Origin of the sequence: Sphingopyxis sp. 2PD (assembly GCF_005503695.1) — a bacterium.
Taxonomy (GTDB): domain Bacteria; phylum Pseudomonadota; class Alphaproteobacteria; order Sphingomonadales; family Sphingomonadaceae; genus Sphingopyxis.
This window is the reverse complement of the sequence record NZ_SCMU01000003.1, coordinates 279782-335991: the sequence shown is the minus strand read 5'-3', so window position 1 is coordinate 335991 and position 56210 is coordinate 279782. Positions and strand designations below refer to the sequence as shown.

General features: G+C 64.7%; 59 protein-coding genes and 2 tRNA genes (2 of these 61 running past the window's edge). 37 read left to right on the top strand and 24 right to left on the bottom strand.

The genetic code is table 11. The features are described from left to right. The 12 genes from FFS18_RS05280 to istB all read left to right on the top strand — a co-directional run. A protein-coding gene (locus FFS18_RS05280) for a serine hydrolase domain-containing protein (RefSeq protein WP_137870034.1) crosses the window boundary here: on the top strand, positions 1-552 show its 3' portion. The gene continues 621 nt to the left of window position 1, outside the view; the window shows 552 of its 1173 coding nt (coding positions 622-1173); the start codon falls outside the window, past its left edge; it ends in the stop codon at positions 550-552. 44 nt (positions 553-596) lie between these two features. Further along, complete coding sequence (locus FFS18_RS05275; RefSeq protein WP_003039428.1) at positions 597-833, top strand: acyl carrier protein; 237 nt, start codon at positions 597-599, stop codon at positions 831-833. Positions 834-1017: 184 nt separating this feature from the next. Continuing rightward, entirely contained in the window at positions 1018-2277 is a 1260-nt protein-coding gene (gene fabF, locus FFS18_RS05270; RefSeq protein ID WP_120218123.1) for a beta-ketoacyl-ACP synthase II, read from the top strand. A 290-nt stretch (positions 2278-2567) separates the two neighbouring features. Further along, complete coding sequence (gene mltG / locus FFS18_RS05265) at positions 2568-3509, top strand: endolytic transglycosylase MltG (RefSeq protein WP_120215921.1); 942 nt, start codon at positions 2568-2570, stop codon at positions 3507-3509. A 103-nt stretch (positions 3510-3612) separates the two neighbouring features. Then, the gene (locus FFS18_RS05260; RefSeq protein ID WP_137870033.1) at positions 3613-4749 is read left to right on the top strand and encodes a Kelch repeat-containing protein; all 1137 of its coding nucleotides are present in this window, start codon (positions 3613-3615) and stop codon (positions 4747-4749) included. A gap of 4 nt (positions 4750-4753) precedes the next feature. Next, entirely contained in the window at positions 4754-5506 is a 753-nt protein-coding gene (locus FFS18_RS05255; RefSeq protein ID WP_137870032.1) for an alpha/beta fold hydrolase, read from the top strand. 104 nt (positions 5507-5610) lie between these two features. Beyond that, positions 5611-6171: a peroxiredoxin gene (locus tag FFS18_RS05250; RefSeq protein WP_137870031.1), complete on the top strand. Its 561-nt coding sequence runs from the start codon at positions 5611-5613 to the stop codon at positions 6169-6171. An 86-nt stretch (positions 6172-6257) separates the two neighbouring features. Beyond that, a complete protein-coding gene (locus FFS18_RS05245) occupies positions 6258-6743 on the top strand; it encodes a 2'-5' RNA ligase family protein (RefSeq protein WP_137870030.1) in 486 nt (161 codons plus the stop codon). 61 nt (positions 6744-6804) lie between these two features. Beyond that, positions 6805-6881, top strand: a tRNA-Met gene (locus tag FFS18_RS05240). A 129-nt stretch (positions 6882-7010) separates the two neighbouring features. Beyond that, a complete protein-coding gene (locus FFS18_RS05235) occupies positions 7011-8396 on the top strand; it encodes a tyrosine-type recombinase/integrase (protein WP_249340308.1) in 1386 nt (461 codons plus the stop codon). A gap of 117 nt (positions 8397-8513) precedes the next feature. Then, positions 8514-10028, top strand: coding sequence for an IS21 family transposase (gene istA / locus FFS18_RS05230; RefSeq protein ID WP_137870029.1), 1515 nt, complete (start codon positions 8514-8516; stop codon positions 10026-10028). Further along, complete coding sequence (istB, locus tag FFS18_RS05225) at positions 10015-10743, top strand: IS21-like element helper ATPase IstB (protein WP_031304487.1); 729 nt, start codon at positions 10015-10017, stop codon at positions 10741-10743. Before istA ends, istB begins: the two co-directional genes overlap by 14 nt. Positions 10744-10839: 96 nt before the next feature. On the opposite strand, the gene FFS18_RS05220 is transcribed toward istB, so the two are convergent. Beyond that, the gene (locus FFS18_RS05220) at positions 10840-11862 is read right to left on the bottom strand and encodes a TonB-dependent receptor (protein ID WP_249340307.1); all 1023 of its coding nucleotides are present in this window, start codon (positions 11860-11862) and stop codon (positions 10840-10842) included. A 288-nt stretch (positions 11863-12150) separates the two neighbouring features. On the opposite strand from FFS18_RS05220, the gene FFS18_RS05215 reads away from it, so the two are divergent. From FFS18_RS05215 to FFS18_RS05190, 6 genes are all read left to right on the top strand, one after another. After that, positions 12151-14508: a TonB-dependent receptor gene (locus FFS18_RS05215; RefSeq protein ID WP_171005233.1), complete on the top strand. Its 2358-nt coding sequence runs from the start codon at positions 12151-12153 to the stop codon at positions 14506-14508. A 116-nt stretch (positions 14509-14624) separates the two neighbouring features. Continuing rightward, a complete protein-coding gene (locus FFS18_RS05210) occupies positions 14625-15893 on the top strand; it encodes an MFS transporter (protein WP_137870027.1) in 1269 nt (422 codons plus the stop codon). Positions 15894-15929: 36 nt separating this feature from the next. Further along, positions 15930-16679 carry a helix-turn-helix transcriptional regulator gene (locus FFS18_RS05205; protein WP_137870026.1) on the top strand — a complete coding sequence of 250 codons (750 nt, stop codon included), beginning with the start codon at positions 15930-15932 and terminating at the stop codon, positions 16677-16679. Between the two features lie 5 nt (positions 16680-16684). Next, positions 16685-17380 (top strand): FadR/GntR family transcriptional regulator, encoded by a 696-nt coding sequence (locus FFS18_RS05200; RefSeq protein WP_137870077.1) that lies wholly within the window; start codon positions 16685-16687, stop codon positions 17378-17380. 4 nt (positions 17381-17384) lie between these two features. Beyond that, a complete protein-coding gene (locus tag FFS18_RS05195) occupies positions 17385-18236 on the top strand; it encodes an ROK family protein (protein WP_137870025.1) in 852 nt (283 codons plus the stop codon). Positions 18237-18463: 227 nt separating this feature from the next. Then, a complete protein-coding gene (locus FFS18_RS05190) occupies positions 18464-20017 on the top strand; it encodes an N-acyl-D-amino-acid deacylase family protein (RefSeq protein ID WP_171005232.1) in 1554 nt (517 codons plus the stop codon). A gap of 57 nt (positions 20018-20074) precedes the next feature. Here FFS18_RS05190 and FFS18_RS05185 read toward each other — a convergent pair whose 3' ends face one another. Further along, the gene (locus FFS18_RS05185; protein WP_137870023.1) at positions 20075-21199 is read right to left on the bottom strand and encodes a DmpA family aminopeptidase; all 1125 of its coding nucleotides are present in this window, start codon (positions 21197-21199) and stop codon (positions 20075-20077) included. Positions 21200-21490: 291 nt separating this feature from the next. Then, positions 21491-22195, bottom strand: a complete 705-nt coding sequence (locus FFS18_RS05180; RefSeq protein ID WP_137870022.1) for an esterase/lipase family protein — start codon at positions 22193-22195, stop codon at positions 21491-21493. 73 nt (positions 22196-22268) lie between these two features. Here FFS18_RS05180 and FFS18_RS05175 point away from each other — a divergent pair, with 73 nt between their 5' ends. Beyond that, a complete protein-coding gene (locus FFS18_RS05175) occupies positions 22269-22670 on the top strand; it encodes a DUF1761 domain-containing protein (RefSeq protein ID WP_120215927.1) in 402 nt (133 codons plus the stop codon). Here FFS18_RS05175 and FFS18_RS05170 read toward each other — a convergent pair. The 4 genes from FFS18_RS05170 to serS all read right to left on the bottom strand — a co-directional run bounded on the left by FFS18_RS05170 (position 22667) and on the right by serS (position 27120). Next, positions 22667-23734: a potassium channel family protein gene (locus FFS18_RS05170; protein ID WP_137870021.1), complete on the bottom strand. Its 1068-nt coding sequence runs from the start codon at positions 23732-23734 to the stop codon at positions 22667-22669. The genes FFS18_RS05175 and FFS18_RS05170 overlap by 4 nt on opposite strands. Further along, entirely contained in the window at positions 23731-24696 is a 966-nt protein-coding gene (locus tag FFS18_RS05165) for a LysM peptidoglycan-binding domain-containing M23 family metallopeptidase (RefSeq protein WP_249340306.1), read from the bottom strand. Before FFS18_RS05165 ends, FFS18_RS05170 begins: the two co-directional genes overlap by 4 nt. Positions 24697-24966: 270 nt before the next feature. Next, positions 24967-25740, bottom strand: a complete 774-nt coding sequence (gene surE, locus FFS18_RS05160; RefSeq protein ID WP_120215930.1) for a 5'/3'-nucleotidase SurE — start codon at positions 25738-25740, stop codon at positions 24967-24969. A 99-nt stretch (positions 25741-25839) separates the two neighbouring features. After that, a complete protein-coding gene (gene serS, locus FFS18_RS05155) occupies positions 25840-27120 on the bottom strand; it encodes a serine--tRNA ligase (protein WP_137870019.1) in 1281 nt (426 codons plus the stop codon). Positions 27121-27439: 319 nt separating this feature from the next. On the opposite strand from serS, the gene FFS18_RS17680 reads away from it, so the two are divergent. The 4 genes from FFS18_RS17680 (at position 27440) to FFS18_RS05130 (ending at position 30088) form a co-directional block, all read left to right on the top strand. Beyond that, entirely contained in the window at positions 27440-28417 is a 978-nt protein-coding gene (locus FFS18_RS17680; RefSeq protein ID WP_249340305.1) for a hypothetical protein, read from the top strand. Positions 28418-28477: 60 nt separating this feature from the next. Continuing rightward, positions 28478-28879, top strand: a complete 402-nt coding sequence (locus FFS18_RS05140; protein ID WP_137870018.1) for a hypothetical protein — start codon at positions 28478-28480, stop codon at positions 28877-28879. 253 nt (positions 28880-29132) lie between these two features. After that, a complete protein-coding gene (dksA, locus tag FFS18_RS05135; protein WP_120215932.1) occupies positions 29133-29594 on the top strand; it encodes an RNA polymerase-binding protein DksA in 462 nt (153 codons plus the stop codon). Positions 29595-29698: 104 nt separating this feature from the next. After that, positions 29699-30088 (top strand): PilZ domain-containing protein, encoded by a 390-nt coding sequence (locus FFS18_RS05130; protein WP_120215933.1) that lies wholly within the window; start codon positions 29699-29701, stop codon positions 30086-30088. A 49-nt stretch (positions 30089-30137) separates the two neighbouring features. Here the strand turns inward: FFS18_RS05130 and FFS18_RS05125 are convergent, their stop codons facing one another. Further along, complete coding sequence (locus FFS18_RS05125; RefSeq protein WP_120215934.1) at positions 30138-30296, bottom strand: DUF465 domain-containing protein; 159 nt, start codon at positions 30294-30296, stop codon at positions 30138-30140. Positions 30297-30421: 125 nt separating this feature from the next. Here FFS18_RS05125 and FFS18_RS05120 point away from each other — a divergent pair, with 125 nt between their 5' ends. Together FFS18_RS05120 and FFS18_RS05115 are read left to right on the top strand one after the other, a co-directional pair. Continuing rightward, the gene (locus FFS18_RS05120; protein WP_120215935.1) at positions 30422-30619 is read left to right on the top strand and encodes a YdcH family protein; all 198 of its coding nucleotides are present in this window, start codon (positions 30422-30424) and stop codon (positions 30617-30619) included. Between the two features lie 83 nt (positions 30620-30702). Then, a complete protein-coding gene (locus FFS18_RS05115) occupies positions 30703-31170 on the top strand; it encodes a DUF1465 family protein (protein ID WP_249340304.1) in 468 nt (155 codons plus the stop codon). A gap of 56 nt (positions 31171-31226) precedes the next feature. Here FFS18_RS05115 and FFS18_RS05110 read toward each other — a convergent pair whose 3' ends face one another. After that, complete coding sequence (locus tag FFS18_RS05110) at positions 31227-32306, bottom strand: DUF2332 domain-containing protein (protein WP_137870017.1); 1080 nt, start codon at positions 32304-32306, stop codon at positions 31227-31229. Between the two features lie 38 nt (positions 32307-32344). Between FFS18_RS05110 and hisG the strand changes: the two genes are divergently transcribed. The 6 genes from hisG (at position 32345) to FFS18_RS05080 (ending at position 39838) form a co-directional block, all read left to right on the top strand. Next, entirely contained in the window at positions 32345-33001 is a 657-nt protein-coding gene (gene hisG / locus FFS18_RS05105) for an ATP phosphoribosyltransferase (RefSeq protein ID WP_137870016.1), read from the top strand. Further along, the gene (gene hisD, locus FFS18_RS05100; protein WP_137870015.1) at positions 32988-34280 is read left to right on the top strand and encodes a histidinol dehydrogenase; all 1293 of its coding nucleotides are present in this window, start codon (positions 32988-32990) and stop codon (positions 34278-34280) included. Before hisG ends, hisD begins: the two co-directional genes overlap by 14 nt. Before the next feature lie 9 nt (positions 34281-34289). Continuing rightward, on the top strand, positions 34290-34742 hold the full coding sequence (gene nusB / locus FFS18_RS05095) for a transcription antitermination factor NusB (RefSeq protein WP_137870014.1): 453 nt from the start codon (positions 34290-34292) through the stop codon (positions 34740-34742). Between the two features lie 118 nt (positions 34743-34860). Then, positions 34861-35790: a thiamine-phosphate kinase gene (gene thiL / locus FFS18_RS05090; protein ID WP_137870013.1), complete on the top strand. Its 930-nt coding sequence runs from the start codon at positions 34861-34863 to the stop codon at positions 35788-35790. A 181-nt stretch (positions 35791-35971) separates the two neighbouring features. Next, positions 35972-38086, top strand: a complete 2115-nt coding sequence (locus FFS18_RS05085) for a sodium-translocating pyrophosphatase (RefSeq protein WP_137870075.1) — start codon at positions 35972-35974, stop codon at positions 38084-38086. Positions 38087-38239: 153 nt separating this feature from the next. Beyond that, on the top strand, positions 38240-39838 hold the full coding sequence (locus FFS18_RS05080; protein ID WP_137870012.1) for a peptide chain release factor 3: 1599 nt from the start codon (positions 38240-38242) through the stop codon (positions 39836-39838). Positions 39839-39877: 39 nt separating this feature from the next. On the opposite strand, the gene dinB is transcribed toward FFS18_RS05080, so the two are convergent. After that, a complete protein-coding gene (gene dinB, locus FFS18_RS05075; protein WP_137870011.1) occupies positions 39878-41008 on the bottom strand; it encodes a DNA polymerase IV in 1131 nt (376 codons plus the stop codon). A 101-nt stretch (positions 41009-41109) separates the two neighbouring features. On the opposite strand from dinB, the gene FFS18_RS05070 reads away from it, so the two are divergent. Next, positions 41110-41183: transfer RNA gene (locus FFS18_RS05070), tRNA-Gly, on the top strand. An 11-nt stretch (positions 41184-41194) separates the two neighbouring features. Here FFS18_RS05070 and FFS18_RS05065 read toward each other — a convergent pair. Continuing rightward, positions 41195-41686 (bottom strand): FKBP-type peptidyl-prolyl cis-trans isomerase, encoded by a 492-nt coding sequence (locus tag FFS18_RS05065; protein ID WP_120215942.1) that lies wholly within the window; start codon positions 41684-41686, stop codon positions 41195-41197. A 195-nt stretch (positions 41687-41881) separates the two neighbouring features. On the opposite strand from FFS18_RS05065, the gene FFS18_RS05060 reads away from it, so the two are divergent. From FFS18_RS05060 to FFS18_RS05045, 4 genes are all read left to right on the top strand, one after another. Continuing rightward, entirely contained in the window at positions 41882-42109 is a 228-nt protein-coding gene (locus FFS18_RS05060) for a hypothetical protein (RefSeq protein ID WP_137870010.1), read from the top strand. Between the two features lie 228 nt (positions 42110-42337). Next, positions 42338-42943: an EF-hand domain-containing protein gene (locus tag FFS18_RS05055; protein ID WP_137870009.1), complete on the top strand. Its 606-nt coding sequence runs from the start codon at positions 42338-42340 to the stop codon at positions 42941-42943. A 153-nt stretch (positions 42944-43096) separates the two neighbouring features. Continuing rightward, positions 43097-43831: a response regulator gene (locus tag FFS18_RS05050; RefSeq protein ID WP_137870008.1), complete on the top strand. Its 735-nt coding sequence runs from the start codon at positions 43097-43099 to the stop codon at positions 43829-43831. After that, positions 43828-45174, top strand: a complete 1347-nt coding sequence (locus FFS18_RS05045) for a sensor histidine kinase (RefSeq protein WP_249340303.1) — start codon at positions 43828-43830, stop codon at positions 45172-45174. Before FFS18_RS05050 ends, FFS18_RS05045 begins: the two co-directional genes overlap by 4 nt. A gap of 36 nt (positions 45175-45210) precedes the next feature. Here the strand turns inward: FFS18_RS05045 and FFS18_RS05040 are convergent, their stop codons facing one another. From FFS18_RS05040 to FFS18_RS05010, 7 genes are all read right to left on the bottom strand, one after another. Beyond that, positions 45211-46011, bottom strand: a complete 801-nt coding sequence (locus tag FFS18_RS05040; RefSeq protein WP_137870007.1) for an acyl-CoA thioesterase — start codon at positions 46009-46011, stop codon at positions 45211-45213. Between the two features lie 7 nt (positions 46012-46018). After that, positions 46019-47188 (bottom strand): saccharopine dehydrogenase family protein, encoded by a 1170-nt coding sequence (locus tag FFS18_RS05035; protein WP_137870006.1) that lies wholly within the window; start codon positions 47186-47188, stop codon positions 46019-46021. A 69-nt stretch (positions 47189-47257) separates the two neighbouring features. Further along, complete coding sequence (locus tag FFS18_RS05030; protein ID WP_137870005.1) at positions 47258-47776, bottom strand: DoxX family protein; 519 nt, start codon at positions 47774-47776, stop codon at positions 47258-47260. Positions 47777-47847: 71 nt separating this feature from the next. After that, entirely contained in the window at positions 47848-48402 is a 555-nt protein-coding gene (gene dcd / locus FFS18_RS05025) for a dCTP deaminase (RefSeq protein ID WP_077146023.1), read from the bottom strand. A 38-nt stretch (positions 48403-48440) separates the two neighbouring features. After that, entirely contained in the window at positions 48441-48890 is a 450-nt protein-coding gene (locus tag FFS18_RS05020; protein ID WP_137870004.1) for a cytidine deaminase, read from the bottom strand. Further along, positions 48887-49639, bottom strand: coding sequence for a glycoside hydrolase family 25 protein (locus FFS18_RS05015; protein WP_120215950.1), 753 nt, complete (start codon positions 49637-49639; stop codon positions 48887-48889). Before FFS18_RS05015 ends, FFS18_RS05020 begins: the two co-directional genes overlap by 4 nt. Positions 49640-49642: 3 nt before the next feature. After that, positions 49643-50140 (bottom strand): UPF0262 family protein, encoded by a 498-nt coding sequence (locus tag FFS18_RS05010; protein ID WP_120215951.1) that lies wholly within the window; start codon positions 50138-50140, stop codon positions 49643-49645. 130 nt (positions 50141-50270) lie between these two features. Here FFS18_RS05010 and FFS18_RS05005 point away from each other — a divergent pair, with 130 nt between their 5' ends. Continuing rightward, on the top strand, positions 50271-51770 hold the full coding sequence (locus FFS18_RS05005; protein ID WP_137870003.1) for a replicative DNA helicase: 1500 nt from the start codon (positions 50271-50273) through the stop codon (positions 51768-51770). A gap of 41 nt (positions 51771-51811) precedes the next feature. Here FFS18_RS05005 and FFS18_RS05000 read toward each other — a convergent pair whose 3' ends face one another. The 6 genes from FFS18_RS05000 to astD all read right to left on the bottom strand — a co-directional run. After that, complete coding sequence (locus FFS18_RS05000; RefSeq protein WP_120215952.1) at positions 51812-52615, bottom strand: phosphoadenylyl-sulfate reductase; 804 nt, start codon at positions 52613-52615, stop codon at positions 51812-51814. After that, positions 52608-53021, bottom strand: coding sequence for a DUF934 domain-containing protein (locus FFS18_RS04995; protein ID WP_137870002.1), 414 nt, complete (start codon positions 53019-53021; stop codon positions 52608-52610). Before FFS18_RS04995 ends, FFS18_RS05000 begins: the two co-directional genes overlap by 8 nt. Then, positions 53014-54645, bottom strand: a complete 1632-nt coding sequence (locus tag FFS18_RS04990) for a nitrite/sulfite reductase (RefSeq protein WP_137870001.1) — start codon at positions 54643-54645, stop codon at positions 53014-53016. The genes FFS18_RS04995 and FFS18_RS04990 overlap by 8 nt, the downstream gene beginning before the upstream one ends. A gap of 1 nt (position 54646) precedes the next feature. Further along, positions 54647-54943: a DUF2849 domain-containing protein gene (locus FFS18_RS04985; protein ID WP_120215955.1), complete on the bottom strand. Its 297-nt coding sequence runs from the start codon at positions 54941-54943 to the stop codon at positions 54647-54649. After that, entirely contained in the window at positions 54940-55728 is a 789-nt protein-coding gene (gene cobA / locus FFS18_RS04980) for a uroporphyrinogen-III C-methyltransferase (RefSeq protein WP_137870000.1), read from the bottom strand. Before cobA ends, FFS18_RS04985 begins: the two co-directional genes overlap by 4 nt. Positions 55729-55891: 163 nt before the next feature. Then, positions 55892-56210 carry the 3' end of a succinylglutamate-semialdehyde dehydrogenase gene (gene astD, locus FFS18_RS04975; protein ID WP_137869999.1) on the bottom strand. The gene runs 1127 nt beyond the window's last position, so only the last 319 of its 1446 coding nucleotides appear in the window; the start codon falls outside the window, past its right edge — the gene reads right to left on this strand; the stop codon is at positions 55892-55894.

Genomic DNA, 56210 nt, shown 5'->3' with positions numbered 1-56210 from the left:
GTGCGCGACGACATGAAGGGCATCCGTCCCGCCTGTCCGGTCGTTCCGGCAAGCGACGGTAGCTGCGACCTTGAAACCTACCGGCTTGCGCGCCACGGCGCCGGGTTCAGCCCGCAGGGCGGGCTGCGCATATCGGCCAATGGATTGGCGCGGATCGGGGTCATGCTGCTGCGCCGCGGCGAGGATTTTCTGACTCCGGCGAGCCTTGCGCGCCTCGAAGCGATGGCACCGGTCCGCCCGGCGACGGGTGAGGGGACGGGCGGGTTTTTCTGCGAATATGGCGCGGCGATGCACAGTAACGGGACCGGCGCGGCGACCGGGCCGGGGTGCCGCGATAACCTGTTCGGCGACGGGCGGCGGCGGCTCGGCCATTCGGGCGACGCCTATGGATTGCGTTCGGGGCTCTGGTACGATCTTGAAGCGGGCAATGGCACCGCCTATTTCGTGACGCAGGTGCCGAACGGACAGAAGGGGAGGCGTTCGGCCTATAGCGCGGCGGAGGAGGAACTGGTCGCTACCAGCCCTCTTGCCAGCCCCGCCGACGGACACTAGGGCAATTTCCAACATTCACGGCTTAGTCAGAAAAGGAATAGCGCATGAGCGATTCGGCCGAAAAGGTTAAGAAGATCGTCGTCGAACATCTGGGCGTCGAAGCCGACAAGGTCACCGAGGAAGCGAGCTTCATCGACGATCTGGGCGCCGACAGCCTCGACATCGTCGAACTGGTGATGGCATTTGAAGAAGAATTCGGCGTCGAAATTCCCGACGATGCGGCGGAAAAGATCGCCACCGTCAAGGATGCGATCGACTATATCGAAGCGAACAAGGGCTAAAGCGGCCCGGTCCGGCATCGCCGGACGCGGCGGCGACGCTGCCCACGCGTTTCCGGCTTCCCGGTCCCGAGCGCTTGCGTGCAGGGGCCGGGAAGCTTTTTTTATGGCCCAACGCTCGTTAGAAGCGCGGCAACAGATTTGATGCTGGCACCTGCCGGGGCAGGAGCCGACGAAAGGAATGATTATGCGCCGGGTTGTGGTGACGGGTTTGGGTTTGGTGACGCCGCTGGGCGGCGATGTCGAAACAAGCTGGAAAAATCTGATCGCGGGCAAATCGGGTGCGGGTCAGATCACCCACTTCGACACCGCCGACCAGAAATGCACGATCGCGTGCGAGGTCAAGGGGCCGGACCATGAATATGGTTTCGACCCCGGCAAGCGCGTCGATCACAAGGTGCAGCGTCAGGTCGACCCGTTTATCATCTATGGCATCGACGCCGCGGGCCAGGCGATCGAGGACGCGGGGCTTGAGGACATGACCGACGCGATGAAGTTGCGCGCCGGTTGCTCGATCGGGTCGGGCATCGGCGGCCTGCCGGGGATCGAAAGCGAAAGCCTGCTGCTTGCCGAAAAAGGTCCGGGGCGCGTGTCGCCGCACTTCGTCCACGGCCGCCTGATCAACCTGATTTCGGGGCAGGTCAGCATCAAATATGGCTTGCAGGGTCCGAACCATGCCGTCGTCACCGCCTGTTCGACCGGCGCGCATTCGATCGGCGACGCGGCGCGGATGATCCGCGACGACGACGCCGACATCATGCTCGCGGGCGGCGCCGAGGCGACGATCTGCCCGATCGGCATCGCAGGTTTCGCGCAAGCGCGCGCGCTCAACATGAGCTATAACGACCGCCCCGAACAGGCGAGCCGTCCCTATGACAAGGACCGCGACGGGTTCGTGATGGGCGAAGGCGCGGGCGTCGTCGTGCTCGAGGAATATGAGCATGCCAAGGCGCGCGGCGCGAAGATTTACGCCGAAGTTGTCGGTTACGGCCTGTCGGGCGATGCCTATCACGTTACCGCGCCGCACCCCGAAGGATCGGGTGCCTATCGTTCGATGGAAATGGCGCTCAAAAAGGCCGGCATGACCCCGTCGGACATCGATTATATCAACGCGCATGGCACCTCGACGATGGCCGACACGATCGAGCTTGGCGCGGTCAAGCGGCTGTTCGGCAACGCGATCGGCGATGTGTCGATGAGCTCGACCAAATCGGCGATCGGCCATTTGCTCGGCGGCGCCGGCGCGGTCGAGACGATTTTCTGCATCCTCGCGATCCGCGACCAGATCGTCCCGCCGACGCTCAACCTCGACAACCCCGACGAAGGCACCGACGGCGTCGACCTCGTCCCGCACACGGCCAAAAAACGCCCGGTGAAGGCGGCGCTCAACAACAGCTTCGGCTTTGGCGGCACCAACGCGAGCGTGATCGTCAAGGCGGTGGATTGATCACCCGATCCTCCCTGCGGCGAAGCCGTGGGGAGGTGGCAGCGCGCAGCGCTGACGGACGGGCTTTAGCGCTGACGTCGCCGCCCCTCCACCACTCGCTTCGCGAGCGGTCCACCTCCCCATGGCCTCGCCACAGGGAGGAACAAAATCCCTTTCCTACATTGTGCGGCCATGCTCTAGCATTCTGGTGCTTGCCGAGGCTTTGCTTGAAGCCACAAAAGACACAAAAGGCCGCTGCACCTGCGGGGCTCTTGTGGCTTTAGGCACCCTACGACCGACGGGAGAATGAAGTGCATCCGTTCCGCTGGCTGACGATCGCCATTTTGGCCCTCCTCCTCGCCGCCTGCTCGGGCGGCGCGCCGAAGGATGCCGAGGTTGTGATCCCGGCGGGCGCGAGCATCGCGAAGGCGGGGCAGATCCTCGAGGACGCCGGCATCGTCTCGGCGTCGAGCTTTCGCAACGAGGCGCGCTTCTTTGGCGGCGACGATCCGATCAAGCCCGGCGAATATAAAATCGAAAAGGGGATGGACGCGGGCGACATCCTCGCTCTGTTTCAGTCGGGCAAGACGATCCAGCGGCTGGTGATGATCCCCGAGGGCATGCCGTCGATCATGGTGTGGGAACGGCTGATGGCCGAAAAGCGGCTGAAGGGCGAAATCCCGGTGCCCGCCGAGGGCAGCATCTTGCCTGACAGCTATGCCTTCACAACCGGCGAAAGCCGCGCCGCGGTGGTGAAGCGGATGCAGGCGGCGATGGACAAGGCGTTCGCCGAGCTGTGGACCAAACGGACGCCGCGCACCGCGGTTAAGAACCGCAATGAAGCGCTGACGCTCGCCTCGATCGTCGAAAAGGAAACCGGCGTTCCCGCCGAGCGACGCACCGTCGCGGGGGTCTATACCAACCGGTTGGCGGTCGGCATGCGGCTGCAAGCCGATCCGACGATCATCTATCCGATCACCAAGGGAAAGCCGCTCGGTCGGCGGATATTGCGGTCCGAGATCCAGGCGGTGAACGGGTATAATACCTACAGCATGGCGGGGCTGCCGCAGGGGCCGATCGCCAACCCCGGCAAGGCGTCGATCGCGGCGGTGCTCGATCCCGAAGCGAACGATTATCTCTTCTTCGTTGCCAAGGGCGACGGCGGGCATATCTTTGCGCGCACGCTGTCCGAACATAATGCCAATGTGCAGAAATGGTATGCGCTCCGCCGCGAACGCGGGGAGATGGAGTAGGAGTCGGCCGTCGCCCCCGCGAAGGCGGGGGCCGCGAGCAAGCTTGTGATACACCGATAGCGGCCCCCGCCTTCGCGGGGGCGACGCGGGGGGAGAGATGCCGATGCGTCGATTGTTGGGATTGTCTGCCGTCACGTTGGCGCTCGCCGCGTGCATGAGCGGCGGCGGTGCGGCTGAGGAGACTTCGACCAACGTCCGCATCGAACCGGGACCGGGGCTCGGCGCGCCGCGCGCGACGCACCAGCTGGTCGCGGCGGGCGAGGGCAGGCTGCTCGCGATCGGCGGCTGCGTCAGGTCGGGCTGCGAAGCGGGGCCGGCGAGCGCGACGGTCGACATCATCGCCGCGCCGGACATGCGGGTAATCGCGACGGGGCGGCTGCTCGCGCCGCGCATCCAGCCCTCGGCGGCGGCGCTGCCGGATGGCAAGGTGCTGATCCTCGGCGGCTGGGTCGATGGGCGGGTGAGCGGGGCCACCGAGATATTCGACCCCGCGACGGGCAAGTCGGTGGCTGGACCGGCGATGACGGGGCCGCGCAACGCCCCGACCGTCGTGCCGCTCGCCGATGGCCGCATCCTGATCGCGGGGGGCTATGACGGGCGCGATGCGCGCGCCGACGCCGAAATCTTCGACCCCGCGACGGGTCGGATGACCGCGACAGGCCCGCTTGCCGCCGCGCGGAGCGGGGCGACGGGAACCTTGCTTGCCGATGGGCGGGTGCTGGTCGCCGGAGGCGGACGCCCCGACCGCGAACCGCGCCGCGCGCTCGCCAGCGCCGAGCTGTTCGATCCCGCCACCGGGCGCTTCACCCCCGCGGGTGCCATGGCGCAGCAACGCTACAAGCATGGCGCGGTGCGGCTGGCGAATGGCGACGTACTGATCGTCGGCGGATCGGACATTCGCGACTATGGCGGCAAGCTGCGCTCGGTCGAGCGGTTCGATGTCGCGGCGGGGCGCTTTGTCCCCGCAGGAAACCTCGCCGATCCGCGATTCAAGATTGCCGACGGGCTGCTGCTGCTCCCCGGCGACCGCGTGCTTGTCGCGGCGGGCGACGCGGCGCCGGAGATTTTCGACGTCGCGCGCGGGGTCGGTACGCGCCTCGACTATGACCTTGGCGGGCAGTGGAATTATATGACGCTGGTCCGCGCCGATGCGCGCACCGCGCTGCTTGCGGGCGGCTATCGCGAGGGACGGATCGAGCCGACCGACCAGAGCTGGATTGTCCATTTGCCGAAGGGGTAACCCGATGACGACTGCCAAGCTGTTCCTCCACGGTGTCCCCGACAGTCCCGCGATCTGGCGCCCGCTGCTCGGCCAGCTCGACCTGGGCGATACGCCGGTCGCGGTACCCGCGCTGCCCGGCTTCACCGCGCCGCTGCCCGCGGGTTTTCCTGCCACCAAGGAAGCCTATGCCGACTGGGCGGTGGGACAGGCCGAGGCGCTGTACGCGGCGCACGGGCCGATCGACATCGTCGGGCATGACTGGGGCGCGCTGATCGCGCAGCGCGTCGCGATGCTGCGCCCCGACCTTCTCCGCAGCTGGGCGGTGTCGAATGCGGTAATCGATCCCGACTATCGTGGTCACCGGATCGCGCGCATCTGGAACACGCCGATCCTTGGCGAGATCTTCATGGCGCTGAGCAAGGCCGACAAGCTCGCCGAGGGACTGGCCGCACAGGGCATGCCCGCCGACATCGCCGCCGAAGAGGCCGAACAGTGGCGGAACAAGGACAAGCGCCGCGCCATCCTGAAGCTCTATCGATCGGCCAAAGGGCTGAGTTTCGAACATGACTGGGCGCGTGACATCGGAAAATTGCCCGCAAACGGCGCGTTGATCTGGGGCGCGGGCGACCCCTATGTCGAACTCGCGGTGGCGCAGCGCTACGCCGCGAACACCGGCACGCCGCTGACGGTCATCGAGGGGGCAGGGCATTGGGCGATCGCCGAACGGCCCGCCGAGGTCGCCGCGGCGCTGCATCGCTTCTGGTCAACACTCTGATCGGTTGGGTCGATCAACGAAAGCGGCGCACTCGATTTGACCTGGGCGCGCCGGTCTGCTCTTGGTGCGCCGCACAAAAATCCCCACAGAAAGGATTCTCTCCCATGATCAATCAGCCCGTTCCCGCCGTGACCCTCAAGGCGCGCGTCCGCGACGAGGCCGTCGACGGCCCGAACCCGTTCCGCTGGCAGGACGTCAACACCGGCGAAGCGTTCGGCACCGGCCGCCACATCCTGTTCGGCCTGCCCGGCGCCTACACCCCGACCTGCTCGAACGAGCAGTGCCCGGGCTTCGAGCGCCTCTATGGCGATTTCATCGCCGAAGGCGTCACCGACATCCATTGCATCAGCGTCAACGACGCCTTCGTCATGTACAACTGGGGCAAGAGCCTCGGCGTTCAGAATGTGAAGATGGTTCCCGACGGCTCGGGCGCGTTCACGCGCCGCATGGGCATGCTGATCAACAAGGACCATGTCGGTTTCGGCATGCGCAGCTGGCGTTACACCGCGATCGTGGATGACGGCGTCGTGGTCCAGATGTTCGTCGAACCCGGCATCAATGACGTTGGCACCGACAGCGACCCCTATGTCGAATCGACCCCCGAAAAGGCGCTCGAATGGGTGAAGGCGAACCCCTATCAGGGCAAGCTGTCGCAGGCGGCATAACCGACGCTGGTATACGCTTGAGCGGCCCGGCCATCCCCCCTCCCATCCGGGCTGCTGGCGCCGCACCCATCATCGTTACCGCGACGATGGGTGCGGCCGACCAGCGATATTTTGACCATCTGCGCGCGGCGCATTTTCCGCCCGAGCGCAACTATCTTGGCGCGCACATCACGCTGTTTCATCAGTTGCCGCCATCGGCGCTGGGCGAGCTTGACGGCCTGATCCGCCGGATTGCCGCCGACACCCCGCCACCCGCGGCGCGGCTGCGCGAGCTCTATTCGCTCGGCAAAGGCGTCGCCTATCGCATCGACAGCCCCGACCTGCTGGCGATCCGGGCGCGGATCGCCGATCATTTCACCGGCATGCTGACCGCACAGGACCAGGGGACGCCGCGCCTCCACATCACCGTCCAGAACAAGGTCGCGCCCAGCGACGCGCGCGCGCTGTTGACCGAACTCGCCGCCGATTTCGTGCCGCGCCCGCTGGCGATCACCGGCCTCGCCGCGCACCATTATCGCGGCGGCCCCTGGGAAGCGGCTTTCGCACGGAATTTTCGCGGGGCTCGCACATGATATTGACCCGCGGCGACGGCCTGCCTATAGGCGCTGCTCGCCCGTCGCGGCGGCCCCTTGGGGCGGAGTAGCTCAGCTGGTTAGAGCAGCGGAATCATAATCCGCGTGTCGGGGGTTCGAGTCCCTCCTCCGCTACCAAGACCCAAAATCCACAAAAGTCCGTCATCGTCCGCCGATGTCTTTTTTCGCAATAAAATCAAATATTTCTGGCGTCCTCTGCGGGCCGATTGCGTCCGTTCGCGACCGTCTGAATCCGCCTGCAGCGATTTGATTCCGGGGCCGGAACGGGGCATTTTTTGCCTGTCCACGAAACAGGCGATACCCCGGATGGCTCTCAAAGACCTCGAAATCAAATATGCGGTGCGCCGCGCACGCGACTATAAACTCTTCGATGGCGAGGGGCTGTACGTGCTCGTCCGCCCCGGCGGATCGAAGCTCTGGCGCCTCAAATACGCCTTCGATGGCAAGGAAAAGACGCTCAGCCTCGGCAAATATCCCGCGGTTTCGGCGGCTGCCGCGCGGCAGATGCGCACCGACGCCAAGGCGTTGCTCGCCAAAGGCATCGATCCCGGCGAGGAAAAAAAGGCTAAGAAGCGGCTTCAGGCACCGCTCGAACTTTTCGAGCCGGTCGCGCGGGCATGGCATGCGAATCGCGTCGCGGAACTTGATGAGGCGCACGCCGCCCGGGTCATGAGCCGCATGGAGCGCGACGTCTTTCCGGCGCTTGGCAAGCGCGACATCAAGTCGATCACCGCGCCGGAAGTCCTCGAGGTCGTACGTCTCGTCGAGGCGCGCGGTGCGCTGGATATCAGCCGCCGCGTGAAGCAAGGCATCGGGCAGGTGTTTCGGTTCGCGATCGCAAGCGGCTGGGCGACGACCGATCCGACGATCAGCCTCAACGATGCGCTCAAGCCCAAGCCTAAAGTAAGGCATATGGCGAAGGTCTCGCTCGCCGAGCTGCCCGGACTTGTGAGCGCGATCCAGAATTATGACGGCGAGGCGGATAGTCGTCGGCGCGAAACGACGCGCGATGCCATGCTGTTCACTTTGCTGACCTGGGTCCGGACAAGCGAAACGCGTTTTTCCGAGTGGGACGAGTTTGAGGATCTTGAGGGCGAGAATCCTCTCTGGCGGCTTTCTGCCGAACGGATGAAGATGGAGCGCGAGCATCTGGTGCCGCTCTCCTCCCAGGTTGTCGAGATATTGCTGCGCCGCCGAAGTGCGTCGAACGATCGCTTCGTCTTCCCCGGCGAGAAGCCGAACAAGCCGATTTCAGCCAATACGATGATCTACGCCTGCTACCGCATGGGCTACCTCGGCAAGCAGACCATCCATGGTTTTCGAGGGCTCGGATCGACCTGGGCCAACGAAGCCGAATGCTATCGTCCCGACTGGATCGAGATGGCGCTTGCCCATGAAGATGAGGACGAGGTTCGCGGTGCCTACAACAGCGCTCTTTATCTCACGCCGCGAAGGCGGATGCTTCAGGATTGGGCCGACGAATTACTGGACGGCCCCCGCATTGTCGAGGCGCGCCCGAAAAAGGATATTGTCCGGCGCGCGGCTGCAATGCCCATATTGCGGGCCAAGGGAGCCGGAGCGAGGCGCGCCGCCTCGTGCACCATCAACTCGGCGGCGCGCATGTTGGCATAAGCTGAGGATCAGCGTGCAATAGGCACCCCCTTCGTGGGGTGATCGGCGTGCAAAAAGGACCCCTTCATCCCGGGGATTTAGTCGGCCGACTGGTTTTGATCAGTTGGCGAGAACGGGATGTTGATCGTGGAGACAGTGGTTCGGATTCGGCGTGAGCATGCAGCGGGTAAGGCGATCAAGGCGATCGCTCGTGACCTTCGTTTGTCGCGGGAGGTCGTCCGCAAAGCGATCCGGTCGCCGGAGGCGGCGTTCAACTATCAGCGCAAAGTCCAGCCGCTGCCGCGGATCGGTCCTTATCAGGATCGTCTCGATGCGCTGCTTGAGGAGAACGAAGGTCGCGGCCGCCGCGATCGGCTACGGATGACGCGTATCCATGACCTGCTGGTGCGCGAGGGGTTCGAAGGGCCTTATGATGCGGTGCGCCGCTATGCGGCGCGCTGGCGTGCTGCGCGGCGGAAGGATGCGGGCGAAGGCGCACCGGCGTTTATCCCGATGACCTTCCAGCCCGGCGAGGCCTACCAGTTCGACTGGAGCCACGAGGATGTGGAGATCGCCGGCAAGCCGATGCGGGTGAAGGTGGCGCATATGCGTCTCTGCGACTCGCGCGCACCCTATGTCCGGGCCTATCCGCGCGAGGGCCAGGAGATGCTGTTCGATGCCCATGCCCGGGCGTTCGCGTTCTTCGGCGGTGTGCCGCGACGCGGTATCTACGATAATATGAAGACGGCGGTGACGGCCGTGTTCACCGGCAAGGAGCGTGTGTTCAACCGCCGCTTCCTGATCATGACCGATCATTACATGGTCGAGCCGACCGCCTGCTCGCCGGCGGCGGGATGGGAGAAGGGCCAGGTCGAGCAGCAGGTCCAGACGATCCGAGGCCGCTTCTTCCAGCCGCGACTCCGGTTCGCCAGCCTGGCCGAGCTCAACGGGTGGCTGGAGGCCGAGTGCCGGCGCTGGGCCGAGCATCATGCCCATCCCGAACGCGGGGATATTACCGTCGCCGAGGCGCTGGATATGGAGCGACCGGCCCTGCAGCCGATCCTGGCACCGTTCGACGGCTTCCATGAGAGCGAGCATGCCGTCACCGGCACCTGCCTCATCAGCTTCGATCGCAACCGCTACTCGGTCATGTCGACGGCCGCACGCCGGACCGTTCAGGTGCGCTCCTATGCCGATCGCATCGTCATACGCTGCGGCGATGCGATCGTCGGGGAGCATGAGCGCCACTTCGGTCGGAACCGCACGATATACGATCCCTGGCATTATCTGCCGGTCCTCGCGCACAAGCCCGGCGCGCTGCGTAACGGCGCACCGTTCCAGGACTGGGATCTGCCGCCCGCCCTGCACCGATTACGGCGAAGGCTCGGCACCGGGGACGAGGCCGATCGCAGGTTCGTGCGGGTCCTCTCGGCGGTGCTCACCGATGGCCTGGAGCCGGTAGAGGCTGCCGTGCGCGAAGCGTTGGCGAACGGAACGGCCAGCGACGAGCTGATCCTCAACATCCTCTCCCGGCGCCGCGAGCCGGCGACACCCCACAGCATCGTCACTTCGGAAGACCGGATGCTGCAGCATCCTCCGCTCGCCGACTGTGCCCGCTATGATCTGCTGCGAGGCTATGATGCAGCGGCATGATATGATCGACACGATGCGCGGCCTCGGACTCAAGGGCATGGCGGCGGCGTTCGACGAGGCGGTCACCACCGGCCTCCAGCGCAAGCGCACCACCATGGAGATACTGACCGACCTGCTCCGTGCTGAGGCGACCCACCGGGATGCAGCCTCCATCCGCTATCGGATGACGGCTGCGAGGCTGCCCGTGGTGAAGGACCTGGAGCGGTTCAGCTTCGAGGGCACACCGATCAATGAGGAGATGATCCGCTCCCTTCACGATGGCTCCTTCCTCCCGCCTCGCCGCAATATCGTGCTGGTCGGCGGCACGGGGACAGGCAAGACCCACCTCGCCATCGCGATCACCGCCAATGTCGTGCGAAGGGGCGCTCGCGCCCGCTACTTCAACACCGTCGATCTGGTGACACGCCTCGAAGAGGAGACCCGGATCGGCAAAGGCGGGACCCTGGCGGCGCAGCTGTCGCGGCTCGACCTGATCGTGCTCGACGAGCTCGGTTATCTGCCGTTCGCCCGCTCGGGAGGGCAGTTGCTGTTCCACCTCATCAGCAAGCTTTATGAGCGGACCAGCGTCATCATCACCACGAACCTCGCCTTCGGCGAATGGCCGACCGTGTTCGGCGATCCCAAGATGACCACGGCGCTGCTCGACCGCGTCACCCACCACTGCGATATCGTCGAGACGGGCAACGACAGCTGGCGCTTCAAAAACCGCAGCTGACAGCCACCTTCGGCGCCTTCAAAAATCTATCTTGCGCTGCGCGCGCCTCCGGTCGGGCTACGCCCGCCCTCCGCCGCACGCAGCGCAAGGTCATCTTCAACAAACCAGCATCATATTATCCGAAAAGGGGGTCCCTCTTCGACGCCGATCGGGGGTCCCTTTTGAACGCCGTTTGACATTGGTCGGAGTCTGGAGGCGGAACCCCGTCAGCTGGGCGCCCGGCGTGTCCGATTTGTCACGCCATCCGCTCACGCTCAGCATAATCTGGGTCCGCGTCGAAGGCTCCCAGTTCAGCAGGAAGCGACCTTCCAGAAGATCCTGCGAACCTTGGGTGTCGTCGCGCGTGAAATTCTGTTGCCAGTCTCCCGACTGAAGCGTGCGAACCGCAAGGCGGGCCGAAAGCGTGTCGCTGAGCGGCCCAGAAATATAACCCCCGGCATTGACCTCGTCGAAGCGTCCGTAGGACGCATCGACGCCGGCCTGGAACGTCGAAGTGGGCTTGGCGGCAATATAGTTGATCGCGCCACCGGTCGAGTTTTGCCCGAACAGGATGCCTTGGGGGCCCTTGAGGACCTCGACCCGCTCAAGATCGAACGTCGTGCCCCGGGTCATCGGCAGAAAGGGAAGGGGGACCTGATCGACATAAACGCTGACGGTCGGGCTCGCGCCAAGGGTATATTCGTTGAAACCGATCCCGCGCAGGGTGAGGATGGGCGAAGAATTGAGGCTGGGTGTGTAAGTCAGTCCCGCTACGAGTTTCGGCAGGTCCGATACGTCATTCACGCCGGCTTTCTCGAGCTGCTCCCCCGATGCCGCGGTGATCGAGACCGGCACGTCGCTCAATTGCTGCTCTCGCTTTTGCGCCGTGACGACGATCTCGGCGATCCCGCGTTCCGCAGATGTATCGCTGGTGTCACTCGCGCTCGCATCCTGCGCGATGGCCATTTGCGGCATGGCCGCCAAAAGCGCCGCGCTTGCCAGCAATATCGACCTGTTAGGCGAACCTTTTTTCATCATCGATCTCCCCAAGGCACATTTCGTGCGTGCTATGTTTTCGCCCCGGGCTTGTTCTCGGACCGAACCTTGTCGGGTCGCAGCCGGTCGCACGGAGTCGGGCATGCTTATGGCGCAGCTGCTTCGGTGTTTCTGTCACCCTTGCTGGTACAGAATTGCCCAAAGGGAGGAACTGCATCTGGTGGCCGATCGGCGTTCGCCGACACCGCGAGCAACTAACCCGCGCGCCGCCGTTGAGGCCTGCTCATGGCTAGAAGAGCGGGGTTTTTGGCCATCTTCGGCTCGTGCGAAGGCGCAGTCACTGTTTGAGGGGACAGCGCGACGGCCCAGGGTCGTCTATTGGAACGGGCAACAAATAAAGAAACAAAAATCGACCGAGGGAGGAGACCTAAAGTGAAAGCACAATTCAAAGCGTCTGTGGCCGCCGTGGCGCTGGCTGGCGCGCCCATCGCGGTTTTCGTGCCGGCTTATGCTCAAGGTACAAGTGGCGATGTCGCGCCGGCTCAGGAGCGGACCGAGGGCGGAGCGCCCGAAACGGTCGGGATCGGCGAAATTGTTGTCACTGCGCAGAAGCGCGAGCAACGCCTGAACGATGTGGGACTGTCGGTGTCCGTAGCCTCCGGCGAGCAGATCCAGAACGCCGGCATAACCGATGCTGCCGATCTTGGGGCTATCGTGCCAGGCTTCACCGCGTCGACCAGCGTCTTCGGGCCACCGGTCTTCTCTCTCCGCGGCGTCAACTTCAACTCGTTCCAAGCGTCTGCACCGCCGACCGTAAGCACCTACGTCGATGAGGCGGCGCTTCCCTATCCGATCATGGGCCAGGGACTCTTCCTCGATATCGAGCGGGTGGAAGTGCTAAAGGGGCCGCAGGGAACCCTGTTTGGCCAGAACGCGACAGGCGGGTCGATCAACGTAATCGCAGCGAAGCCGACCGCTGACCTGTCGGCGGGTTTCCGCCTCGATGCCAACCATTGGGGTGAAGTCAATGCTGAGGGCTTCGTCAGCGGCCCCCTGTCTGACACGCTTCGGGGGCGATTGGCGGTGCAAACCAGCCAAGGCGGCGGTTGGCAGCGCGGCTATTTTCTCAATGATCAGAAAAATGGCAGCCAGAACAAGTTGGCTGGACGGCTGCTGCTCGACTGGACGCCAACCGAACGACTGACGATTTCCGTCAACCTCAACGCGTCGCGCGACCGTAGCGAACAGCAGCAGGCGCAGGCGTTTCTTATTCTGCCGGCCGTTCCGGCTGGAGCTCCTCCGGCGTTCCTCGATTATGCAAACAACCTGCCGGACGATGCGCGCGATGCCGACTTCGACCAAGGGTTCGATACGCGGGCCGATAGCCACACCTATCAAGCTGTGCTTCGCGGCGACTATGAATTGACTGACGAACTTTCTCTGACGTCGATCACCAACTATGTCGAGACGCGCTTTCGCTCGCCGCACGATCAGGATGGCACCGCCGTCAACACGCAACAGGGACTTGCGTTTGCCGACATCCAATCGATCAATCAAGAAATCCGGTTGAGCGGCGCTTTCCCCTCGGCGGGAGTCAACTTTGTTATCGGTGGCAGCTACGGCGATGACGACATTACCGAAGGCGTGTTCAACAATTATGCCGCTTATTCGGGGTTTCCGCCGAATTCTCCCGCCGAATGGCGCTATGACCTGACGCAAAAGGCAAAAGCGGTTTTCGGCAGCATCGATGTCGAAGTGACTCCCGGCCTGACCCTAACGGCCGGCGCCCGATACACCGATACCGAGCAATCGATATTCGGTTGTACGTTCGATCGCGGCGGGACGCCCGGCATTCGCGGAATTCCCCAGTTTATCGTGAGCGGGATCAATCCAGCCCTAGCGGCCGCCTATGTTAGCGGGGGTTGCATCACCATCGACGATTCCGGGCCGAATCCGACTTTCCTGCCAGTGTTAGCCGACCAAACGCAAAAAGAAAACAACCTCGCTTGGCGCGGAGCGGTCAATTACAAGCCCAGCGACGATGTGTTGCTCTATGCTTCGGTCAGTCGGGGTTTCAAGGCTGGCACTTACCCGGTCATCGTCAATCTCTTCGATTCGGCTATTCAGCCGGTGGGTCAGGAAAAGCTGACGTCCTATGAAGTCGGGACAAAGTTGACCTTGGCCGACAATCGAGTCCAACTGAACATGGCGGCGTTCCACTATGATTACGTCGACAAGCAGTTTTTCACGTTCCTTCCCGTCCTCGGTGGAGCGCTTGTTACGGCAACTTTGGTCAACATCCCCAAGTCGACGGTGGATGGTCTCGAGTTTGATATAACGGCGGAGCCGGTCGAAGGGCTGCGCATCACTGGTGGCGCCACTTATATCAAGACCGAGGTCAAGGATTATGTGAACGTCGACTTCGCGGGACGTCCGTTGATCGCGTCGGGGCGGGAATTCAACTATGCGCCGCCGTGGTCAGCCAATCTCGACGCGGAATACAGCGTTCCGAGCAGCGGCTCGATCCGTCCTTTTATCGGTGGATCGGTGACCTATCGCGCCCGGACTTTCGCTGATCTTGGCGAAGCTGCCTATTCGAGGTTACCCGCCTATACCCTGTTCGACGCCCGCATTGGCATCGAATCGGACGATGGATGGCGCCTCGCACTTTATGGGCGCAACCTCACCAACGAATATTACTGGAACTCGGTGGCGTCCGCCGGCGATGGGGCCGTGCGGTTTGCCGGAGAACCGCGAACCTTTGGCGCGAACTTGAGCTATCGCTTCTGACCGCGGGGCGAGGGTGGTTCGTGGATCACCCTCGCTGGCATCTCTCGAGTTCGGCAGCGTCATTGATGGAACGCCATGCGCTCTTGCGGCGCATCTTCCGAGCAGGGGGAACAGGCATGACAGCCACTGTCGAATTCGAGCTTGAAGGGCTGATCGAGAACTTCGACGTTCACGACGAGCGTCTGAAGGATCATTTCTACGAAACGCTGGAGGCGATGCGGCGACGCGGTCCCGTCCACCGGTCGGAGGCCCACGGCGGCTACTGGGTCGTGGTCGGGCATCGCGAAGTGACGCAGGTAGCGCGCGACTGGCGCAATCGGGTACGGCTGACGATCGGGCTGGCGCTGCTGTGGACGCTCGGGACGTTGCTTACCGCCTATGCGCCGAGCGCGGGGTGGCTCACCGCGGCGCGGATGCTGGTCGGGATCGGTTCGACCGGCTCGCTGACCGCGGCATTGTCGCTGTGCGCCGATTTCTGCGCCCCAGCGCAGCGAGGCCGCGCGATGCTGATCGTCAATCTGGGCAAGGCGCTGGGCGTCGCGCTCGGCTTTGCGCTCACCGGCTGGCTGTTCGGGTTGCTGACCGATTTCAGCGCCCCGGGCTGGCTCGCCGACCTGGCGCCGTGGCGGAGCACGCATGTGTTGCTCGCGGCGATCAGCGCGCTGTGCCTGTTGCCCTTGCTGTTGCTGCGCGAACCCGAGCGCCGCGAGGTCGAGGCGAGTCCCAATGCGCCCTTCCGCGTCGTGGCCGCAGAGCTGTGGTCGCGGCGGTCGTTCCTTGGTCCGCTCTTCGCCGGGCAGGTGGCGGTGGTGATGGCCGATGTGGCCGCGACTGTGTGGGTCGCACCGGTGTTGTCGCGTGATTTCGGGCTTCAGCCGCAGCAGTTTGCCGGGTGGGTCGGGGCTTTGATGTTCGGCACCGGGGTGGCGGGGGCGGTGCTGGGCGGATTGTCGGCCGATATCGGCCAGAAGAGCCAGCGGCGAGGCGGCATTTTGCTGGGTGCGGTGATGGCCGCCGGGATCGGGGTGCCTGCCGCTTTGTTCCCGTTGATGCCCAGCGTCGCGGGGCTCGCGGTTGCGCTCGGCGTGATGTCGATGTGCGGCGCGGTGACCGGGCTGGTCGTGTCGGTCGCGCTGACCGTCCTGCTGCCCAACGAACTGCGCGGCCTGTGCATCGGCGCGTTCATTGCGATCGCCGGGCTGATCGGCTTCGGGCTGGCGCCGTGGATCGTTACGCAGGTGAGCGGGATGATGGGCGGCGAGGCGATGCTGGCCGAGGCGCTGGCGCTGGTCGGGGTGATCGTCAGTGCGCTGTCCTTCTTCGCCTTCATGCTCGCTATGCGGCGGGCGCCCAAACCTGTCAGACAGGTATTGCCAAAGCTGTAAGACAGGTATATAGCGGGCGGTGAGGGAGTTTTGCTTATGCCAAGCAAGCACGGCGTTATCGTATCGCCCGAAATGACCGCCTTCGTCGGCGCCGGCACATGCGACCGACTGTTGTTGCCGCCCGATGCTTTGCTGATCGGCTTTGGCGATATCGGCGAACCGGTGGTGAGCACTCTGGCGTTTCGCGCGCTGGAAAGCGAAGGCCATATGCTGGTGTTCGCAGTGTCGCGCGGTGCTTGTCGACGCCTGTTCGGCGATCTCCCCGATCCCGGCCAGCGTTGGTACCTGCCGTCGGATTTGCGTGCCCTCGGTCAATCGATCGTCACCCCGGAATGCGATGCGGCAGCGGCGGATACGCTGCGGCTGGCGCGCAGCATCGAAATGCTGTGCCAGCTGTTTGCAGCGCTGCGGGCGGGCAAGCTGGTCGCGGTCGATGGCCAGCCGGGGTTGAGCGAAAGCGACATTGCGCGGATCGCGGCAGCAAAGCGAATCGTCGATGAGCGCTGGCATGAAAAGCTGACGATCGACAATATCGCGCGCAGCTGCGGGATCAATCGCGACAAGCTGACCCGCGGATTTCGCGAGCTCTATCATTGCAGCGTCGGCGAGGCGCTGAGCGAGCGGCGGTTGCGGCAGGCGCGGACCTTGCTGGCGGCGAGCGACCTGCCGGTGGCGAGCATCGGCTATCGCTGCGGTTACCTCAACAACGCCAGCTTCACGCGCGCTTTCTCGCGGCGGTTCGGCATGGCGCCAACCGCGATGCGGCGGATGGGGGTGGCGGCGTGAGCGGGATGATCGACCTTGGCCGCGGCTCGCTCGTCGATCGCGCGGTCGACGCGGTGCGCGACTATATCCGCACCCACGACCTGAAGGTCGGCGACACGCTGCCCGGTGAGGGGAGCTTTGCGACGCAGCTGGGGGTCAGCCGCCCGGTGATGCGCGAGGCGTTTGGGGCGCTCACCGCGCTGCGGCTCGTCGATGTCGGCAACGGCCGCAAGCCGCGCGTCGCGGCGATCGACGGGTCGGTGATGGCGGCGTCGATGGGGCATGCGGTCAACACCGCGCAAGTGTCGCTCGCCGATGTGTGGGAAGTACGCCGGACGCTGGAGCTGCGGACCGCCGAGCTCGCCGCGATCAACCGCAGCGAGGAACAGGCACGCGCCATTCTGAGCGCCGCGCACGCGCTGTCGGTCGAGCATGACGAGGCGGCGCGGACCGCGGCCGACACGCGGTTTCACCAGACCATCGCGGCGGCGAGCGGCAATCCGCTGTTTCTTCAAATCGTTCGCTCGTTCGAACAGCTTATGGCGGCCGCTATCCCGCGCGCCTGGGCCGGGCGCACCACGCGCGAGGAACGCGACGAAACGCTGGCGCTGCACCGTGAGGTGGCTGAGGCGATCGCGGCGCGCGATCCGATGCGCGCGCGCGCTGCGATGGAGAGCCATTTCAACAATTCGATCGGCGAAATGCTGAAAGATCAGTTCTGAGACGATGCTGGCAGGGGTCGAACTCGGCGGCACCAAGTGCATCTGCATTCTGGGCACCGGACCCGGCGACGTCCGGGCGCAAGTGGAGGTTCCGACCACCAGCCCCTGTACCACCCTCGCGACCATAGCAGATATTCTGGGCGGGTGGGACTTCGGGGCGCTCGGCATCGCCAGCTTCGGACCGCTGGATCTGGACCATCGCTCGGCCACGTTCGGGAGCATCGTTTCGACCCCCAAAGCGGGGTGGAGCGGAACCGATCTGACCGTGCTGGCCCGAGGAGGGCCGATGACGATTGACACCGACGTCAATGGAGCCGCGCTGGCCGAGGGGGTTTGGGGCGCGGCTCAGGATATTGAAAGCTGGGCGTATATAACGGTCGGCACCGGGGTCGGGGTCGGTTCGATTTCGCATCGGCACATATTGCGCGGTGCAAGGCACAGCGAGGCGGGGCATCAGCGCGTACCGAAATTGGCAGGCGATTCGTTCGCTGGCACCTGCATCTATCACGGCGATTGCGTCGAGGGTTTGGCGAGCGGCCCGGCAATCAGTGCGCGGGCTGGTAAACCCGGCCGAGACATTGCATCCGACGACAAGGTTTGGGACCATGCTGCGCATGCGCTTGCGATGTTGTGTCACAATCTCGTGCTCACGACGCTTCCGCAGCGCGTTTTCGTCGGTGGAGGTGTCGCCGCCGCTCATCCGCAGCTGCTTGGCTTAATCCGTCAGCACCTTAGTAAAAGTTTGGCCGGGTACGGCATGCCCGTTGACGTCGACGACTTGATCGCTGCTCCGGGCTTGGGAAAAGCCGTCGGCCCCCTCGGATCGCTCGCACTTGCTTTTACAGTCGTGAAATAGGGCGAGAATTCGCGATCGGGCCGACGCAAGTAGAATGCGCTCACTTTCTCGATTATCCGATCGGGAGCAGGTCGCCCACAGGACGCTGATATAGGCGCAAATATGGCTCCCGGCGCAAAATGATCGTGAAAAAAGTGGCAAGGCGGGACGGGTGGTCCCCGCTCATCCATTTGCCTTTGCTCGATCATCTAGGCAGTCTTGGCCCAACTCGGAAAAGGGATAGTTTCATGATGCGCAATCTCACGCGGCGCCAGCTCGTTGGCGGGGCAATCGCCGGGAGTGCATTGGCAAATCTACCGGTGCTTGCCGCCCCCCATGATGCGCCGACTACCTGGTTCCGCGATGTTCTGTTGGTCGACGGCACCGGGGCCAGGCCGCGCCGTGCGGACGTCGTTGTTGGCGGCGATCGTGTGTTGGCAATCCTGCCGCCGGGCGGCGCCGCCACCCAAGGCGCACGCCTCGTCGAAGGCGATGGGCGTATCCTGGCACCCGGCTTGATCGACACCCACACCCATGGCAATCCACTTGAACAGTCCTACGATGCCTTCCTCGCCATGGGCGTGACCACCATTTTGCTGGGGGTCGATGGCAGCGGTCCGAGGGTCGGAGACGATCCAAATCTCGGAACCTGGCTGACGGCTGCTGATCGTGCGTCGCTCCCACTGAATGTTGCGGCACTGGCGAGCCACGGCACGCTGCGCCGCGCCTCTGGGATCGAGGACGCCGTGCGCCAGCCTGATGACGCCGCGCTGGCAAGGATGGCGGCACAACTTGACCGCGAACTGGCCGCTGGCGCATTCGGGATATCGTTTGGGCTGGAATATGTCCCGGGCATCTATAGCGAGCGCGCCGAGCTTGCCAGCCTCGGCCACATTGTCGCCCGCCATGGCGGCGTGGTCATGAGTCACATGCGGTCGGAAAATGACGACGAGATCGAGGCCTCAATCGAGGAACTGATTGCGTCTGCACACCCGGCCCGGCCCCATATTTCGCATTTGAAGGTGGTGTTCGGAAAAGGCGAAGTGCGCGCCCGCAGGTTGCTCGACCTGATCGCAGCCAAACGCAGGGCCGGCATCGATCTGACCGCTGATGCCTATCCATATAGTGCCGGCTATACAGGCATCTCGCTGCTTTTCCCTGAATGGGCATTGCCACCGACCGACTACGGCGCCGTCGTCGCCGGACGAAGGCTAGAATTGCGCGATCATCTTGTCGCGCGAATGACCCGGCGCGGCGGGCCGGAAGCGCTTCTTATCGGCACCGCGCCTTATGCGGGAAAGACATTGGCCCGGGCGGCAGACGATGCAGGACTCCATTACGCTGATTTCCTGATCAGGATTGGACCGGGCGGGGCATCCGGCGCGCATTTCACGATGGACGATGCTCTGCAGGATGTTCTTGTTCTCGACCCCGATGTTGCAATTTCGACCGACGGTGGGCCAGGGATGCACCATCCGAGGGCCACCGGAACATACGCCAAGTTGATCGAGCAAGATGTCGTGAACACCGGTCGACTCCCGATCGAACGGGCGGTGCACAAAGCGAGCGCGCTCCCGGCGCGGATCCTGCGGCTCGCCGATCGCGGAACGGTGCGGCCGGGTGCGAAGGCGGACCTCATTCTGTTTGCCGCCGAACGGGTGAAAGCGCGCTCGACCTTTCTCGACCCTTTTGCTCAGGCGGAAGGATTCGACATGGTGATGGTGAACGGACTTCCAGCCTTCGAGGAGGGTGAGCGAGTGAGTGCTCCCGGTCGATTGTTGCGGGCGTCAAGAACGCGCTGAGTGACGCTGGGTGCGATAGCTCGCTGTGACGGATCGCTTGCCGGACTGGCTGCGCGGCTACCGGTCTTCCGAGGTCAGCCAAGGCAATATTGTTTCGACCGGCAATCGCTCGATCGTGCCGCGATGCCCCTCGACGGTCTTCCCGGCAAACAGCGAATTTACAACCGCTTCCTCGGTCGCTTCGGCGACCGCCTGAAATAACGGCGATAGCGCCTCGTTGCGGAGTTCTGCGACTGATGCGGTCGGCGCGCTTCCCTCTTCGCGGCGGACGGCAGGGCTGGTTGAAAAGGCAATGGCATAGTCGCCCGATCCGTTGGAAAAGGACGATCCCGTCCGACCGATCCCGATGAAAGCTCGTTCGGCGATGCGGCGTAGGTTGCGATCGGACAGCGGCGCGTCAGTCGCGATCACCACGACTACCGAGCCATCCGCCGTGTCGCGATCGCCCCATTTGGCAAAGGCATGGCGGCCCAGTTTGACGCCGACCGGCACGCCGGCGATGTTCAGCACACCGCCATAATTGCTCTGGACCAACACGCCGAGAGTGTAACCGCCTTGTGTACTCGCCAGCTTGCGCGAGGCCGTGCCGATCCCTCCCTTAAATCCGAACGCCACCGTTCCGGTACCCGCGCCGACCGACCCTTCGGCGATTGCTCCGCCTGTCGCGCCTTCGATTGCGCGTCGGGCGTCGGCTACCGTCACGCGGCGACGTCGGATGTCGTTGAGAACGCCGTCGTTCGTTTCGCCGACGACCGCGTTGACCGACCGGACAGCCTCATTGCCCGATTGAGTGAGCGTCCAATCGATCGCCGCCGCCGCGGCTTCGGGGACGTTGAGCGTGTTGGTCAGCAGGATCGGTGTCTCTGTTTCGCCGAGCTCTACAACTTGAGTAGAGCCTGCAAACTTCCCGAACGCATTGAAGGCAACAAAGCCGGCCGGAACGCGCGAGCGAAAGAGATTGCCCCCGTGTGGCAGAATCGCCGTGACGCCGGTATGGATGTCTTTGCCTTCCTCGATCGTGACGTGGCCGACCTTGACCCCGTCAACATCGGTAATGGCGTTTAATGGACCCGGCTCGAGAACGCCGATGATCACGCCAGCATCGCGGGCCCGTTCGACGGGCGGCACAGGGGCGGCCATGGCCAGAAAACCCAGCGCTGCAATCACCTTGCTCAAAATCATAGGTACCCCTTGTCAGGTCCGCGCTCGACTCCGTCAAATCAAAAATGCTGTCGAATGGCCGTGGCGAAGAAGGGGGACGGTTGATGGTCATAGGCGCGCGTACTCGGCCGCTGCAATGCGACGCGCGATGTCCCGCAAGCTCCTTTCGCGGCCTCAAGCTGTGTCCGGGCGGCCACGCCCTCGAGTATTCAGCAGCCGTGACTGCGGCGCACGGCGTTGCATAGCGGTTTAGCGGCAAATTAAGGTTCGTATGCGTTGGTTTGGAGCAAAGGCCGATCGTTCGACACGCCCTCACGTCTCCGCCAGCGTGTCGGCCACGATCCGCCACACCCGGGGATTGATTCCCAAGCCCAGATGCGTGCTGTCGACTTTGATGTTGCGCGCGTGTGCGTTGTAGATGTCGACCGCGATGTCGGGGCCGACGATGCCGTCGCGGTCGGAATAGATGACGGTCAATGGCTGGGTCAGGCCTTTCAGGTTGCGCGCGTGGATTTCGCGTTCGATCGCGTCGAAGTCGCGGCCAGCAAAGCGCTGCGCGAGCGCGGTATATTTGGGGCCGCCGATGATCGGGGTGCCCATGGTGACGATCGCGCGGACCAGATGAGGGTAGCCGCGCGCAGTTTCGCGAGCGATGACGCCGCCAAGGCTCCAGCCGATCAGGGTGAGCGGGGCGCGGTCGGCCTTGACCCAATCGGCGGCCTGCGCGGCAAGGCGTTCGACGTCGGCGGCGACGCGGCCCTGGTTGCGCCCCATGCCCCAGTCGCGGACGTGGTAGCCAAGGTGGCGGAGCCAGGCTTCGAGCGGTCGCATCGACAGCTCGCTGGCGCCGTAACCGGGGAGCAGCGCGATCGGGCGGCCGTCGCCGCGCGGCGCGCCGAACAGATGATAACCACCAAGGCCATAGCGCAGCATGTCGAACGGCAGCGCGAGTTCCCCCAGCTGCGCGAGCCGGGTCGGGGACTTCAATCCGGTGGGAAGCGGAACGTCGCGGGGCATCGCCTTCTCCCTTTCATATCGTTATAGTTTGTCGCCTCGGCACGGTATTGCAAGCCGGTAAGGGGAGGGGAATATGGCAAATCTGAACTGGATCGCGATCCTGGTCGCGGCGCTCGCGGGATTTCTCGTCGGCGGACTGTGGTACGGGCCGCTGTTCGGCAAGGCGTGGATGCAGGAACGCGGGCTGACCGAAGCGGAATTGCAGCAGGGCAATATGGTGCAGATCTATGGCACCACCTTTCTGCTCAGCATCGTCTCCGCGGTATTTCTTGGCCATTTGCTGGCGCATTTTGGTGATATGAGCGCGCGGTCGACGATGATGATTTCGGTCGGGATTGCGCTCGGCTTTATCGTCCCGGCGATCGGCACCAATTATCTGTTCAGTCGCGCGAGCATGAAGCTTTTCGGGATCGACGCCGGATATTGGATCGCCTTTTACGCGGCGATGGGCGCGGTGTTCGTGTTCTTGGGCTAGCCGCCCGGCACGCTCGCTTCACATTCTTCGCAGCGGACGACCTCGACGATCAGGTCGCCGGCGGCGAGGCTTTGTGCTTCGGGTTCCCAAAAGCCGAAGGGCTTGCCGCCGCGATAGATACGCAGTCCGCGGCCTTCGCTGGCGAGCTGGTCGATGCTGCGGCCGATTTCGGCCGCCGCGACGGGGCGTTCGCGGAGCTGGACCCGCCCGCCGATGCTGGCAAGGTCGGCCATATAGTCGGCGACATGCGCGCCCTGCGCCGATCCGGCGAGCAGCAGCCCGGTAAAGCTGACCGGATTGATGACATTGTTCGCGCCTGCCTGGCGCGCGAGCAATTCATTGTCCTGGGCGCGGATGACGACGCTGATCGGGACTTTCGGTGACAGGTGGCGGACGGTGAGGACCATCAGGATCGAGGTGTCGTCGCGCCCAGCCGACACCAGCACCGATTGGGCGCGCGCGATATGGACGTCGATCAGCGTGTCGTCGTTCGATGCGTCGCCCTGCAGCACGTTGCAGCCCATCGCTTCTGCCTCGGCAATGCGCGTCGGCGATTGGTCGATCACCACGATGCACGACGGATCGGTACCGCGCGCGATCAGTTCCTTCACCGCCTCGCTGCCGCTGACGCCGAAGCCGAGGACGACGATATGGTCGGTGAGCTTTGCCTGGATGCGGGCCATGCGCCATTTTTCCCATGTGCGTTTGAGGACGAAATTATAGGCGGTGCCGACAAAAATGAAGAGCACCGCGATCCGGATCGGGGTGACGATCACCGCCTCGATCAGCCTTGATCGGTCCGATACCGGATGGATGTCGCCGAACCCCGTCGTCGTGACCGAAATCATCGTGAAATAAACGACGTCGAGAAAGCTGATGTGATTATCGACATTGTCGCGCAACCCCGCACGGTCGATCCAGTGCACCAGCACGACGATGCCGATCAGCGCAAAGGCCAGGCTGAGCCGCGCCAGAACGTCGGCCCACACCGGCCATTTGCTCGCGCGTTTCAGCGGCTGAAAGCGGTGGTGCAGCTTCAGTTTCGACGGCCTGCGATCACTCATCGGGGTGGCAATTGCTTCATCGGATCGACCGGTATGCGATTTTTGCGCAGCTGGAAATGGAGTTGCGATGTCTGGACCTGTCCGGTCGCCCCCGCGCGCCCGATGACATCGCCGCTCCGCACCGCCTGACCGCGCTGCACATCGATCCGTGCGGCATGGCCATAGGCGCTGACCCAGCCGCCGCCATGGTTGATCAGGATCAGCCCGCCATAAACGCCGATCTGGTCGCCGGCATAGGCGACAACGCCGTCGGCGGCGGCGCGGATCGGGGTGCCCGCGGCGGCCGCGATGTTGATCCCGTCGCTGACCTTGCCCGGCGCGAGCGGGCCGAAGCGCGCCAGGATCGGACCGTTCAATGGCCATTCGAAGCGGCCAGCGAAGCGCGCCGGTGTGGCGATCGCAGTGGTAACCGGCTGGCGCGGCGCGGCGTTGCCGGTGGTCGGGCGCGCGGCCTCGGCCAGTGCGGGCTGGCTGCCGGTGACGATGTCGTCGATGTCGAGGGTGAAGGCGGCGGCGCGGGCGCCGACGTTGACCGGACCGGGTGGGGCGGGGCGTGCGTCGGAGGGTAGACGCAGCCGCTGGCCGACGCGGAGGATATAGGGTTCGGCGAGCGCGTTGATCGTGATGATCTCGCCCCAGTCGGCGCCATAGGCGCGCGCGATGCCGATTCCGGTCTCCCCGGTGCCGACGCGGTGATAGAGTCCGGCGGGGATGCGCAGCAATTGCCCGGTGCGCAGCGTGAAGGGCGGGGTGAGATCGTTTTCCAGCGCGATCGCTTCGGACCCCGCGCCGCTCATCTCCCCGATCGCCCGCAGCGTGTCGCCGGGGCGGACGGTGTAGCTGCCTGCGGCGACCTGAACGGCGTTGGTCGCGACGGGCTTCAGTGTCCAGGTCGGGCGGGCATCGCCGCCGACGACGTCGGTTAGCGTGCGGGGCTCGAAGTCGAAGCTGTCCGGGAGCATTGTTGGGGCAGGCGCGGGGGGCGCGGGTCGCGGCGGCGGGGTAGGTGCAGCCGGAATGCAACCGGCGAGCGCCAGCGCGCCCAGAACTATCCCGCCATGATGCCTGATTTGCCCCACGCAAGGCTTTTGCCAAAGCTTTGGGACGGTGGCTAGAACTTCTGTTTCACTCCGGCACGGGTTTCGTATCTTCGTCATCCCGGCGCAGGCCGGGATCTCTCCCTTGCATTGGTCCGCGATAGCGAGATCCCGGCCTGCGCCGGGATGACGAAGTTAAGGGGTTTCGGCCCCATACGCCCCGCGCAGCGCCGCCAGCGATGCGTCGTGCGTCAGGTCGAGCTGGAGCGGGGTGACCGAGATATAGCGGTCGTCGATCGCTTCCAGATCGCTGTCGTGGCCCGGCGAATGTTCGATGCCGTGCAGCCCGAACCAGTAATAGCGGTAACCGCGCGGGTCGGTGCCTTCGACGATCGAACCCCGTCCATAGTCATGGAAACCCTGCCGCGTCACGCGGATGCCCTGCACATCGGCGGCGGGGATCGCGGGGAAATTGATGTTGATCAGCGTGCGCGGCGCCATGTCGAGGTCGAGCAGCGGGCGCAGGACCTTGGCGCCCCATGTTTCGGCGGGTTCGAACGGCACCGTGTCGCCCATGCCTTCCTTCGCATAAACCTGGCTGAGCGCGATCGAGCGGATGCCCGCGAGCGCACCCTCGATCGCCGCCGAAACGGTGCCCGAATAGGTGACGTCGTCGCCCAGATTGGCGCCGCGGTTGACGCCCGACAGGATCAGGTCGGGCTTTTCGGGCATCAGCTTGCTGATCGCCATCATCACCGAATCGGTCGGGGTGCCGCTGCACGACCAGCGCTGCGGTCCATGTTCGCGAATCCGCACCGGGCGTGACAGGGTCAGCGAATGGCCGGCACCCGACTGTTCCTCGGCCGGGGCACAGACCCAGATATCGTCGCTGAGCTGGCGGGCGATCGCTTCGAGCACGGCCATGCCGGGGGCGTGATAGCCATCGTCGTTGGTGAGGAGGATGCGCACTTTTGATCTTTCCTTTTTCGTCACCCCGGACTTGATCCGGGCTCCCGCTTTCGCCGTCGCTGAGCGGGACCCCGGATCAAGTCCGGGGTGACGATTGTACTAGTGTGCCGGGGTGAGTCTCGTCATCCCGCCCATATAGGGCAGCAGTGCCGTTGGGACGATGACGCTCCCATCCGCCTGCTGATAATTCTCCAGCACCGCAACCAGCGTCCGACCGACTGCCAGCCCCGAACCGTTCAGCGTGTGGACGAACTCGTTGCCCTTCGCGCCCTCGCGGCGGAAGCGCGTGTTCATGCGGCGCGCCTGGAAATCGCCGCAGTTCGAACAGCTCGAAATCTCGCGATAGGCGTTCTGGCCGGGCAGCCACACTTCAAGGTCATAGGTCTTGCGCGCCGAAAAACCCATGTCGCCGGCGCACAGCAGCATCTTGCGATATGGCAGTTCGAGCGCTTCGAGGATCGCCTCTGCGGCGCGCGTCTTGCGTTCCAGTTCGGCGTCGCTGTCCTCTGGGCGGGTAATCGACACCAGCTCGACCTTCCAGAACTGGTGCTGGCGGATATAGCCGCGCGTGTCGCGCCCTGCCGATCCTGCTTCGGACCGGAAGCAGGGGGTGAGCGCGGTCATCCGGATCGGCAGATCGGCCTCCGGCACAATCTCTTCGCGCACCGCGTTGGTCAGACTCATTTCGGACGTCGAGATCAGCCAGCGACCGTCGGTGGTCTGAAACAGATCTTCGCGGAATTTAGGGAGCTGCGTGGTGCCGAACGCCGCCTCGTCGCGGACCATCAGCGGCGTCGCGCATTCGGTATAACCCGCATCGATCGTCTGCCGGTCGATCATGAACTGGCCGAGCGCGCGTTCGAGCCGGGCCATCTGGCCCTTCAGGAAGGCGAAGCGCGCGCCCGACATCTTGGCCGCGGTTTCGAAATCGAGGCCCAATGCAGGGGCGAAATCGGCGTGTTCCTGCGGCGCGAAGTCGAACGACCGCGGGGTGCCCCAGCGAGCAATTTCGACATTGCCGCCTTCATCTTCGCCGTCCGGCACGTCGGCAGCGGGCAGGTTGGGGAGCGCCGCCAGACGGTCGTGGAGGGCAGCGAGCTGCTCGCGTTCGGCGTCTTCCTTTGCGGGCAGCACGGCCTTCAGCTCGGCAACCTCTGCCTTCAGCGCTTCGGCCTTTTCCTTGTCGCCCTGCGCCATCGCCTGGCCGATCAGCTTCGACGCTTCGTTGCGGCGTGCGAGCGCGGCCTGGATTTCGGTCTGCAGCGCGCGCACCGACGCGTCCGCGGTCAGGATTTGAGCTGACAGGGGTTCGAGGCCGCGGCGCGCAAGGCCGGCGTCGAAAGCTTGCGGGTCGTCCCGGATCAGGCGGATATCGTGCATCGCCGCGCTATGGCGTTGCTGAGCGGGGGGTGCAAGCCCGTCCTTTCGTGATCCTCCCTGTCGCGTAGCGATGGGGAGGGGGACCGCTTGCGAAGCAGGGGTGGCGGGGCGGCAAGGGTCGCGCCATCGCCCCTCCGTCAGCCCTGCGGGCTGCCACTTCCCCATGGCTGCGCCACAGGGAGGATCATAATCGCGCCGTGCCGCGCAAACTGGAGCGGCTCATAAAAAAGGGCCGCCCCGAAAGGCGACCCTTCAGTAGGTGGTCTGGGTAAAAGCCCCCCCGGACCGCCAGTGGATTGCTTAAGCCGCGTCGGCGTCCTTGTCGTTACGATTGGCGGCGCGGCGGCGCGCGACCAGCGCGGCGGCCGCGGCGCCGAACAGCAGCAGCATCGGCGGCGCCGGCACCGGGGTCGGGGTGCCCGACGAGGTGCTGGTGGTTCCGCCCGAGCTGGACGACGAAGACGAGGATGACGACGAGCTGCTGCTCGACGACGAAGACGACGAGCTGGAGCTTCCCGTGCTCGTGCTGCCCGTCGAACCCCAGCTGCTGCTGCCGCCGGTCGCGCCCGACGAGGTCGCGCCGCTCGACGTGCTGCTGCTCGACGATGAGGAGGACGACGAGCTCGACGACGAGCTGCTCGATCCGCCCGAACTGCTGCTGCTGGAACCGCCCGAGCTGCCGCTCGAACCATTCGATCCGCCCGAACTGCCGTGGGACGAGCTGCCCCAGCCCGAGCTGCCGTGCGACGAACCGCCCTTCGACGAGCTGCCGCCCGACGAGGACGAGCTGGACGAGGATGACGACGAGGAGGAGCTCGACGACGAACTGCTGCTCGACGAGGAGGTGCTGACGTTGCCCGACGACGTCGAGACGTTACCCGACGATGTGCTGACATTGCCCGACGAGGTCGAAACGCCGCCGGTCGAGGTGCTGACCCCGCCGGTCGAAGTCGACACGCCACCCGTCGAGGTCGAAACCCCGCCGGTTGAGGTCGACACGCCGCTCGACGTGCTCACGCTGCCAGTCGAAGTCGACACGCCGCCGGTCGAGGTCGAGGTGCTGACGCCGCCCGTCGAGGTGGACACGCCGCCCGACGTGCTGCTGCTGGTCGTGCTGAGGCCGCCGGTGGTCGTCGATGTGACCACCACGCTGCCGCCGCCGCCCGAACTGCTGCCGCCAAAGAAGCCGCCGAAAAAGCCGCCGCCGAAACCGCCGCCGAAGCCGCCGCCGATAACGGTCACGCCGCCGCCGCTGCCGCCGCCTTCAAAACCGCCGCGCTGCGGGAAGGGCGCGTAAGGGATGGGGGGCAGGGGGATCGTCTGCGTCACCACCTGCGTTTGCGGGGTCGCGGTGCGGATGACGCGCTTCGTCGTGACGACGCGGCGGATCCGTTTCACCGGCTTGCGCGCCGCATGGCGCTTGCGAACGACCTTTTTGCCAACGCAGGGCGAACAGGATTTGGCCGTCTGCGCCCGCGCCTTGGGAACATCGGTAATCTGCATCGCGCCGGTGCCGATGAGCGCGCCGCCACAGGTGCAGGCGCAAAGCTTGGCGAGGGCCATTCGGACAGACATAGGTTTCTCTTTCTTTCCCGTTGCAGGTGCAAAGCGCCAGCTACCGACACCCGTTTCACCTTCGCTATACCCCAAAAGGTCAAAGCTTTGCGAACGCGGCAATTGCGTTAACCGCGTTTGCCTGTCCGACAGCGGGAAAAGAGCATCGGAATCAACCCAAATCGCCGTTCTTGTCCCAAAATAGTACGGAAATCGCAATGATTCTATGCGATTGGTTAACCTTCGGCCCTAAACCGGGCTTCGGCGATCGATGACGCAAGGCGTGATCGGCCACCCAGAATCGCTGCGATCATCGTCTCCGTTCAGCCATGCTTCACGCGTCGACGCTATTGGCTGCTTCGGCGCTTGTATCGAAACCAGCGGCTGGTTATAGGCGCGCCACTCCCTGCGCCGCATGGCCGGTCGCGCGGTGACAGGAAAGGACGCGAGAGCCCCTCATGCCGACCAAGATTGCCGACGTTGGCGCTGACGCGCTTCGCGAAGCCAAATCAAATCTCGATACGGATTATGTTCCTGGCGACGACGAAGAGTTTATGAACGAGCGGCAGCAGGAGTATTTCCGCGGTCTGCTGCTCGCCTGGAAAAAGTCCATCCTGTCCGAATCCGAATCGACGCTGGCGCATTTGCAAGACGGGCCGCTGCGCGAACCCGATCTCGCCGATCGCGCGTCGAGCGAGACCGATTGGGCGATCGAGCTTCGTACCCGCGACCGCCAGCGCAAGCTGATTGCCAAGATCGATTCGGCGATCCGCCGCATCGATGAAGGCGAATATGGCTATTGCGCAGTCACCGGCGAACCGATCTCGCTGGCCCGCCTGCAGGCGCGTCCGATTGCCACCATGACGCTGGAGGCGCAGGAGCGTCACGAGCGCAACGAACGGATTTCGCGCGAAGATTGATCCGCGCCGGGACAAAAGGCCCGATCACTGGCGGCAATTTACATTTCGGCAACGGCTGAACTCTAGATTCGCGACCCTGACAACAACGCGGGGAATGGGTCGCAATGGATTCGCGTGGGCCGGTATCGGTTGATGAAGAAGTCGCAGCGCTGTCGCGCGGCGCAGATCGGGACAGTCTGTTCCTGCAGGCCGGATTGATCCTGCCGGGTCGCACCGATCCGGTTATCGTCCGGGTGCGCAACCTGTCGCCGGGCGGCATGCTGGCCGAGGGCAAGGTCCGCGTCGAACAGGGCGCGGCGATCGAGATCGATCTGAAAAATATCGGTCCGGTGCCGGGGCGCGTCGTATGGGCGGGCGAAGGCAAGTTCGGGATCGCCTTCGATCATCAGATCGATCCGCAGGCGGTGCGTCGTCAGGTGGTGTCGCAGTCCGATTTGCCACCGCATCTGCGGCGTTCGGGCCTCGAACGGGGGCCGCTGTACCGCCGACGCTGATGCATCCGGTTTAGGGCAGCATCAGCGGGGCGGTAACGACTGGCGATCGTCAAGCGATCGCGAGCATCTCTTCCTTCACTTTCAGCTTCTGCTTTTTCAGCTGCGCCAGCGCTGCCATGTCGGGCGCAGGGCGCCGCTCTTCATTCGCAATTTTCTCGTCGAGGTTCGCGTGGCGCGACTTCAGGGCGGAAAGATGCGACGTGCTCATGGACCATTCTCCTTTTCGACTCGATTGGCAGGTCCGAGTAAATCACGAATCGGCACGAATGTCGTCGCGATTCGGCCAGCCGGTCCCCGTTGCGGACCAGTGGTGAACGTGGCAGGGAAGCGCGCGTGAGCACCGATGAAATTACCCAGCGCCTGGAACTGCTTCGCGTCGAGCATCGCGACCTCGACGCCGCGATTATTGCGCTCGGCGAGGCGGCGGTCCCCGACCAGTTGCAACTCGCACGCCTGAAGCGACGCAAGCTCAGGCTGCGCGATGAAATTGCGTGGTGCGAGGATCAACTGCTGCCCGACATCATCGCCTGACTCAAAACGGGACGACGGCAGGCAGCGATTTCATGGTTACCGCCATTGCATTGCCGGGCAGCCGTGGCATCCATCGGTAGATGGTGGCCCAGCATTCAGACATGATGGCAATCGCAGCGCCGGTGCAACGCGCCCAGGTCGAAAATCTCTATGTCGAAGCCATGGTGCTCGCGGACGAAGCGCACGCGGCCTTTGCCGCGCAGCGCGACCTCAGCAGTTCCCGGCGCGACGGTCTGATGCAGATCAGCCTCGCGTGCGAATCGCTCAAGACGACGACGCGGCTGATGCACGTCATCGCATGGCTGCTCCATCGCCGTGCGATGATGGCGGGCGATCCGGGCGCCGGTCCCAACGACAGCGCGGCGCGCATCGGCGATCCGATCGCCGCCGACTGGGGCGTTTGCGACGGATTCGAAGGATCGGTGCAGCGCATCATCGCGGCGAGCGAACGTCTGTTCGAACGCATCGCGCAGATCGAGGCGGGCTGGAACGCGCCGCAGGCCGCGACGCCGGTGCAGCGGTTGCTGGCGCAGTTGGAGGCGCGACTTTAGGCTTGGGGGTGCGCTGGCTTTGGGGGGCGACGTCTTACTTCAGTCGCTGCCAGCCCTTACCCCAACCACTCCACCCATGCGCCATGGGCGTGCGCATGCGCCAGTTTCACCGGCGCGCCGCCGCCCGGCCAATATCGCACCACCAGCTCGTGATGATGCACGGTCCGATTGGCTTCCAGCGCGATCCACGCCAGCGGGCGTGCCGCAGTCGCCTGCGCCCCCGCAGCCTCCATTGCGGCGGTGACGCGCGCCTGCTGATCGGAGGGGACATATTGCCAGACGATTGAGTGCATCAGCACCCGGGTCGTGCCTTCGACTTGCGGGCGCACCAGTTCGGCCTCGACGAAGTCGGCGGCGTTGGCGTGGATCAGCTTTGGTGCCTGCTCGGTCGCAGCAGCGATCGCGGCCTCCATGCGCTGGAAGCGGACATGATGTTCGGGCCAGATATAGGCTTTCAGCCGCAGCGCCTGCGCCGGATCGGTCAGGTCGACGGGCGCGACGTCGCAGCCTTTGAGGCCCGCAAATTCAATGGCGTGCATCGGCGGATGGTTGCCGCGCCATTCGGGGGCGAACGCCATCGCACCCGGTGTCGGGCCGACATGCACACCTCCGAGATCATAATGATAGCGGTCGATCATCAGGTTGATCCCCGCGCTCGACCCGATTTCGAAGCAGTCGAAGCGCTGCGGCAAATCCTTGTCGGCAAGCCACAGCATCGCCGCAATGAAGTTCGACGAGCGCCCCGCCTCGTTGGTCTGCGGCGGCCCGTCGAGCCACGGGAGCAGTGCTGCCTCATGCCGAGCGACGACCCCGGCGACGATCGCGGCATCGTTGATGTCGTAGGCATCGGCATAGATCGGCGCCAGTTCGTGCGCGGTTCCGGCAAGGTGCAGCGCGTGCAGTCCGCCCGCGGCGCGTAGCGGCAGCGCATCGGCGAGCGGTGCACCTTTCCAGTCGGCGATCCGGCGGGCAAATTCGCTGGCAGGCTGGTCGAGCAACGCGGCCAGCGCCGCCACGATCCGCGCGGTCACCGGGGCGCCGTTGGCCCGGCAATAGGCGACCTGATTGGCAAAGGCGGCACGCACTGCGACGGGTCCGGTATCGCCCAGTTCGATTGGCTCGTAACGCTCGCTCATTGCCCTTTGCCCCGTCGCCGCCTATGTGCGCGACGCTTATGCCCGAACCGATCATCTTTGCCATCCCCAAGGGACGCATCCTCGACGAGGCGCTGCCGCTGCTGGCGCGCGTGGGGATCGAGCCCGCGGCAGACTTTTTCGACAAGAAAAGCCGCGCTTTGGTTTTCGGGACGAACCAAACGCATATCTCGCTGATCCGCGTCCGCGCGTTCGATGTCGCGACATTCGTGGCGCACGGCGCGGCGCAGCTGGGCATCGTCGGGTCCGACGTGGTCGACGAATTCGATTACAGCGAGTTGTATGCGCCGGTCGACCTCGGCATCGGCCATTGTCGGCTGTCGCTGGCCGGACCGGAGGGCAGTGCGCCGCCGGGGCTGGGCGAAAGCCATATCCGCGTCGCAACCAAATATCCGGCGACGACGCGGCGCTGGTTCGCAGGCCAGGGCATCCAGGCCGAGTGCATCAAGCTCAACGGCGCGATGGAAATCGCGCCGAAGCTGGGGCTCGCCTCGCACATCGTCGATCTGGTATCGACGGGGCGGACGCTGGTCGAAAATGCGCTCGCCGAGCAGAAAATCATCAGCGAGGTGTCGGCGCGGTTGATCGTCAATCGCGCCGCGTTCAAGCTGCGCTCGGCCGAAGTGCCGGCGCTGGTCGAGCGGTTCCGTCAGGCGGTGGGCGATGCGGCGGCTTGACGCCTCCGACCCGGGCTTTGCCGCCGCGTTTGACGCGCTGGTCAACGACCGGCGCGAGAGCGATTCCGACGTTTCCGCCGACGTCGCGGCGATCATCGCGCGGGTAAAGTCCGAGGGCGATATCGCGCTGGCCGAATATACCGCGAAATTCGACCGCTTCGATTTGGACGCGAGCGGCTGGGGCATCTCGAAGGCGGAATGCGCCGCAGCCTATGAGGCGCTGGTCCCGGACCTGCGCGACGCGCTCAATCTCGCCGCCGACCGCATCCGTGCTTATCACGCCGCCCAGCTGCCGGAGGACCGCGATTATCGCGACAGCACCGGCGCGCGGCTCGGCGCGCGCTGGAACGCGGTCGATGCGGCGGGGGTCTATGTTCCCGGAGGTCGCGCCGCCTATCCGTCGTCGGTGTTGATGAACATCCTGCCTGCGAAGGTCGCAGGGGTCCGGCGTATCGTCATGATGACCCCGACGCCGGGCGGTGAGACCAATCCGGTGGTGATGGCGGCGGCGCATATCGGCGGGGTCGATGAGATCTGGCGGGTCGGCGGGGCGCAGGCTGTCGCGGCGCTGGCTTATGGCACCGACAAGATTGCACCCGTTGACGTTGTCACGGGCCCCGGCAACGCGTGGGTCGCCGAAGCGAAGCGCCAGCTGTACGGCGTCGTCGGCATCGACATGGTCGCGGGACCGAGCGAGATTGTCGTCGTCGCGGATAGCCAGAACGAGGCGCGGATCATCGCCGCCGACCTGCTCAGCCAGGCCGAGCATGACCCGACCAGCCAATCGATCCTGTTCACCGACGACAGCGACTTTGCCGACGCTGTCGCGGCAGCGGTCGCAGAGATCATCCCGACGCTTGGCACCGCGGCCACGATGCAGGCGAGCTGGGCCGACAATGGCGCGGTGATCACCGTGCCGACGCTGGCCGATGCGATCCCGCTGTGCGACCGGCTCGCGCCCGAACATCTCGAACTCGCGGTCGATCCCGCCGAGGCCGATGCGCTGTTCGCCAAGGTCCGTCACGCGGGCTCGGTGTTCCTGGGCCGTCAGACGCCCGAGGCCATCGGCGATTATGTCGCGGGGCCGAACCACGTCCTCCCGACCGGCCGCCGCGCGCGCTTTTCGAGCGGCTTGTCGGTTACGGATTTCATGAAGCGCACCAGCTTCCTCGCACTGGACGAAGCCAGCCTCGCTGCGATCGGCCCCGCAGCGGTCGCGCTTGCCGGGGCCGAGGGGCTTCCCGCGCATGCGCTATCGGTCAGCCAGCGTCTCAAGTAGAAAAGAACCATGAACCAACGCGCCCAATCCCGCTCCGCCGCCCGCCTCGCCGCCGTCCAGGCGCTTTATCAGCATGAGATGGAGGCGACGCCCGTTGCCAAGCTGATCCATGAATTTCACCAGCACCGGATCGGCGCGACGATCGAGGACGCCGAATATGCGGACGCCGACGTCGCCTTTTTCGACGATATCGTGAAAGGCACGCTGGCGCGCGCCGACGAGATTGATGCGGCGATCGTCGCGCGGCTGGCCAGCGGCTGGTCGATGGAGCGGCTCGACCGCACGATGAAGGCGATCCTGCGCGCCGGGGCCTATGAACTGATCGCGCGCGGCGACGTGCCGGTCGGCGCGGTCGTCAGCGAGTATGTCGATGTCGCCAAGGCGTTTTTCGATGCGCGCGAAGCGGGGTTTGCGAATGGCCTGCTCGACGCGATCGGTAAGGACGCGCGGAAGAATAGCTAAGCTCCTTTCGTGTCGAGCGAAGTCGAGATACGCAGACCGTAGCCCGTCCCAAGCGTGTCTCGACTTCGCTCGACACGAACGGAATTAGGGCACATTGTTCTGGGTGAGAGGGTGTCGCATGTCCGAAACCGATTTCATCGCCCGTCTGCGTGCTATCGCCGCTGACCCCGCCGCGCGCGGCCTGACCGACGATGCCGCCGAATGGGAAGGGCTGGTCCTCACCCACGACATGATCGTCGAGGGCGTGCATTTCCTGCCTGACGACACGCCGCAGGATGTCGCGTGGAAGCTTGTCGCGGTGAACCTGTCGGATCTCGCCGCGAAAGGCGCCGCGCCGGTTGGCGTGCTCGTTGGTTATAGCCTGGGCGACGCGGAATGGGATGCGGCGTTCGTGGAAGGGCTCGATCTGGCGCTTCGCCGCTTTGGCGTCATTCTGCTCGGCGGCGATACCGTGCGCGCGCCCGCGGGGGCGCCGCGCAGTTTCGGGCTGACCGCGATTGGCCGAGCGCCGCCGGGCGGGGCGCCGTCGCGGTCGGGGGCGCGGCCGGGCGATCAGCTGTGGGTGACCGGATCGATCGGCAATGCCGGGCTAGGCCTTGCGATGCGCCTCGGTCACGAGGAAGCGAACGAGACCTGCCTTGCCGCCTATCGCCGCCCGCAGCCGCAGTTGACCTTCGGGCAGGCGGTGGCGCCCCACGTGCATGCGATGATGGATGTTTCCGACGGGCTGCTGATCGACGCCGAGCGGATGGCGACCGCCAGCGGGTGCGAACTGGTGCTGATGCTGGAGGCGGTGCCGCTGTCTGCGGCCTTGCTCGCAGTGCGCCCCGATGTCGTCGATACCCGGCTGGCGGCGGCGAGCGCCGGCGACGATTATCAATTGCTGTTCGCCGCCGATCCAGCGGCGGCAGGCGCGATCCGCGAGATTGCGGCTGCGTTGAATATCGCGGCGACGCCGATCGGCCATGCCGGGGTGGGCGAGGGGCTGCTGCTGACGCACCGCGCCCAACGCATTGCGCTGCCCGAGCGTCTCGGTTTCACACATTGACGCGAAACCGTTACAAAAGTGCCGAAAAACCGGGCTTGCCCTAGGCTTTCTTTATTCCCATAACGCGGCGTCCAAATATTGGGGCGGTCGCATCAGGGGAGAGGGCGAACCGGCAATCATAAGTCGGACGTGCTCGACTGTTCACTGGGTCCGCCCCGTTCAATGGGGAAGGAAATTCATGATTGATCCGGTTATGATCGCGATAGCGTGCGGCCTTGTCGCCGTGCTCTATGGCTTCATTACCTCGCGGCAGGTGCTCAGCGCCTCGGCGGGTAATGAAAAGATGCAGGAAATTGCTGGCGCCATTCAGGAAGGCGCCAAAGCCTATCTGGGCCGCCAATATCGTACCATCGCCATCGTTGGCGTCGTCGTCGCCGTGCTCGTTGGGATGTTCCTCGGCGCGATTTCGGCGACGGGCTTCGTCATCGGCGCCGTCCTGTCGGGGGTTGCCGGATATATCGGCATGAACATTTCGGTGAAAGCGAACGTCCGCACCGCAGCCGCTGCGCAGACCGGATTGCAGGCGGGTCTGACCATGGCGTTCCGCGCCGGTGCGATCACCGGCCTGCTGGTGGCGGGCCTCGCGCTCCTCGCGATCTCGGTCTTCTTCTGGTATCTGATTGGCCCCGGCGGTTATACCGTTGGCGGTGAGGATCGCACGGTCGTCGACGCGCTCGTCGCGCTGGCCTTCGGTGCTTCGCTGATCTCGATCTTCGCGCGTCTGGGCGGCGGTATCTTCACCAAGGCTGCCGACGTCGGCGCCGACCTGGTCGGCAAGGTCGAGGCTGGGATCCCCGAGGATGATCCGCGCAACCCGGCGGTGATCGCCGACAACGTCGGTGACAATGTAGGCGATTGCGCCGGTATGGCCGCCGATTTGTTCGAAACCTATGTCGTCACCGTCGGTGCCACCATGGTGCTGATGGCGCTGCTGTTGAAGGGTGCGGGCGACATGCTCGTGCCGTTGATGAGCCTGCCGCTGCTGATGGGCGGCGTCTGCATCATCACCTCGATCATCGGGACGTACTTCGTCCGTCTCGGTAACGGGACGAATGTCATGGGTGCGATGTACAAGGGCTTTCTCGTCACCGCGATCCTGTCGATCCCGGCGATCTGGTTCTCGACCCAATATGCGCTGGGCAGCATGGAAGCGCTGATCCCCGGGACCGATTTCAACGGTCGTTCGCTGTTCTATTGCTCGCTGCTCGGCCTGATCATCACCGGGCTGATCATCTGGATCACCGAATATTACACCGGCACCAACTATCGGCCGGTGCGCTCGATCGCCAAGGCATCGGAAACCGGTCATGGCACCAACGTCATTCAAGGGCTGGCGATCAGCCTCGAATCGACCGCGCTGCCCACGCTGGTGATCTGCGCGGGGATCATCATCGCCTATATGCTGGCGGGGCTGATCGGCATTGCGTTTGCCGCGACCGCGATGCTGGCGCTGGCCGGCATGGTCGTCGCGCTCGACGCCTATGGCCCGGTCACCGACAATGCAGGCGGCATTGCCGAAATGGCGGGCCTTGCCGACAGCGTGCGTGAAAAGACCGACTTGCTCGACGCGGTGGGCAACACGACCAAGGCGGTGACCAAGGGCTATGCCATCGGTTCGGCGGGTCTTGCGGCGCTGGTGCTGTTCGGCACCTATACCGCCGACATCACCGAATATTCAGCGGCGCTGGGGCTGACCGAACCGCTGACCTTCTCGCTGTCATCGCCCTATGTCATCGTCGGGCTGTTGCTCGGCGCGCTGTTGCCCTATCTGTTCGGGGCGATGGGCATGACCGCGGTCGGCCGCGCGGCGGGTGAAGTCGTCAAGGATGTTCGCGACCAGTTCAAGAACAACCCCGGCATCATGACCTATGAATCGAAGCCCGACTATGCACGCACCGTCGATCTGGTGACCAAGGCGGCGATCAAGGAAATGATCATCCCGTCGTTGCTGCCGGTGCTCGCGCCGATCGTCGTGTTCTTCGTGATCCGCGCTGTCGCCGGACCGGCTGCGGCGCTCGAAGCGCTTGGCGCACTCCTGCTCGGCGTGATCGTTGGCGGGCTGTTCGTCGCCATCTCGATGACCTCGGGCGGCGGCGCATGGGACAATGCGAAGAAATATATCGAGGACGGCAACCACGGCGGCAAGGGCAGCGAAGCCCATAAGGCTGCCGTCACTGGCGACACCGTCGGCGATCCGTACAAGGACACCGCAGGTCCGGCGGTCAACCCGATGATTAAGATCACCAATATCGTGGCGATCCTGCTTCTCGCGGCGCTGGCGCACGGCGCGGCGTAGGCCGGGCCGCCTTTACGGGAAAAAAATGGCCCCGTCGGTGCGATCCGGCGGGGCTTTTTTTGGTGGTCACGCGATCGCCATCCGGGACACGGCAAGATTGCTGCATTGCACCAGCCCCTTTCCACATTGCCGCGCCGCTGCTAGGCGCCCGCCATGTCCCAGAAGCATCCCGAACGCCGCACCTTTGCCATCATCTCGCATCCCGACGCGGGCAAGACGACGCTGACCGAAAAATTGCTCGTCGCGGGCGGCGCGATCCATATCGCCGGCGAGGTCAAGGCACGCGGGCAAGCGCGGCGTGCGCGCTCCGACTGGATGAAGATCGAGCAGCAGCGCGGGATTTCGGTGACCTCGTCGGTGATGACCTTTGAACATGCCGGGCTGGTATTCAACCTGCTCGACACGCCGGGGCACGAGGATTTCAGCGAGGATACCTATCGCACCCTGACCGCGGTCGACAGCGCGGTGATGGTGATCGACGCCGCCAAGGGCATCGAGCCGCAGACGCTGAAACTGTTCGAAGTGTGCCGCCTGCGTTCGGTGCCGATCATCACCTTCATCAACAAGGTCGACCGCGAAGGGCTGCCGCCGTTCGAATTGCTCGACGAGGTTGCCGACCGGCTGGCGCTCGACGTGACCCCGATGAACTGGCCCGCGGGGATGGGCGGGCAGTTCGAAGGAATCTACGATCTCGTGGACCCGGCGATCATGAAACCGGGCGCCGATGCGTCGCGCATGTATGAAGGGCACCGCGCCAAGGTGACGGGGCTGGATGACCCGGCGCTGGCCGCCGAGATCAGCGCCGACGCGCTCGCGCACCTCAAGGAAGAAACCGAGCTGGCATCGGCCTGCTATGCCGAGTTCGACGCGGCGGCGTATCGGAATGGCGATCTGACGCCGGTCTATTTCGGGTCGGCGCTCAAGGAATTCGGTGTCGCCGACCTGCTCGCGGCGCTGGCGAACCACGCCCCGGGGCCGCAGCCACAGCCCGCCGAACCGGCACCGGTCGAGCCAACGGACAGCGCGGTGACCGGTTTCGTGTTCAAGGTGCAGGCCAATATGAACCCCGCGCACCGCGATCGCATCGCCTTCATGCGCCTCTGTTCGGGCAAGTTCGAACGCGGGATGCGCCTGATGCAGGGCGGAACGGGCAAGGCGATCGCGATCAGCCGCCCGATGCTGTTCCTGGCGCAGGACCGCGAAATGGCCGAGGAGGCCTTTCCCGGTGACATCATCGGCATTCCCAACCACGGCACGCTCCGCGTCGGCGATACGCTGTCCGAACGCACCGACATCACGATCACAGGGCTGCCCAATTTCGCCCCCGAACTGCTGCGCCGCGTCGCGCTCGTTGATCCGACGCAGACCAAGAAACTCCGCAAGGCGCTCGACGATATGGCGGAGGAGGGGATCATCCAGGTTTTCTACCCCGAAATCGGATCGAACATGATCGTCGGGGTGGTCGGCCAGTTGCAGCTCGAAGTGCTGATCAGCCGCCTCGACGTGGAATATAAGGTCGAGGCGAAACTGGAGCAGTCGCCTTGGGAAACCGCGCGCTGGATCGCCAGCGACGACGCCGCCAAGCTCAAGGCGTTCCAGTCCGAACATCGCGGTGCGAGCGCCACCGATCGCGACGGCGCGCCGGTGTTCATGGCGAAGGACGGCTGGGAAGTGGGCTATATCACGCAGCGCAATCCCGACATTCGCTTCACCGCGACCAAGGAACGGCGATTAGGGGCGTTGGCGGAATAGAGTCCGTTGCCCCCGCGAAGGCGGGGGCGACGGTGTCGGTCAGATCAGACTCAACAGATCGGTCGGCCCCGCCGTCTCGGCCTCATCCTCATCATCTTCGCCCTCGAACTTGCTGAGCGTCAGCCCCAGCAAGCGTATGCCCTGTTCGGTCGGTAGCAGCGGCGCCAGGATCGCTTCGCCCGCCGCCAGCAACGCGGCGCCGTCCAATATCGGCGCCGCCACCGATTTCGCCCGAGTGATCGTCCGGAAATCGGCGTAGCGCAGCTTCAGCGTGACCGTCCGCCCGCGCGCGCCTCTCTTCGCGGCGCGGTCCCACACGACGATGCAGACATGCGCCAGTGCCTCGCGGATTTCGGTATCGGTGATCAGGTCGTTGAAAAAGGTGCGCTCGCCACCCAGCGACTTCAGCGGGCGGTTCGATTTGACCCGCCGATGGTCGATACCGCGCGCCAGGTTGAACAGCCATTCGGCGCTGTTGCCGAAATTCTCGGCCAGCCACAGCGGGTCTTTTGCCGCGAGATCGGCGCCTGAAAAGACCCCAAGCCCTTCCATCTTCGCCGCTGTCACCGGCCCGATGCCGTGAAAACGGCGGATCGACAATGTCTGGACGAACGCGGCGCCCTTGCCCGGCGGGATCACGGTCAGTCCGTTGGGCTTGTTCTGGTCGGACGCCAGCTTGGCGATGAACTTGTTATAGGAAACGCCGGCAGACGCAGTCAGGCCGGTTTCCTCGCGGATACGGCGGCGGATCAGCCTGGCGGTCGCGGTTGCGCTGCCCAAACCCATCTTGTCGGCGCTGACGTCGAGATAGGCCTCGTCGAGCGACAGCGGTTCGACCTCGTCGGCATAGTCGCGAAAGATCGCGCGGATCTGGTTCGAGATGTCGCGGTACACCTCGAACCGCGGCGGGACAAAGATCAGCGCCGGGCACTGGCGCTTCGCGGTGATGCTCGGCATCGCTGACCGCACCCCGAACTTGCGCGCCTCGTAACTTGCCGCCGCGACGACGCCGCGCCGCGACGATCCGCCGACCGCGACCGGCTGCCCGCGCAGTGCCGGATCGTCGCGCTGCTCGACCGACGCGTAAAAGGCGTCCATGTCGACATGGATGATCTTGCGAACAGAGGCGTCCGCGCCGTCACCGGGGTTGAGGTCCGCGTCGTCGTGCACCGCGCAGCTTTAGCATGTTGCCATGATGTTCTCAACGATGCGCACGACGCCGGGCTTGACGAAGATGGGGCAAACTGGCAATCGCCGCCGACCTTGGGTGAGCGGGTATAGCATAGTGGTAATGCTCTAGCCTTCCAAGCTAGCTAGGCGGGTTCGATTCCCGCTACCCGCTCCATGTTCCTTTTCTTACTTCGCCGATTCAATGCCCAGCAACTCGACCGTGAACAGCAGGGTCGCGGCGCCCGGGATCGGGCCTTTTCCTTCGGGCCCATAAGCGAGCTGGTAGGGGATCGCGAGTTCGACCTTGTCACCGACGCCCATCAGTCCCACGCCTTCCTGCCAGCCTGGAATGACGCGATTGAGCGGAAAGCTGGTCGGCGTGCCGCGCTTGATCGAGCTGTCGAACTCCTGTCCATCAGCGAGCGTGCCGACATAGTGCACCGTGACGACGTCGGTGGGGGCGGGGTGCGCGCCGCTGCCGTCGCCCGCGATGCGGCGCCAGCGGAGGCCGCTGGGGGTGACGTGCCAACCGTCCGCACCATTGCGTTCGGACAGCGCGGCCATCTGGCGGTTGAGCCAGGCGGTCCCTTGCGTGGGCTCAGCGGCGACCGCCGCGGGCAGGAAAAGGCCCAGGCTGGCGGCGGTCAGTAGCAGGCGAAGGGGTAGCGATGCGGCCATAATGTCTCCTGTTGTCTTGGCGCCGCATAAGCCCGGACGTGCGCGGCGAGCAACCCCCGATCGACCCCGCCGTGCCGCCGCCGCCCCGCCGACCCGTCAGATTAACGCGACGAACGCCGCCCCCGTTGGGATCAATCGGCGCTGCCGGGTCGTTGATCGGGTTCACCCCCTTCTGCTCAATCGATGGAGAATGAAATGCATATGGCCAAAAAGCTAGTCATCGCGCTGGCGGCATCGTCAGCCGTATTGGCGCCGGTCGCGGCATCCGCAGCGGTCGGTGTGCGGGCGCCATCGTACGTTGCTGGCGAAAGCAGTCTTGAAGGCGATTCGAGCTGGATCATCGGTCTGGTCGGTTTGCTCGCCGGGATCACCGCCATCGTCCTGATTTCCGACGATGACGAGGATTCGCCGGTCAGTCCGTAACCGACGCTGTTGGTATTGGAACGGGTGCGCGCATGGGTAGTGCGCGCCCCCATACACTTTGCGCGCAAGGCTTCGGCGGTTTGCGCGAAAATGAACGGCGCCGCCGAACTGCGACAATTTGCGACAATTTTGCGCCGATCCGGCAAGTGGCTGGGACAAATGACGCCTACAACGCCTTCATCGGGATCCGGTCATCCCCCGGATCGGTCCCCTGAAGGAGTTCGTACCATGTACAAGAAGATTTCGTTTTTGACGCTGGGCGCCGCGTTGATTGCTGCGCCCGTTCTGGCTGCCCCCGGCGGCGCCAAGGCCGACACCGACGGTAACGGCACGCTATCGCGCGCAGAGGCGCAGGCGCATGCCGCCGAGCGGTTCGCCAAGATGGATTACAACAAGGACGGCAAGATCGACGCTGCCGATCGGACAGCGAAGCGCGCCGAGATGCAGGCCAAGAAATTCGCCAGCCTCGACGCCGACGGTAATGGCAGCATCAGCCAGGCCGAATGGACCAACCAGGACGCCGAACGGGCCGCCAAGCGTGCAGAGCGCGTCGCCAAACGCGCCGAGGCTGGCGAAGCCGGCGACGGCAAACGTCACGGCATGCGCGGTCATGGCAAGCGTGGCGCGCGCCATGCCATGCACGGCGGCATGATGGCCAAGGCCGACACCAATGGCGACAAGGCGATCAGCCAAGCCGAATTCCAGGTTGCCGCGCTGGCTCGCTTCGATGCGGCGGACGCCAACAAGGATGGCCAGGTGACCGCCGATGAACGCAAGGCGCAGCGCAGCGAATGGCGCGCCAAGCGTGCGGCACCCGCCGCTCCCGCCAGCTAATTGGCATTTGGCAGGGATCGGCGGCGACGGGCAGGCTTACTTCCCCCCTCCCGGCATTGCCTTTGCGGCTGGTCCCTGCCAGCTATCGCCCATCGGTCGTTCGACCGGTGGGCGAACTAGCGTTCCGACTTTGGCGTTTTCAGCGGATCGACAATGACCGACAACCATAACCCGCGCATCCTGCTGATCGACGACGAACCGTCGATCCTTGAGCCGCTGACCGAATATCTGATCGCCCAAGGCTTTGCGGCGACCGCCGCTGCGAGCGCCGCCGAGGCACGATCGGTGTTGCGTGCCCAGTCGATCGACCTGGTCGTCAGCGACATCATGATGCCCGGCGAGGACGGTCTGTCGCTGACTCGCCACCTACGCGAGAACAGCGCCATTCCCGTTATACTGCTGACCGCGCGCGCCGAGGATACCGAGCGGATCATCGGGCTGGAGATCGGCGCCGACGATTATGTTGTCAAACCGTTCAACCCGCGCGAGTTGGTGGCGCGCATCCGCACCGTGCTGCGGCGGACGCAGCAGGGCGGGCGCGTGCTCGATCCCGGCGGAACCAGCTATGCCTTTGCCGACTGGGTGCTGCGCGAAGTCGAACGGGTGCTGGTCGATAGCCAGGGCAATGAAGTGGCGCTGTCATCGGGCGAATATCATTTGCTTCACGCGCTGGTCCGCCATCCGCGGCAGGTGATGAGCCGCGACCGGTTGCTCGACCTGGTGCGCGGGCGCGAGGCCGAAATTTTCGACCGCGCGATCGACAATCTCGTCAGCCGCCTGCGCAAGAAGATCGAGGTGGACGCGGCGCACCCGCAGATCGTCAAGACGGTGTGGGGCGGCGGCTACACGCTGGCCTGCGAAGTCAAGCGGATGGGACCGGCGGCGTGAAAATTCGGTTGTGGCCGCGCAGCTTGATCGGCCAGCTGGTCCTTGCTGTGGCGCTGATGCTGTTCGCCGCGCAAGCGATCAATTTTGCCCTGCTCGTGCGCGGCCAGAGCCAGCAGACGCTGGCGCATGGCGGCGGCATGGCGGTGGCGCGGATTATCGATGCGGTCGACCGCGCCCGGCGCGGGGAATTGCCGCCGCAACAGGATGAGCGGTCGGGGGAGCATGGACGTCCCAACCGCGCCCAGAAACTTGTGGTTTCGGACCGGCCGCTGCCGTTGCCGACGGGGGCCGTCCCGCTGCCCGATCTTGCCGATTATGTCGAAAAATTGCTTGGCGAGGCGGACGTCACCGCCGAGTCGGTCGATGCGTGGGCATTGCCACAGCGACCGCGGCTGCGAGCCAATATTCCCGGCAGGACCGTCATCGTGTCGGCCCAGATCGATGGCCGTTACATCGCGGTGCGCGGTCGTATTCCGACCAGCGGCAATCGCTTGCAGGGCTTTCTGGTCTGGCAGACGCTGTCGCTCTATCTGCTGCTGCTCATACCGATCATGGTCATCGCCTGGCGCGCTGCGGCGCCGCTGCGTGATCTGACCCGCGCGGCCCGATCCAATCCGGCGCTGCGCGACGCGACGCCGCTGGAAGAGGAGGGGCCATCCGACGTTCGCGACCTGATCATCGCTTTCAACGCCTATCGCAGCCGGATCGCGACGATGCTGTCGGACAAGGACCGGATGCTCGGCGCGGTCGGTCACGACCTGCGAACCCCGCTCGCCAGCCTGCGGGTGCGGGTCGAGCAGGTCGACGACGACGCACTGCGTGACAAGATGATTGCGTCGATCGAGGAAATGGCGGCGATGCTGACCGACATATTGGCGCTGGCGCGGTCGGGCGCGGGAACCGAGGGGCGCGAGCCGGTGGCGCTGCGCGGACTGGTCGAAGAACTGGCCGCGGATTATCGCGAACGCGGCAAGGATGTGGCCGTGGCGGCAGCCGTCGACGCTGCGGTGCTGGCGCGTCCGTTGCTGCTGCGCCGCGCGCTCCGCAACCTGATCGACAATGCCGCGGCTTATGGGGTGCGTGCGCGCCTGTCGGTCGAGCGCGCGCCGGGTGCGGTGCGGATCATCGTGTCGGACGACGGCCCCGGCCTGTCCGACGAGCAGATCCGGACGCTGGTCGAACCCTTCGCGCGCGGTGAGCAGTCGCGCAACCGGGCGACAGGCGGGTCGGGACTGGGCCTGTCGATCGCGCGCGACATCGCAGAGGGCGAGGGCGGGGCGCTTACCTTGGTCAATCGCGCTCCCGGTGGGCTGGATGCGGTGGTCACGTTGCCGACAGCGTAGTTCGTCGCCCCCGCCTTCGCGGGGGCGACAGGTGGGTCAAGCGTAAATCGCGATCGCCTGACTACCGCTCAGCACTGGCTCTCCGGCGCGGTTCCACAGCATCATGTCCTGTACCGACAGGCCGTGGCAGGCATAGCCGGTCTTGGCCGACAGCAGCCACCAACCATCGTCTGTTCGCGGATCGGCGGTCAGCATGTTCACCGTCCAGTTCATCGAGCTGATCGGCCCGAACTCGCTGAACAGCGCCATTGCAGCGGGCGGCAGGGCGTCGCCCATCGCGAGCAGCGCGACGGCGGGATGACATGCGGGCTCTTCGACAAAGCGGACCCAGGTCAGATATTCGCCGACCTCGCTTTTCCATGCAAAGCGTGGGCCGGTGGTCGGACGCATGTCGAAATGGCGGGTGAAGGCGGGGCGCGCATGATGTTCGGGAACGGGCGCCAGCGTTTCGGGCGCGGGTGCGTCGGGCATCGCCAGCCGATTATGGTCGAGGTGACTTGGGCGATCGGGCGAAAAAGCAAAGACCGCCGCCGTACCGAAACCTGCGTCGCTCGACACGCCGACGTCGACAAACAGCGAGGATTTCGATTGGCGCAGCACACGGGTATTTACGGTGCAGTCGCCGCCGACCGGGCCGACAAAGCTGATCTGCGCATAGCGCAGCGGCGTGTCGGTGGGGTGGAGCGCCATCGTACCGGCGAGTGCGACCGCCGAGCTGATCCCGCCATAGGCGGTGCGACCCTGCATCCAGCCGTCGTCGATATGTGCCTTTGCCACGCCGTCTTCGGTGCGCAGCGTCGATAGCAGCGCGTCGAGCGCGCTGGGAGAGGTGGTCATTTTGCGGTTATTCCTCGATCCGGAAGGTCAGTCCGGCGTGCTCGGTCAGCCGCGCGATCAGCGCGTCGCCGAGCAGTGCCCCCGGCGTCCACACACCGCCAGCGCCTTTGTTTGCGAGCAGGGCCATGCCGGTCTCGGCGAGCATCTTCGACGTCGAGCCATAGCCGGGATCGCGGTCGCCTTGCACGCTGGCACGAACCGTGGTGCCGTCGGGATATTCGCCGATGAACAATATGTCGTAGAAGCCGTTCTCGCGTTCTTCCTTGCTCGGTCCTTCGCCGGGTTTGAGCTTCGATTCGCCGAACGGGTTTGCCTTCGCCATCGCTTCCGCCATTGCTTTTCCGGCATCGCCGATCGTCGTCATCACCATCTCATCATACACCAGATCGGCGCCCCACGGATGTCCAAGCAGGAAGTTGGTGCGGTGGACATTCTTGGTGTTGATCGGCGCCATCACGAACGGTGCGGTCCAGGTGCCGGTGGCGCTGTCATATTCGGGGAACAGGCCGGTCGGTTGCGACGGACCCTCGAACCCCGGGGTCAGCGCGAAGGAGGATTTGAGCAGCAGCGCGAGCGAGGGCTTTTTGGCGACGGCCTTCAGCGTTTCGGTCAGGCTGGCGATGGTGCCGCCCGATGCGCCGCCCGCCATCTTGCGGACCCGGCCCTTGACGCGCGGCGCGGGCTTGCCGCGGCGCTTCACGGCCTCGGCCTGCAGGAAATGGACGCCAAGGTCGAAGGGTATCGAATCGAAGCCGCAGCTGAAGGTGATGCGCGCGCCCGATGCCTTCGCCGCACCCTCGTGCACGTCGATCATCTCGCGCATCCAGCCGGGTTCGCCGCAGAGGTCGGCATAGGCGGTGCCCGCCTTGACGCAGGCGGCGACAAGTTCGCTGCCGTAAAGCTGATAGGGGCCGACGGTGGTAAGCACGACCTGCGTGCTAGCGGCCATCGCATCGAGGCTCGCGGGATCGCTGGCGTCAGCGACGACCAGCGGCGTATCAGCGGGGGCGCCGATGAGGTCACGTACTTCGGCAAGCTTGTCGAGGCTACGCCCCGCCATCGCCCATTTCGGCGCGTCCGGTCTGCCCCCATAATGCTGCGTCAGATATTCAGCAACGAGCCGACCGGTGAAGCCGGTGGCGCCATAGACGATGATGTCAAATTCGCGGCTGGCCATAAATGCCTCCCTTTACGTAAACGTAAAGGGAGGCTAGCGCAGCGTGGCTTGGATGCCAAGCGCCAAGCGTCAGCGGCGCCAGAACGGTCGTTTTTGAATCACCACCGGCTCGCCGACCGCCGCCGCTTCGGCGCGGCCCTCGGCGCGTGCGGCGCGAACTTCGGCTTCGCTTGCGCGCAGCTGCGCATCGCGCGCCGCTAGTTCGTCGCGGCGGCGCTGGCGCAGCGCATCATAGCTCCAACGCGTGTGACCATAACCGAACAGCGCGAGCAAGCCGCCCGCGATCGCCAGATTCTTCATCGCCGCCATCGCCTGCATCGGGTCGGTAAATTCGCGGTGGAAGAACAGGATCGTCGCGAGGACAAAGCCCGCAAGCAGCACCGACCACAAACGCACCGCGATGCCGAGTGCGATGCAAACCCCCGCAATCAGCTCGAACAGCCCGGTCGGGATGGCGAGGCCCGCGGGCAGGCCCGCGGCGGTGATCATCGCGTTGGTATCGTTGACGTGGATCAGCTTGTTGATCCCCGACACGATGAAAATCAGTGAAATGAAGAGGCGGCCGATAAAGACAGCGATCATGGACATGCGTCGATCCTCCAAACGATGCCCCGTCCGCTTGTGCAAGGAGGACGCGCCGCAGCGACGGAGGTTCCGCTTTACAGCTTGGGCAGGGTCACACCCTTTTGCCCCATATATTTGCCCGCGCGGTCGGCGTAGCTCGTCTCGCACGGTTCGTTGCCCTGGAGGAACAGGAACTGGCACGCGCCTTCATTGGCGTAAATCTTGGCGGGCAGCGGGGTGGTGTTGGAAAATTCCAGCGTCACATGCCCCTCCCAGCCGGGTTCGAGCGGGGTGACGTTCACGATGATGCCGCAGCGCGCATAGGTCGACTTGCCGAGGCAGATGACGAGGACGTCGCGCGGGATGCGGAAATACTCGACCGTTCGGGCTAGCGCAAAACTGTTCGGCGGGATGATGCAGACGTCCGTTTCGCGATCGACGAAATTCTTGGGATCGAAATCCTTGGGATCGACGATCGTCGAATCGACGTTGGTGAAAATCTTGAACTCGGGCGCGACGCGCGCATCATAGCCGTAGGATGACAGGCCATAGCTGATACACCCGTCGCGGCGCTGCGCCTCGACAAAGGGTTCGATCATGCCCTGCGTCCGGGCGGCTTCGCGAATCCAGCGGTCGGAAAGAATGGCCATGGTGTCTCTTGTCGGTCCTGTGGGGCTTGCGCAAGCGGTCAGTCGATGAGGCCGAGATCCTTTGGCCCGAAAGCCGCGGGAAGCAGTTCGCTGAGCTTGTACGTCTTGACCGCGCTGCCATCGCCCGATGCGCAATGGACAAGGATGTCGGTTTGCGACCGCTCGGCGGCTTCGTTCAAGACCTGGCGACAGCGGCCGCACGGATTGACCGGATCGGTTCCGCGCAGGTCGTCACCGTCGGGGCGCCCGCCGATGATCGCGACCTCGGCGAGTTCACCGATCCAGCCCTCATTCGCGATCTTGGCGACCGCGGCGGTTTCGGCGCACAGCGTCAGGCCGTAGCTGGCGTTTTCGACATTGGCGCCGGTGACGACGTCGCCGTTCCGGAGCAGCAGTGCTGCTCCGACGTGAAAGCCCGAATAAGGGGCATAGGCCCGGCGCGCGGCGTCGCGGGCGGCGGCGATCAGTTCGTCACGGGTTTCAGTCATGGTTCATTTCCTTCCGGGCGGACGACGTTCCAGCCGACGGTCCCATCGGCGCCCGACAGGCGGACATAGTCGTTCGCCTGCCACATCGCCCAGGGGTGGGCGCCATAATCGGGCTCGAAGAAATCGCGGCGCAGCCAGATCGTCCGCGCGATCCCCTGCGTCACCTTATAGTCGCTCTCGAACGCCGGACCGGGCGCGATCAGGCTGCGCTTGCCCATATGCGCCTCGATCTGCGCCAGAAAGGTCGCGAGTTCGGACAAGAGCAGCGCGCGCGTCGGGCGGTCGGGGCAGCGATCGTCATAGTCGAGCCAAACCACGGCGGGCAGCGCGTCGGCGCGGCGCGGGACATGGCGGATAAAATTGGCGGCCTGATCGGTCGCGAGCTGGCACAGGCTGTAACGATGGATCGCGCCGACCTGTACGCCTGCCTCGCGCGCCGCCGCCATATTGCGGGCGAATTTGGCGTCGATGCCGCGGCTGCCATCGGTTCCCATCACATAGGCGAAATCGGCACCCGCCGCCTTGATCGACCCCCATTGGACATCGCCATTGTCGGCGTCGATCGTCACACCTTGCGTCGGAAAGGCTGCACGGTCGGGGGTCCAGCGCGCAGCCCACCATAGCGACAGGCCTGCCGCGAGCAGCAACAGCACGATCGCGGCGCCGATCCGCCGCAGCGTTCGTGCGACCGCTTCGCGCCAACCACCGCCTTTTCCGGCCCTGTTGCTCTTGATCGCCCCCGTCGCCACCCGTCAGCCCTTGATGTGGAGGACGCAGATCAGCGTGAACAATCGCCGCGCGGTGTCGAAGTCGACCGCGATCTTGCCGTCGAGCCGGTCCATCAGCATTTCGGCGGCTTCGTTATGCAACGCCCGGCGCGCCATATCGACGGTCTCGATCTGCTGCGCGGTCGAGGTCTTGATCGCCTGATAATAGCTGTCGCAAATCGCGAAATAATCGCGGATCGGACGGCGAAAACGCCCCAGACCCAGGATGATCGCTTCGAGAGGTGAGCCATCCTCGCGGCTGATTTCAAAGATCAGTCGCCCGTCCTCGACGCGCAGCATCAGACGGTACGGGCCGGCATAACCGTCGGGGTGGCCGCGCTGCGGCACGAATTTATTGTCCTCGATCAGGTCGAAGATCGCGACGCGGCGTTCCTGTTCGACGTCGGGATTGCGCCACACGATCGAACCCTCGTCGAGTTCGACCGAAATGATCCGCTGTTTGGAAGGGTCTGCGTCAGCCATGCTGCCTGTGCTTCTACTTGCACCGGGCCGAAGGGCAAGGGGGGGACTTATTCACAGCAACCCACAGTTATGATAGCCTGCACGGCATCGCCTGTTGCGCCGCGCGAAGCGGCACCGCATGAGGGTCGCCATGCCAGAGCTAGCCCTGATTCCGACCCCGGTCACCGCCGGGGATGAGCGCCAATTACCCCGAAATATCGAGGCCGAGGCCGCGTTTCTCGGCGCGATCCTGATCGACAACCGAGTCGTCGAGGATCTGCCCGTCGCGCTGACGCCCGATCATTTCTTCGAACCGCTGCACGGCCGTATCTTTCAGCAGGCGATGGCGCTGATCGAACGCAACAGCATCGCGACCCCCGTGACTTTGAAGCCTTATTTCGAGGCCGACGAAGCGATGAAGGCGGTCGGCGGTCCCGGTTATCTGGCGCAGCTGACCGGAAGCGGCGCGGGTCTGATCGGCGCGCGCGACTTTGCGCGGCAGATTTTCGATCTTGCGCTGCTGCGCGAACTGGTCGGGGTCGGCCGGGTGCTCGTCGACAATGCGCTCGACACCAGCGAGCGCGTCGATCCGCAGGCGCAGATCGAGGAAGCGGAAACCGCGCTCTATCGCGTTGCGGGCGGCGAGGCCGAGATGGGGACGGTCAAAAGCTTCAGCCAGGCGTCGAAAATGGCGCTCGACGGGGCGGAGCGCGCGCTGAATTCGGGCGGCCATCTGTCAGGCGTCACCACGGGCCTTTCCAGCATGAACGCCAAGATCGGCGGCATGCATAATTCGGACTTGATGATCCTCGCGGGCCGTCCGGGCATGGGCAAGACCTCGCTCGCCACCAATATCGCCTATAATGCCGCCGAGCGGTACCGCCGCGACGAAGCCGACGGCATCCCGCCCGAAAAGAATATGGGCGCCAAGGTCGCCTTTTTCAGCCTCGAAATGTCCGCCGACCAGCTCGCGACGCGCGTGCTCGCCGAACAGTCGGAAGTGTCGGGCGAAGCGCTGCGCATGGGCAAGATCAGCAAGGAGCAGTTTCAAAAGCTCTCGCGCGCGGCGCAGCAACTCCAGACGCTGCCGCTGTTCATCGACGATACGCCGGGGCTTACCATCGCGGGCCTGCGAACGCGCGCGCGGCGCCTGCAGCGCCGACACGGCATCGGGCTTATCATCGTCGATTACCTCCAGCTGCTTCAGGGGACGTCCAAAGGCGGAGATAATCGCGTTCAGGAAATTTCCGAAATCTCGCGCGGTCTCAAGACGCTGGCAAAGGAATTGCATGTCCCGGTGATGGCCTTGTCGCAGCTCAGCCGCGCGGTCGAGCAACGCGAAGATAAACGTCCCTTGCTCTCGGATTTGCGCGAATCGGGCTCGATCGAACAGGACGCCGATATGGTGATGTTCGTGTTCCGCGAGGATTATTACCTCGCCGCGCAGGAACCCGACCAGAATGATACGAAGCTGCAACAGGCCTATATGGACTGGCACGAGAAGATGGAGCGGGTGCACGGCACCGCCGAGCTGATCGTCGCGAAGCAGCGCCACGGTTCGACCGGGCGCATCCGGCTGCGCTTTGAATCGCACATCACGAAGTTCAGCGACCTTGCCGATAATGGCATGGCCTATGAGGATTATGAGTAGAGGTCGTCGGTCAATCCGGTCCTTGCCGGGTTGATCGACTGTCAGAACGCCGGGTCGTTCGCCGGATCCTCGCCGATCGGCGACACGGCGTCATGGATACCGCATTCGGTCTTGTCCCAGCCGCGCCAGCGCCCCGAGCGCGGATCTTCGCCCGGGCGAACCTTTGACGTGCAGGGCGAGCAGCCGATCGACGGATAGCCCTGCGCCTCCAGCGGATGGCGCGGCAGATCGTGCGCCGCGAAATAGGCATCGAGATCCTCGCGCGTCCAGTTGGCGAGCGGGTTGAATTTCAGGCGGCCGGTGGTGCCGTCGAGCTCGAACCGCGGCAGGCCGGTCCGCGTCGCGGCTTGGAAGCCCTTGCGTCCAGTGATCGAGGTGTCGAAGTCGGCGAGCGCTTTTTCGAGCGGCTTGACCTTGCGGATTTCGCAGCAGCCGTCGGGATCGTAGGACCAGCGCAGCTCGGTCGCGTCTTTCTTCGCCAGATCGTCGGCATCGGGCGTCAGGTTGACGATATTGAGCCCTAGGCGCACCGCCAACTCGTCGCGGTACGCGAGCGTTTCGGGGAAATGCTTGCCGGTGTCGAGGAACAGCACCGGCATGTCGGGCGCTACCTGCGCGACAAGGTGCAGCAGGACGGCGCTTTCGGCGCCAAAACTGGAAACGATCGCCGTCTCGCCGAGCAATCCGGCGCCGATCACGCTCGCGACGACTTCGGCGGCGTCCTGCCCGCGGAACAAGTTGTTCAGGCGGATGACGTCGGCCTGGGTGAAGCGCGGCGCGACGTCGATGCGGTCGCGGGTGCGGTCTTCGCTTGCTCTGGGGAGAGAGTGTTTCACGTCAGCCATGCCTCAGCTTCCATATCGGCACCGCGCCGTCGGCGGCGGTCTGATAATGTTCGGGCCAGCGGCTCAGCGCCGCCTCGACATCGGCGGGGTTGAGCGCCTTTTCGGGCGCGAAGGTGTCGAATCCGCAGCGCTTCATATAAGCGATCTGGTCGACGAGGACGTCGCCCTGTGCGCGCAGTTCGCCGGTATAGCCCGCCTCGCGCAGGATACGCGCCGACGAATAGCCGCGGCCGTCGCGGAATTTCGGGAACGCAACCTCGATCAGCGCAAGCCGGTCGAGATGCGGGATCAGCGCGCGCGCGTCCTCGTCGGGTTCGAGCCGCACCGCGGTTGCGTTCGATTGCTGGAGGAAGGCGTCGAGGGTGACGCAGGGTTCCTCGCCGTCGCTATGCAGATGCTCAACCATAGATCGCCTCCTTGAAGGGGGCCATGCCGACGCGGCGGAAAGTGTCGACGAAGCGCTCGCCTTCGGTGCGTTCGGCGAGATATTTGTCGGTGACGCGTTCGATCGCGTCGACGATGCCGTCCTCGTCGAAGCCGGGGCCGGTGATCGTGCCGAGGCTGACGTCCTCCGCGCCCGATCCGCCGAGCAAAAGCTGGTAGTTTTCGGTGCCCTTACGGTCGACGCCAAGGATGCCGATGTGGCCGGCGTGGTGATGCCCGCACGCGTTGATGCAGCCCGAAATCTTGAGCTTGAGCTCGCCGAGTTCCTTCTGGCGGCCGAGGTCCGAGAAGCGTGTCGCGATCTTTTGCGCGACGGGGATCGAGCGCGCATTGGCGAGGCTGCAATAATCGAGGCCCGGGCAGGCGATGATGTCGCTGATCAGGTCGAGGTTCGGCGTCGCGAGCCCCGCAGCATCGAGCTCCTGCCAGATGGCGTAGAGATCGGCCTTGCGGACGTGCGGCAACACGATGTTCTGGGCGTGCGTGACGCGCAGTTCGTCGTGGCTGTATTTCTCGGCGAGGTCGGCCATCAGGTCGATCTGCGCCGAGCCGGCGTCGCCGGGAATGCCGCCGACGGGCTTCAGGCTGATGTTGACGATCGCATGGCCCGGCACCTTGTGCGCGGCGACATTCTGGTCGACCCATACGGCGAAGTCGGGATCACTGCGGTCGATCGCGTCAGGCGCCGATGCGTCGAGCGCGGGCAGCGCAAACTGCTTGGCGATACGGTCGAATTCCGCCTTGGGCGGGTCGATGCCCAACGACTTCACATGCGCCCATTCTTCCTCGACCTGGCGGCGATATTCGTCGGCGCCGAGTTCGTGGATCAGGATCTTGATCCGCGCCTTGTAGATATTGTCGCGGCGGCCGTAGCGGTTGTACACGCGCAGGCACGCCTCGGTGTAGCTGAGCATATCTTCGAGCGGCACGAAATCCTTTATCAGCGGCGCGATCATCGGCGTGCGGCCCATGCCGCCACCGACGTAGAAGGCGGCGCCGTGGACGCCGTCCTTCTCAATGATCTGGATGCCGATATCGTGCAGCCGCATCGCGGCGCGATCTTCTGCGGCGGCGATCACCGCAATCTTGAACTTGCGCGGCAAATAGCTGAATTCGGGGTGGAAGCTCGACCATTGGCGGAGCAATTCGGCCCACGGGCGCGGATCGGTGATCTCGTCGGCAGCGGCGCCCGCCCATTGGTCCGAGCTGATGTTGCGGATGCAATTGCCGCTGGTCTGGATGGCGTGCATCTCGACCGAGGCCAGATCCTCGAGGATCGCGGGCGCGTCCTCCAGTTTGATCCAGTTATACTGGATATTCTGGCGGGTGGTGAAATGGCCGTAATCGCGGTCATATTTGCGCGCGATATGCGCGAGCATCCGCATCTGGCGGCTGTCGAGCGTGCCATAGGGCACCGCGACGCGCAGCATATAGGCGTGGAGCTGGAGGTAGAGGCCGTTCATCAGGCGCAGCGGCTTGAACTGGTCCTCGGTGATTTCACCGGCGAGGCGGCGCTTCACCTGATCGCTGAACTCGGCGACGCGGGCGGCGACCATCGCATGGTCATATTCGTCATATTTATACATGTCAGATCACCCAGTCGCCGGCCGCGGGATCGGCGGGTTTCAGTGTCAGGTCGGGACGCACAGTGGGGCCGAGCGCGCGGATGCGGTCCTTGATATGCGCGGGGCGCGGGCCATCGGCGGTTTGCTCTCCGGCGATGATATAGGGCGCATTGACGCGGCGCGCGGCTTCTTCGACGGCAAGGATCGCTTCGCCAGCTTCGCCGACATCGGCGGCGTCCTCGATGTGCAGCGACCAGTCGGTGCCAGTCCACCAAGTCACGAAGCCCGTTTTCAGGTCGTTGCCGGTCAACAGTTTCATGCAAAATTCCCCATAATTTCGGTGATGCCCGGAGCGCCCAGGCAATCCAGCGCATCGGCCCGCGCGGCGACCTTGCCGACGACGATCAGCGCCGGACTCGCGACCTTTTCGCGCACGACGAGGTCGCCAAGGTCGGTGAGCAAGGTGCGGAGTACGCGCGCATCCTTGGTGGTACCGCGCTCGATTACCGCGACGGGCAGGTCGGGCGACACGCCGTCGGCGATGAGCTTGTCGGCGATGGCGTTGGCGCTCGCGAGGCCCATGTAGATGACGAGGGTGCGGCCATGCCCCGCAAGCCCCGACCAGTCCTGGTCGCTCAAATCCTTGCACTGGCCCGCAACAAAGCTGACCGCGCTGGCGTCTTCGCGGTGGGTGAGGGGGAGGCCCGCCTGCGCGGCGCAGCCCGCGGCGGCGGTGATGCCGGGGACGACTTCACAGGCAATGCCCGCTTCGCGCGCGGCGTCGAGTTCTTCGCCGCCCCTTCCGAATATGAACGGATCGCCGCCCTTGAGTCGCACGACCTGCTTGCCCGCCAGCGTCTCGCGGACGAGCAGTGCGTTGATCAGCTCTTGCTTCATCGTGTGGCGGCTGCGCTGCTTGGCGACCGAGATGCGTTCGACATGCGGCGGGATCAGCGCAAGCACGCCTTCGCCGACCAGCCCGTCATGAACGACCAGATCCGCGCTCGCCAGCAGCCGCGCGGCGCGCAGCGTCAGCAGATCGGGGTCACCCGGACCGGCGCCGACGAGCCAGAGTTTGCCAGCAGAGGGGAGAGTCTTTTCCATGCTGGCGAAGATGGTTCACGTACCCGGAAAGCGCAAAGCAGGCTTTGTTGACGGGGGTGTAGGTAAAATTGCCCCAAGGCTTCGTCGCCCCGGACTTGATCCGGGGTCCATGGCTTCGCTGCTGGATTGGACCCCGGATCAAGTCCGGGGTGACGAGGGCCATTCAGAGATATTTCTTCGTCACAAGCTGCGACCCTTCAGGATCGCGCAATCCCACGCCGATCGATGCACGCATGGTATCGCTTTCGGACGACGCGACGGGATAGGCGCAATAGTCCGCTGCGTAGAAGGCGCTCGGGCGATGGTTGCCCGACAGGCCGATGCCCCCAAAAGGCGCTGCGGACGAGGCGCCGTTGGTCGGGCGGTTCCAGTTGATCACCCCAGCGCGCGCATTGGCCCAGAACTGGTCGTACAGCTGCGGCGTTCCGCCGATCAGCGAGGCCGAAAGGCCGAACGCGGTATTGTTCGCCTCGGCAATCGCC

Coding starts and splice junctions, on each gene's coding strand:
- dcd (WP_077146023.1), bottom strand. CDS start 48,402: ATGGCCATTCTTTCCGACCGCTGGATTCGCGAAGCCGCCCGGACGCAG.
- FFS18_RS05175 (WP_120215927.1), top strand. CDS start 22,269: ATGGCAAATCTGAACTGGATCGCGATCCTGGTCGCGGCGCTCGCGGGA.
- hisD (WP_137870015.1), top strand. CDS start 32,988: ATGCGGCGGCTTGACGCCTCCGACCCGGGCTTTGCCGCCGCGTTTGAC.
- FFS18_RS04995 (WP_137870002.1), bottom strand. CDS start 53,021: ATGGTTGAGCATCTGCATAGCGACGGCGAGGAACCCTGCGTCACCCTC.
- FFS18_RS05060 (WP_137870010.1), top strand. CDS start 41,882: ATGCATATGGCCAAAAAGCTAGTCATCGCGCTGGCGGCATCGTCAGCC.
- fabF (WP_120218123.1), top strand. CDS start 1,018: ATGCGCCGGGTTGTGGTGACGGGTTTGGGTTTGGTGACGCCGCTGGGC.
- FFS18_RS05055 (WP_137870009.1), top strand. CDS start 42,338: ATGTACAAGAAGATTTCGTTTTTGACGCTGGGCGCCGCGTTGATTGCT.
- FFS18_RS05050 (WP_137870008.1), top strand. CDS start 43,097: ATGACCGACAACCATAACCCGCGCATCCTGCTGATCGACGACGAACCG.
- FFS18_RS05040 (WP_137870007.1), bottom strand. CDS start 46,011: ATGACCACCTCTCCCAGCGCGCTCGACGCGCTGCTATCGACGCTGCGC.
- FFS18_RS05080 (WP_137870012.1), top strand. CDS start 38,240: ATGTCCCAGAAGCATCCCGAACGCCGCACCTTTGCCATCATCTCGCAT.
- FFS18_RS04985 (WP_120215955.1), bottom strand. CDS start 54,943: ATGAAACTGTTGACCGGCAACGACCTGAAAACGGGCTTCGTGACTTGG.
- FFS18_RS04990 (WP_137870001.1), bottom strand. CDS start 54,645: ATGTATAAATATGACGAATATGACCATGCGATGGTCGCCGCCCGCGTC.
- FFS18_RS05030 (WP_137870005.1), bottom strand. CDS start 47,776: ATGTCCATGATCGCTGTCTTTATCGGCCGCCTCTTCATTTCACTGATT.
- FFS18_RS05185 (WP_137870023.1), bottom strand. CDS start 21,199: ATGATTTTGAGCAAGGTGATTGCAGCGCTGGGTTTTCTGGCCATGGCC.
- FFS18_RS05200 (WP_137870077.1), top strand. CDS start 16,685: ATGATCGACCTTGGCCGCGGCTCGCTCGTCGATCGCGCGGTCGACGCG.
- FFS18_RS05245 (WP_137870030.1), top strand. CDS start 6,258: ATGGGTGCGGCCGACCAGCGATATTTTGACCATCTGCGCGCGGCGCAT.
- FFS18_RS05005 (WP_137870003.1), top strand. CDS start 50,271: ATGCCAGAGCTAGCCCTGATTCCGACCCCGGTCACCGCCGGGGATGAG.
- FFS18_RS05195 (WP_137870025.1), top strand. CDS start 17,385: ATGCTGGCAGGGGTCGAACTCGGCGGCACCAAGTGCATCTGCATTCTG.
- FFS18_RS05140 (WP_137870018.1), top strand. CDS start 28,478: ATGACGCGCTTCGTCGTGACGACGCGGCGGATCCGTTTCACCGGCTTG.
- FFS18_RS05020 (WP_137870004.1), bottom strand. CDS start 48,890: ATGACTGAAACCCGTGACGAACTGATCGCCGCCGCCCGCGACGCCGCG.
- istA (WP_137870029.1), top strand. CDS start 8,514: ATGTTGATCGTGGAGACAGTGGTTCGGATTCGGCGTGAGCATGCAGCG.
- serS (WP_137870019.1), bottom strand. CDS start 27,120: ATGCACGATATCCGCCTGATCCGGGACGACCCGCAAGCTTTCGACGCC.
- dksA (WP_120215932.1), top strand. CDS start 29,133: ATGCCGACCAAGATTGCCGACGTTGGCGCTGACGCGCTTCGCGAAGCC.
- FFS18_RS05180 (WP_137870022.1), bottom strand. CDS start 22,195: ATGCCCCGCGACGTTCCGCTTCCCACCGGATTGAAGTCCCCGACCCGG.
- FFS18_RS05220 (WP_249340307.1), bottom strand. CDS start 11,862: ATGCCCGACTCCGTGCGACCGGCTGCGACCCGACAAGGTTCGGTCCGA.
- FFS18_RS05260 (WP_137870033.1), top strand. CDS start 3,613: ATGCGTCGATTGTTGGGATTGTCTGCCGTCACGTTGGCGCTCGCCGCG.
- FFS18_RS05190 (WP_171005232.1), top strand. CDS start 18,464: ATGATGCGCAATCTCACGCGGCGCCAGCTCGTTGGCGGGGCAATCGCC.
- FFS18_RS05065 (WP_120215942.1), bottom strand. CDS start 41,686: ATGGCCGCATCGCTACCCCTTCGCCTGCTACTGACCGCCGCCAGCCTG.
- FFS18_RS05170 (WP_137870021.1), bottom strand. CDS start 23,734: ATGAGTGATCGCAGGCCGTCGAAACTGAAGCTGCACCACCGCTTTCAG.
- FFS18_RS05130 (WP_120215933.1), top strand. CDS start 29,699: ATGGATTCGCGTGGGCCGGTATCGGTTGATGAAGAAGTCGCAGCGCTG.
- FFS18_RS05255 (WP_137870032.1), top strand. CDS start 4,754: ATGACGACTGCCAAGCTGTTCCTCCACGGTGTCCCCGACAGTCCCGCG.
- FFS18_RS05110 (WP_137870017.1), bottom strand. CDS start 32,306: ATGAGCGAGCGTTACGAGCCAATCGAACTGGGCGATACCGGACCCGTC.
- FFS18_RS05250 (WP_137870031.1), top strand. CDS start 5,611: ATGATCAATCAGCCCGTTCCCGCCGTGACCCTCAAGGCGCGCGTCCGC.
- FFS18_RS05010 (WP_120215951.1), bottom strand. CDS start 50,140: ATGGCTGACGCAGACCCTTCCAAACAGCGGATCATTTCGGTCGAACTC.
- FFS18_RS05165 (WP_249340306.1), bottom strand. CDS start 24,696: ATGCTCCCGGACAGCTTCGACTTCGAGCCCCGCACGCTAACCGACGTC.
- FFS18_RS05205 (WP_137870026.1), top strand. CDS start 15,930: ATGCCAAGCAAGCACGGCGTTATCGTATCGCCCGAAATGACCGCCTTC.
- cobA (WP_137870000.1), bottom strand. CDS start 55,728: ATGGAAAAGACTCTCCCCTCTGCTGGCAAACTCTGGCTCGTCGGCGCC.
- FFS18_RS05125 (WP_120215934.1), bottom strand. CDS start 30,296: ATGAGCACGTCGCATCTTTCCGCCCTGAAGTCGCGCCACGCGAACCTC.
- hisG (WP_137870016.1), top strand. CDS start 32,345: ATGCCCGAACCGATCATCTTTGCCATCCCCAAGGGACGCATCCTCGAC.
- nusB (WP_137870014.1), top strand. CDS start 34,290: ATGAACCAACGCGCCCAATCCCGCTCCGCCGCCCGCCTCGCCGCCGTC.
- thiL (WP_137870013.1), top strand. CDS start 34,861: ATGTCCGAAACCGATTTCATCGCCCGTCTGCGTGCTATCGCCGCTGAC.
- FFS18_RS05275 (WP_003039428.1), top strand. CDS start 597: ATGAGCGATTCGGCCGAAAAGGTTAAGAAGATCGTCGTCGAACATCTG.
- FFS18_RS05210 (WP_137870027.1), top strand. CDS start 14,625: ATGACAGCCACTGTCGAATTCGAGCTTGAAGGGCTGATCGAGAACTTC.
- FFS18_RS05035 (WP_137870006.1), bottom strand. CDS start 47,188: ATGGCCAGCCGCGAATTTGACATCATCGTCTATGGCGCCACCGGCTTC.
- FFS18_RS05000 (WP_120215952.1), bottom strand. CDS start 52,615: ATGGCTGACGTGAAACACTCTCTCCCCAGAGCAAGCGAAGACCGCACC.
- istB (WP_031304487.1), top strand. CDS start 10,015: ATGCAGCGGCATGATATGATCGACACGATGCGCGGCCTCGGACTCAAG.